Annotated in this window: 49 protein-coding genes and 2 pseudogenes (2 of these 51 only partly in view); 31 read left to right on the top strand and 20 right to left on the bottom strand. The window is 63.2% G+C overall.

All coding sequences use genetic code 11. The features are described 5' to 3' along the window. Together mutY and BLS27_RS19340 are read right to left on the bottom strand one after the other, a co-directional pair. Nucleotides 1-646: the 5' portion of an A/G-specific adenine glycosylase gene (gene mutY, locus BLS27_RS19345; protein ID WP_090346353.1), read on the bottom strand. It extends 422 nt beyond the left edge of the window; the window shows 646 of its 1068 coding nt (coding positions 1-646); its start codon is at nucleotides 644-646; its stop codon lies beyond the left edge, outside the window. Beyond that, a complete protein-coding gene (locus BLS27_RS19340; protein WP_090346350.1) occupies nucleotides 643-2880 on the bottom strand; it encodes an AsmA family protein in 2238 nt (745 codons plus the stop codon). Before BLS27_RS19340 ends, mutY begins: the two co-directional genes overlap by 4 nt. 264 nt (nucleotides 2881-3144) lie before the next feature. Here BLS27_RS19340 and hisB point away from each other — a divergent pair, with 264 nt between their 5' ends. From hisB to hisF, 5 genes are read left to right on the top strand one after another with little or no spacing between them, the layout of a single operon-like run. After that, complete coding sequence (hisB, locus tag BLS27_RS19335; protein ID WP_043211130.1) at nucleotides 3145-3738, top strand: imidazoleglycerol-phosphate dehydratase HisB; 594 nt, start codon at nucleotides 3145-3147, stop codon at nucleotides 3736-3738. Beyond that, nucleotides 3738-4376 (top strand): imidazole glycerol phosphate synthase subunit HisH, encoded by a 639-nt coding sequence (hisH, locus tag BLS27_RS19330; RefSeq protein WP_043211039.1) that lies wholly within the window; start codon nucleotides 3738-3740, stop codon nucleotides 4374-4376. Before hisB ends, hisH begins: the two co-directional genes overlap by 1 nt. After that, complete coding sequence (locus tag BLS27_RS19325) at nucleotides 4377-4637, top strand: DUF2164 domain-containing protein (protein WP_090346347.1); 261 nt, start codon at nucleotides 4377-4379, stop codon at nucleotides 4635-4637. A gap of 27 nt (nucleotides 4638-4664) precedes the next feature. Next, a complete protein-coding gene (gene hisA / locus BLS27_RS19320; RefSeq protein WP_043211043.1) occupies nucleotides 4665-5402 on the top strand; it encodes a 1-(5-phosphoribosyl)-5-[(5-phosphoribosylamino)methylideneamino]imidazole-4-carboxamide isomerase in 738 nt (245 codons plus the stop codon). Between the two features lie 9 nt (nucleotides 5403-5411). Continuing rightward, complete coding sequence (gene hisF, locus BLS27_RS19315) at nucleotides 5412-6182, top strand: imidazole glycerol phosphate synthase subunit HisF (RefSeq protein ID WP_090346344.1); 771 nt, start codon at nucleotides 5412-5414, stop codon at nucleotides 6180-6182. A 123-nt stretch (nucleotides 6183-6305) separates the two neighbouring features. Here the strand turns inward: hisF and choV are convergent, their stop codons facing one another. The 3 genes from choV to BLS27_RS19300 all read right to left on the bottom strand — a co-directional run bounded on the left by choV (nucleotide 6306) and on the right by BLS27_RS19300 (nucleotide 9367). Next, nucleotides 6306-7484 carry a choline ABC transporter ATP-binding protein gene (choV, locus tag BLS27_RS19310; protein ID WP_043211048.1) on the bottom strand — a complete coding sequence of 393 codons (1179 nt, stop codon included), beginning with the start codon at nucleotides 7482-7484 and terminating at the stop codon, nucleotides 6306-6308. After that, nucleotides 7481-8329, bottom strand: a complete 849-nt coding sequence (choW, locus tag BLS27_RS19305) for a choline ABC transporter permease subunit (RefSeq protein WP_177343688.1) — start codon at nucleotides 8327-8329, stop codon at nucleotides 7481-7483. The genes choV and choW overlap by 4 nt, the downstream gene beginning before the upstream one ends. A gap of 90 nt (nucleotides 8330-8419) precedes the next feature. Continuing rightward, entirely contained in the window at nucleotides 8420-9367 is a 948-nt protein-coding gene (locus tag BLS27_RS19300) for a choline ABC transporter substrate-binding protein (protein ID WP_090346341.1), read from the bottom strand. A gap of 442 nt (nucleotides 9368-9809) precedes the next feature. Here BLS27_RS19300 and BLS27_RS19295 point away from each other — a divergent pair, with 442 nt between their 5' ends. After that, nucleotides 9810-11186 (top strand): L-serine ammonia-lyase, encoded by a 1377-nt coding sequence (locus BLS27_RS19295; protein ID WP_043211056.1) that lies wholly within the window; start codon nucleotides 9810-9812, stop codon nucleotides 11184-11186. Nucleotides 11187-11575: 389 nt separating this feature from the next. Continuing rightward, complete coding sequence (gene gbdR / locus BLS27_RS19290; RefSeq protein ID WP_043211058.1) at nucleotides 11576-12682, top strand: choline metabolism transcriptional regulator GbdR; 1107 nt, start codon at nucleotides 11576-11578, stop codon at nucleotides 12680-12682. Nucleotides 12683-12772: 90 nt separating this feature from the next. On the opposite strand, the gene BLS27_RS19285 is transcribed toward gbdR, so the two are convergent. From BLS27_RS19285 to choX, 5 genes are all read right to left on the bottom strand, one after another. Next, on the bottom strand, nucleotides 12773-13030 hold the full coding sequence (locus BLS27_RS19285) for a hypothetical protein (protein WP_043211060.1): 258 nt from the start codon (nucleotides 13028-13030) through the stop codon (nucleotides 12773-12775). Between the two features lie 363 nt (nucleotides 13031-13393). After that, on the bottom strand, nucleotides 13394-13864 hold the full coding sequence (locus BLS27_RS19280; RefSeq protein ID WP_090346338.1) for a thioesterase family protein: 471 nt from the start codon (nucleotides 13862-13864) through the stop codon (nucleotides 13394-13396). Between the two features lie 10 nt (nucleotides 13865-13874). Beyond that, nucleotides 13875-14840, bottom strand: coding sequence for an L-carnitine dehydrogenase (locus BLS27_RS19275; RefSeq protein ID WP_043211065.1), 966 nt, complete (start codon nucleotides 14838-14840; stop codon nucleotides 13875-13877). Between the two features lie 18 nt (nucleotides 14841-14858). Continuing rightward, the gene (gene cdhC / locus BLS27_RS19270; RefSeq protein ID WP_043211067.1) at nucleotides 14859-15743 is read right to left on the bottom strand and encodes a 3-dehydrocarnitine:acetyl-CoA trimethylamine transferase CdhC; all 885 of its coding nucleotides are present in this window, start codon (nucleotides 15741-15743) and stop codon (nucleotides 14859-14861) included. A gap of 164 nt (nucleotides 15744-15907) precedes the next feature. Beyond that, complete coding sequence (gene choX / locus BLS27_RS19265; protein WP_043211069.1) at nucleotides 15908-16852, bottom strand: choline ABC transporter substrate-binding protein; 945 nt, start codon at nucleotides 16850-16852, stop codon at nucleotides 15908-15910. Nucleotides 16853-16998: 146 nt separating this feature from the next. On the opposite strand from choX, the gene BLS27_RS19260 reads away from it, so the two are divergent. After that, a complete protein-coding gene (locus tag BLS27_RS19260) occupies nucleotides 16999-17943 on the top strand; it encodes a GlxA family transcriptional regulator (RefSeq protein ID WP_090346336.1) in 945 nt (314 codons plus the stop codon). Between the two features lie 48 nt (nucleotides 17944-17991). Here the strand turns inward: BLS27_RS19260 and BLS27_RS19255 are convergent, their stop codons facing one another. Beyond that, nucleotides 17992-18393: a lysozyme inhibitor LprI family protein gene (locus tag BLS27_RS19255; RefSeq protein ID WP_043211074.1), complete on the bottom strand. Its 402-nt coding sequence runs from the start codon at nucleotides 18391-18393 to the stop codon at nucleotides 17992-17994. A 275-nt stretch (nucleotides 18394-18668) separates the two neighbouring features. On the opposite strand from BLS27_RS19255, the gene BLS27_RS19250 reads away from it, so the two are divergent. The 6 genes from BLS27_RS19250 to etfB all read left to right on the top strand — a co-directional run bounded on the left by BLS27_RS19250 (nucleotide 18669) and on the right by etfB (nucleotide 26473). Beyond that, complete coding sequence (locus BLS27_RS19250; RefSeq protein ID WP_043211075.1) at nucleotides 18669-19646, top strand: dipeptidase; 978 nt, start codon at nucleotides 18669-18671, stop codon at nucleotides 19644-19646. Nucleotides 19647-19723: 77 nt separating this feature from the next. Further along, entirely contained in the window at nucleotides 19724-20254 is a 531-nt protein-coding gene (locus BLS27_RS19245; RefSeq protein WP_043211077.1) for a DUF5943 domain-containing protein, read from the top strand. 15 nt (nucleotides 20255-20269) lie between these two features. Further along, a complete protein-coding gene (gene dgcA / locus BLS27_RS19240) occupies nucleotides 20270-22330 on the top strand; it encodes a dimethylglycine demethylation protein DgcA (RefSeq protein WP_043211079.1) in 2061 nt (686 codons plus the stop codon). A gap of 177 nt (nucleotides 22331-22507) precedes the next feature. After that, entirely contained in the window at nucleotides 22508-24460 is a 1953-nt protein-coding gene (gene dgcB, locus BLS27_RS19235; protein ID WP_090346333.1) for a dimethylglycine demethylation protein DgcB, read from the top strand. Then, nucleotides 24460-25692: an electron transfer flavoprotein subunit alpha gene (etfA, locus tag BLS27_RS19230; protein WP_043211083.1), complete on the top strand. Its 1233-nt coding sequence runs from the start codon at nucleotides 24460-24462 to the stop codon at nucleotides 25690-25692. Before dgcB ends, etfA begins: the two co-directional genes overlap by 1 nt. A gap of 10 nt (nucleotides 25693-25702) precedes the next feature. Next, entirely contained in the window at nucleotides 25703-26473 is a 771-nt protein-coding gene (gene etfB / locus BLS27_RS19225; RefSeq protein ID WP_043211085.1) for an electron transfer flavoprotein subunit beta, read from the top strand. A gap of 759 nt (nucleotides 26474-27232) precedes the next feature. Here etfB and gbcA read toward each other — a convergent pair. Next, nucleotides 27233-28525 (bottom strand): glycine-betaine demethylase subunit GbcA, encoded by a 1293-nt coding sequence (gene gbcA / locus BLS27_RS19220; protein WP_043211087.1) that lies wholly within the window; start codon nucleotides 28523-28525, stop codon nucleotides 27233-27235. 293 nt (nucleotides 28526-28818) lie between these two features. Between gbcA and gbcB the strand changes: the two genes are divergently transcribed. After that, complete coding sequence (gene gbcB / locus BLS27_RS19210) at nucleotides 28819-29922, top strand: glycine-betaine demethylase subunit GbcB (protein ID WP_043211132.1); 1104 nt, start codon at nucleotides 28819-28821, stop codon at nucleotides 29920-29922. Nucleotides 29923-30026: 104 nt separating this feature from the next. On the opposite strand, the gene BLS27_RS24325 is transcribed toward gbcB, so the two are convergent. Together BLS27_RS24325 and BLS27_RS24320 are read right to left on the bottom strand one after the other, a co-directional pair. Continuing rightward, on the bottom strand, nucleotides 30027-30890 hold the full coding sequence (locus BLS27_RS24325; RefSeq protein ID WP_418789768.1) for a methyl-accepting chemotaxis protein: 864 nt from the start codon (nucleotides 30888-30890) through the stop codon (nucleotides 30027-30029). After that, a pseudogene (locus BLS27_RS24320) lies at nucleotides 30882-31637 on the bottom strand (MCP four helix bundle domain-containing protein); the annotation flags it as partial. The pseudogene BLS27_RS24320 and the gene BLS27_RS24325, both read right to left, overlap by 9 nt. A gap of 284 nt (nucleotides 31638-31921) precedes the next feature. On the opposite strand from BLS27_RS24320, the gene BLS27_RS19200 reads away from it, so the two are divergent. From BLS27_RS19200 to BLS27_RS24310, 4 genes and pseudogenes are all read left to right on the top strand, one after another. Next, nucleotides 31922-32152, top strand: a complete 231-nt coding sequence (locus BLS27_RS19200; RefSeq protein ID WP_070090739.1) for a hypothetical protein — start codon at nucleotides 31922-31924, stop codon at nucleotides 32150-32152. Continuing rightward, nucleotides 32149-32451 carry a cell division protein ZapA gene (locus BLS27_RS19195; protein ID WP_043211094.1) on the top strand — a complete coding sequence of 101 codons (303 nt, stop codon included), beginning with the start codon at nucleotides 32149-32151 and terminating at the stop codon, nucleotides 32449-32451. The genes BLS27_RS19200 and BLS27_RS19195 overlap by 4 nt, the downstream gene beginning before the upstream one ends. A gap of 273 nt (nucleotides 32452-32724) precedes the next feature. Beyond that, nucleotides 32725-33798: pseudogene (locus BLS27_RS24315) on the top strand (HAMP domain-containing protein); the annotation flags it as partial. Nucleotides 33799-33924: 126 nt separating this feature from the next. Continuing rightward, nucleotides 33925-34662, top strand: coding sequence for a methyl-accepting chemotaxis protein (locus BLS27_RS24310; RefSeq protein ID WP_371906664.1), 738 nt, complete (start codon nucleotides 33925-33927; stop codon nucleotides 34660-34662). Nucleotides 34663-34728: 66 nt separating this feature from the next. Here the strand turns inward: BLS27_RS24310 and BLS27_RS19185 are convergent, their stop codons facing one another. After that, nucleotides 34729-35769: a threonine aldolase family protein gene (locus BLS27_RS19185; RefSeq protein WP_043211099.1), complete on the bottom strand. Its 1041-nt coding sequence runs from the start codon at nucleotides 35767-35769 to the stop codon at nucleotides 34729-34731. Between the two features lie 324 nt (nucleotides 35770-36093). Here BLS27_RS19185 and glyA point away from each other — a divergent pair, with 324 nt between their 5' ends. The 8 genes from glyA to BLS27_RS19140 all read left to right on the top strand — a co-directional run bounded on the left by glyA (nucleotide 36094) and on the right by BLS27_RS19140 (nucleotide 45807). Beyond that, the gene (glyA, locus tag BLS27_RS19175) at nucleotides 36094-37347 is read left to right on the top strand and encodes a serine hydroxymethyltransferase (RefSeq protein ID WP_043211101.1); all 1254 of its coding nucleotides are present in this window, start codon (nucleotides 36094-36096) and stop codon (nucleotides 37345-37347) included. A 15-nt stretch (nucleotides 37348-37362) separates the two neighbouring features. After that, a complete protein-coding gene (locus BLS27_RS19170) occupies nucleotides 37363-38613 on the top strand; it encodes a sarcosine oxidase subunit beta family protein (protein WP_043211104.1) in 1251 nt (416 codons plus the stop codon). A 16-nt stretch (nucleotides 38614-38629) separates the two neighbouring features. Continuing rightward, nucleotides 38630-38962 carry a sarcosine oxidase subunit delta gene (locus tag BLS27_RS19165; RefSeq protein ID WP_043211106.1) on the top strand — a complete coding sequence of 111 codons (333 nt, stop codon included), beginning with the start codon at nucleotides 38630-38632 and terminating at the stop codon, nucleotides 38960-38962. Further along, the gene (locus tag BLS27_RS19160; RefSeq protein WP_090346323.1) at nucleotides 38959-41976 is read left to right on the top strand and encodes a sarcosine oxidase subunit alpha; all 3018 of its coding nucleotides are present in this window, start codon (nucleotides 38959-38961) and stop codon (nucleotides 41974-41976) included. The genes BLS27_RS19165 and BLS27_RS19160 overlap by 4 nt, the downstream gene beginning before the upstream one ends. 141 nt (nucleotides 41977-42117) lie before the next feature. Further along, nucleotides 42118-42750 (top strand): sarcosine oxidase subunit gamma, encoded by a 633-nt coding sequence (locus BLS27_RS19155; protein ID WP_043211110.1) that lies wholly within the window; start codon nucleotides 42118-42120, stop codon nucleotides 42748-42750. 14 nt (nucleotides 42751-42764) lie between these two features. Then, nucleotides 42765-43622 (top strand): formyltetrahydrofolate deformylase, encoded by an 858-nt coding sequence (purU, locus tag BLS27_RS19150; protein ID WP_043211119.1) that lies wholly within the window; start codon nucleotides 42765-42767, stop codon nucleotides 43620-43622. 250 nt (nucleotides 43623-43872) lie between these two features. Next, a complete protein-coding gene (fdhA, locus tag BLS27_RS19145) occupies nucleotides 43873-45072 on the top strand; it encodes a formaldehyde dehydrogenase, glutathione-independent (RefSeq protein WP_043211122.1) in 1200 nt (399 codons plus the stop codon). 153 nt (nucleotides 45073-45225) lie between these two features. Then, nucleotides 45226-45807 carry a DUF2780 domain-containing protein gene (locus BLS27_RS19140; RefSeq protein WP_043211124.1) on the top strand — a complete coding sequence of 194 codons (582 nt, stop codon included), beginning with the start codon at nucleotides 45226-45228 and terminating at the stop codon, nucleotides 45805-45807. A gap of 182 nt (nucleotides 45808-45989) precedes the next feature. Here the strand turns inward: BLS27_RS19140 and BLS27_RS19135 are convergent, their stop codons facing one another. Both BLS27_RS19135 and BLS27_RS19130 read right to left on the bottom strand, forming a co-directional pair. Beyond that, complete coding sequence (locus tag BLS27_RS19135; RefSeq protein ID WP_090346322.1) at nucleotides 45990-47351, bottom strand: APC family permease; 1362 nt, start codon at nucleotides 47349-47351, stop codon at nucleotides 45990-45992. Nucleotides 47352-47535: 184 nt separating this feature from the next. Then, nucleotides 47536-48423, bottom strand: coding sequence for an acyltransferase (locus BLS27_RS19130; RefSeq protein ID WP_043212591.1), 888 nt, complete (start codon nucleotides 48421-48423; stop codon nucleotides 47536-47538). Nucleotides 48424-48605: 182 nt separating this feature from the next. Here BLS27_RS19130 and rloA2 point away from each other — a divergent pair, with 182 nt between their 5' ends. The 4 genes from rloA2 (at nucleotide 48606) to creD (ending at nucleotide 52865) form a co-directional block, all read left to right on the top strand. Further along, the gene (gene rloA2, locus BLS27_RS19125) at nucleotides 48606-49106 is read left to right on the top strand and encodes a retropepsin-like aspartic peptidase RloA2 (RefSeq protein WP_090346319.1); all 501 of its coding nucleotides are present in this window, start codon (nucleotides 48606-48608) and stop codon (nucleotides 49104-49106) included. Nucleotides 49107-49289: 183 nt separating this feature from the next. Next, nucleotides 49290-49970 (top strand): two-component system response regulator CreB, encoded by a 681-nt coding sequence (creB, locus tag BLS27_RS19120; RefSeq protein ID WP_090346315.1) that lies wholly within the window; start codon nucleotides 49290-49292, stop codon nucleotides 49968-49970. Beyond that, nucleotides 49970-51403, top strand: a complete 1434-nt coding sequence (creC, locus tag BLS27_RS19115) for a two-component system sensor histidine kinase CreC (RefSeq protein WP_090346312.1) — start codon at nucleotides 49970-49972, stop codon at nucleotides 51401-51403. The genes creB and creC overlap by 1 nt, the downstream gene beginning before the upstream one ends. A 133-nt stretch (nucleotides 51404-51536) precedes the next feature. After that, nucleotides 51537-52865, top strand: a complete 1329-nt coding sequence (gene creD / locus BLS27_RS19110) for a cell envelope integrity protein CreD (RefSeq protein WP_090346309.1) — start codon at nucleotides 51537-51539, stop codon at nucleotides 52863-52865. A 142-nt stretch (nucleotides 52866-53007) separates the two neighbouring features. On the opposite strand, the gene BLS27_RS19105 is transcribed toward creD, so the two are convergent. From BLS27_RS19105 to BLS27_RS19095, 3 genes are all read right to left on the bottom strand, one after another. After that, nucleotides 53008-53631, bottom strand: a complete 624-nt coding sequence (locus BLS27_RS19105) for a glutathione S-transferase (protein WP_090346306.1) — start codon at nucleotides 53629-53631, stop codon at nucleotides 53008-53010. 9 nt (nucleotides 53632-53640) lie between these two features. Next, on the bottom strand, nucleotides 53641-54309 hold the full coding sequence (gene msrA, locus BLS27_RS19100) for a peptide-methionine (S)-S-oxide reductase MsrA (protein WP_043212604.1): 669 nt from the start codon (nucleotides 54307-54309) through the stop codon (nucleotides 53641-53643). Nucleotides 54310-54453: 144 nt separating this feature from the next. After that, nucleotides 54454-56717, bottom strand: partial view of an EAL domain-containing protein gene (locus tag BLS27_RS19095; protein ID WP_043212606.1) — the 3' portion only. The gene runs 430 nt beyond the window's last position; 2264 of the gene's 2694 nt are visible here — the last part of the coding sequence; its start codon lies off the right edge, out of view; it ends in the stop codon at nucleotides 54454-54456.

The raw sequence follows: 56717 nt of genomic DNA, 5'->3' as shown, positions 1-56717 counted from the left end.
CCTCCCCGAGCAGGTGGGCTTGGCAGCCGGTCTTGAGCGGGCAGATCAGGCAGCTGGGCTTGCTGCGGGTGCAGAGGGTCGCGCCCAAGTCCATCATCGCCTGGGTGTAGTGGTTGGCCCTGGCGTACGGCGTGAAGCGCTCGGCGTTGGCCCACAGCGCGTTGGCCACCTTGGGCTCGCCAGGATAGCCGGCCTGGGCGGTGTAGCGGGCCAGCACGCGCTTGACGTTGCCATCGAGGATCGGTGCGCGAATGCCCATGCTGATGCTGGCGATGGCACCGGCAGTGGAGCGGCCGATGCCCGGCAACGCCGTTAGTTGCTCGACGCTGCGTGGAAACTCGCCGCCATGCTGCTCGACCACGATTTTCGCGGCCTTTTGCAGATTGCGCGCCCGAGTGTAGTAACCCAGGCCCGTCCACAGGTGCAGCACCTCGTCCTCCGGCGCCTCGGCCAGGGCCTGCACGGTCGGCAGGGCCTGCATGAAGCGATCGAAGTAGTTGAGCACCGTGCTCACCTGGGTCTGCTGCAACATGATTTCCGACACCCACACCCGATAGGGCGTGATGCCCTGTTGCCAGGGCAGGTCATGACGGCCGTGCTGGTCGTACCACTGCAAAACGGCATGGGAGAACTGCTCGGGACTCATCGTTTGAACAGCCCCTTGAGTGCATCCTTGAGCTCCGGGCTGACCTTGTCGCCAAGCTTCTCGTCGAGTTTTTGTTGCAGGCGGTTGCCGGCCAGCTTGGCTGCGACCTTACCCAGGCCTTCCTGGTCCAGGCGGCAAGCCTTGGCGCCAAGTTCCAGCGGGCCACGGCAGCGCACCGGCACCTCGATACCGACATAGCGCTCGTTGACCTGGCAGGCCGGGTCCGGCATGGCGCGCTGGTCACCTTCGACGATCACGCCCAGGTTGTAGTCCATGCCCAGTACGCGCAGGTCCACATCGCCATGGCCGTTGACGGTCAGGCCTGGAATGCTTGCCTTCAGGTTCGGGTTGCTGGCGACGCCATTGCGCACCACCAGGCTGCCGCGCAGTTCCTGGAAGGGGGTATCCTTGCCGCGCGGCTCGCCGCTCAAGGTCTTGCGGTTGAGGGTCGCGATGGCATGACACAGCTGCTGTTCGAGGTTGGCGTTGACCAGCACGCCATCGTTGAGGGTGAAGCTGGCATTGCCGTTGAGGGTGTCGACCAGTGCTTTCTGACTGTTGCCGGTGGCGGTCAGGTCGCTGGACAGCGTCAGCAGGCCCTTGACCGGGGGCGCCTTGTCCGGGGTGTCGGACTTGATGAAGTGTTCCACCGGCACGCGGTTGATCCGGGTCTTCATGCCGATCTGTGGCACGGCCGGGCGCACGTCGAGTGTTCCGTTGGTCTCGAAGCTGCCGTCGTACAGGCCACCTCGGAGGGTCTCGAGGGTCAACAGGCCTCCCTGGCCGTTGGCTTTGAGCTGGGCATCGGTGATCGGCAGCTTGTCCAGGGTCAGGGTGCCGAACGACACGTCTGCCTGCAGATCGAGCTGGCGCAGGCGATCCACCGGCAGCAGCTTGTCACTGCTCCAGGCCACCTGGGTCGGCGCGTTGGGCAGCGGAGTCGTGCTCGGGCCGCTGACGCTGGCTTCCTGCTGCTGGACCTCGGCCTGGCGCGCGGCGCTGGCGCCCTTGGCTTGTTCGCTCTTGGCCTGCAGGTAACGGTCGGCGTTGAACGTGTCGCCTTTAAGGCGCAGGCGAAGGGCCTGCTTGGCGAAGTCGTCGATGGCGATGCGGCCGCTGAAGGTGCTCTCGTCGAGCTTCACGGCCAGGTCTTCCAGGGCCAGGCTGGTTGGATTGGCCTGCAGGCGGGTGACCAGTTCCAGCTTGCCGAACGCGGCCGGGTCGGCAGTGGCAGGCAGCGGATGGCCGATGCTGTCGAGGAAGGTGCGCAGGTCGAACTGAGCGATGGACAGGCCGCCGCTCAGTTGCGGGGTCTTGTCCAGGTCGCGCAGGTTCAGCTCGCCCAGGGCGCGCAGCTGGTTGGCAGAGAGCTTCAAGCCATTCCAGGAGGCCACGTTGGCGGCAAGGTCGACCAGTAGCTGGCCTTGGGCGGCGAAGGTCATGGTCTTGCCGGCCAGCGGTTCGCCAGAGGTCTCGCCCGACAGGCGCATGTCCTCGATGTTGTAGCGCTTGAGCTTACGGTCGAAACGCAGCTCACCCGTCAATTCGGTGCGTGCCTTGAGGCTCGGCTGGCCAACGGTGAGGAAGGCACTGGCCTTGAGCGGGATGTTCACGCCCTCATGGACTGCACCGGTGCTCAGCTGGATGCTTTGGGCGCTGAAGGTCTGGCCGGTCTTGGCATCGGTGTACTGCACCTGGGCGTTGTTGACCGTCAGGCTGTCGATGTCCAGCTTGACCATGCGCTCGCGGGAGTCTTCCTTGTTGGCCGGCGTATCGGCCGTGGCGGGGGCCTCGGTCGTGCTGGTCGACGGCGTGCCGGCAGGCTGCGGCAGTGGTTTGCCGATGTCTTCCCAGTTGCCGTGGCCGTGTTCGTCACGGTTCAGGATCAGGTTCAGGCCCTCGACGCGCACATCGCTCATCTGCACCTCGCGGCGCAGCAGCGGCAGTACACGGACCGACAAACCCAGCATCTGCAGGTCGGCGAATGGCTCCTTGGGCTTGTTCAGCGTGGCGATGCTGGCCTCGTGCAGCTCCAGGCCCAGCCAGGGGAACAGGCTCCAGCCGATATCGCCATTGAGCGTCAGCTCGATGTGGGCCTTGTCGCGGGCCAACTGGCGAATCTCGTCTTTGTAGTCGTTGGGATCGAAGAGGTGGGTCAGGGCGAAGCCCAGCGCCACGATGATCAGCAGCAACCCGAGAAGCCCCAGCCCCAGGATTTTGCCGAACGCTTTCATGGGCGAGTCCTTGTAGTCCGTTTTTGAAATTCAAGCCTGGGAGTATAGCGCCGTGGGTAGGACCTCGGCGTAATCAATAGTGGCGGACGGCAGGGCCAGGGCAGTCCGTGTCGGCAGGGCTTGTCCCGCGAGCGAGCGCCCTGTCGCTTCAAACAGCAGAAATTACACATATGCGACATTGCCATATGTCATCCGCGTTCCAAGCGGGCGCGATCTGGGCCTATAATGGCAGCCTTTTCGCCCAATGATTTTGCGGAGCTGGTGATGGTCGAACGTAAGGCTTCCGTCGAGCGCAATACCCTGGAAACCCAGGTAAAAGCCTCGATCAACCTCGATGGCAGTGGCAAGGCCCGATTCGATATCGGTGTGCCTTTCCTCGAACACATGCTCGACCAGATCGCCCGGCATGGGCTGATCGATCTGGACATCGAGTGCAAGGGTGACCTGCATATCGACGACCACCATACCGTCGAAGACGTCGGCATCACCCTCGGCCAGGCGTTCGCCCAGGCCATCGGTGACAAGAAGGGCATCCGTCGCTACGGTCATTCGTACGTACCGCTGGACGAAGCGCTTTCGCGTGTGGTCATCGACTTCTCCGGCCGTCCGGGCCTGCAGATGCACGTGCCGTACACCCGCGCCAGCGTGGGCGGCTTCGATGTCGACCTGTTCCAGGAGTTCTTCCAGGGCTTCGTCAACCATGCCCTGGTGACCCTGCACATCGACAACCTGCGTGGTCACAATACCCACCACCAGATCGAAACCGTGTTCAAAGCCTTTGGCCGCGCGCTGCGCATGGCCGTCGAGCAGGACGAGCGCATGGCCGGGCAGATGCCTTCCACCAAGGGATGCCTGTGATGCAGACCGTCGCCGTAATCGACTATGGCATGGGCAACTTGCACTCGGTGGCCAAGGCCCTGGAGCATGTGGGGGCTGGCAAGGTGCTGGTCACCAGCGACGCGGCCGTGATCCGCGAGGCCGACCGTGTGGTGTTCCCAGGCGTTGGCGCGATCCGCGACTGCATGGCCGAGATCCGTCGCCTGGGCTTCGACAGCCTGGTGCGTGAAGTCAGCCAGGACCGTCCGTTCCTCGGTATCTGCGTGGGCATGCAGGCCCTGCTGGACCACAGCGAGGAGAACGACGGCGTCGACTGCATCGGCCTGTTCCCCGGTCAGGTGCGTTTCTTCGGCAAAGACCTGCAGGAAGACGGCGAGCACCTGAAGGTGCCCCACATGGGCTGGAACGAAGTCAGCCAGACCATCGACCATCCCCTGTGGCATGACATTCCCGACCGCGCGCGCTTCTATTTCGTGCACAGCTACTACATCAATGCCGGCAAGCCTGGGCAGGTTGCAGGCCGCGGCCACTACGGCGTCGATTTCGCCGCGGCCCTGGCCGAGGGCTCGCGCTTCGCCGTGCAGTTCCATCCCGAGAAGAGCCATACCCATGGCCTGCAACTGCTGCAGAACTTCGTCAGCTGGGATGGACGCTGGTAAATGAGCAAACCGCGGACCAAGGCCCCGATCATCACCCTGGCGCCCGAGCAGGAGCGCCAGGCGCTCGACACCTTGAAGCGCTTTCTCGAAGACCGCTTCGAGCTGACGCTTGGGTCGTTCGAGGTGGCCGAGGTCCTCGATTTGTTCAGCAAAGAAATTGCACCTCACTACTACAACAGGGCGATTGCCGATGTTCAGCTGCACCTCAAGGAGCGGTTCGAGAGCATCGAGAGCGACCTGTGGGCACTCGAGAAGCCCTGAATTTCACTGATTAGACAGGTTCCCAAGATGCTGATTATCCCCGCTATCGATCTGAAGGACGGTGCCTGCGTGCGTCTGCGCCAGGGCCGCATGGAAGACTCCACGGTATTTTCCGACGACCCGGTGAGCATGGCCGCCAAATGGGTCGAGGGTGGCTGCCGTCGCCTGCATCTGGTCGACCTCAATGGCGCCTTCGAAGGCCAGCCGGTCAACGGCGAAGTGGTCACTGCCATCGCCAAGCGCTACCCGAACTTGCCGATCCAGATCGGCGGCGGCATCCGCTCGCTGGAGACCATCGAGCACTACGTCAAGGCTGGCGTGAGCTACGTCATCATCGGCACCAAGGCGGTCAAGCAGCCTGAATTCGTCGCCGAGGCGTGCAAGGCGTTCCCAGGCAAGGTCATCGTTGGCCTGGATGCCAAGGACGGCTTCGTCGCCACCGACGGTTGGGCCGAAGTCAGCTCGGTGCAGGTCATCGACCTGGCCAAGCGCTTCGAGGCCGATGGCGTCTCGGCGATCGTCTACACCGACATCGCCAAGGACGGCATGATGCAGGGCTGCAACGTGCCCTTCACCAAGGCCCTGGCCGAAGCCACGTCGATTCCGGTGATCGCGTCCGGCGGCATCCACAACCTGGGCGACATCAAGGCCCTGCTGGATGCCAAGACCCCGGGCATCATCGGTGCCATCACCGGCCGCGCCATCTATGAAGGCACCCTCGATGTCGCTGAGGCCCAGGCCTTCTGCGACAACTACCAAGGCTGAGGACAGAACATGGCACTGGCCAAGCGCATCATCCCTTGCCTGGACGTGGACAACGGCCGGGTGGTCAAGGGCGTCAAGTTCGAGAACATCCGCGATGCCGGCGACCCGGTGGAAATCGCGCGTCGCTACGACGAGCAGGGTGCTGACGAGATCACCTTCCTGGACATCACCGCCAGTGTCGATGGCCGTGACACCACCCTGCACACCGTCGAGCGCATGGCCAGCCAGGTGTTCATCCCGCTGACCGTGGGCGGTGGCGTGCGTACCGTGCAGGACATCCGCAACCTGCTCAACGCCGGCGCCGACAAGGTGTCGATCAACACCGCAGCAGTGTTCCACCCCGAGTTCGTGGGTGAGGCTGCCGAGCGTTTCGGTTCCCAGTGCATTGTCGTCGCCATCGACGCCAAGAAGGTCTCCGGCCCCGGCGAGGCGCCGCGTTGGGAGATCTTCACCCATGGCGGGCGCAAGCCGACCGGTCTGGATGCAGTGGCCTGGGCCAAGAAGATGGAAGGGCTGGGGGCCGGTGAGATCCTGCTCACCAGCATGGACCAGGACGGCATGAAGAGCGGTTTCGATCTGGGCGTGACCCGGGCCATCAGCGATGCAGTGGGTATTCCGGTGATCGCCTCGGGCGGTGTCGGCAACCTGCAACACCTGGCTGACGGCATCCTGGAAGGCCATGCCAGTGCGGTGCTGGCGGCGAGCATCTTCCACTTCGGTGAGTACACCGTGCCGGAAGCCAAGGCCTATATGGCTGCGCGCGGGATCGTCGTTCGCTGAACCACTGCCGGGAGGGCTTTGCCCTCCTGAAAAGACACAAGGCCGCTGTCACAGAGAGGGTGCAATACCTCCCCTGTGGCCGCGGCCTTGTGCCGTGACAGGGCCGCACAGCGGCCCCTGTCATTACCCGTGGTTCTTGCCCAGCAGCGCGTGATACAGCTCGCTGTCGCCGAGAATCCCCACCACCTTGTCGTTCTCCTGCAGCACCAGCTTGTTGCCGGTGTGGTAGCGGATCTGCAAGGCCTCGCGCATGCCGATATTGGCATTGACCAAGGTCGGTTTGCGGCCCAGGGTTTCCACATCCTGGCCCGGTACCCAGTTCTGCAGGTCCAGGCCGTTCTGGCCTTGGCGGGCGCGTTTGATCGAGTTGCCTTCGCCCAGGTCCAGCCAGGAATCACCGCCTGGGTCCAGGCATACCGAGCCATTGACCCGCTTGCAGTTGTCCAGGCTGCGCATCAGGCTGCGACCGCACAGCACGTTGAGCGGATTGGTGTGGGCCACGAAGGTGCGTACATAGTCGTCGGCCGGGTTCAGGACGATTTCTTCAGGCTTGCTGTACTGGATGATCCGGCCATCTTTCATGATGGCGATACGGCTGCCCAGCTTGAGCGCCTCGTCCAGGTCGTGGCTGACGAACACGATGGTCTTGCTCAGCTTGTTCTGCAGCTCCAGCAACTCGTCCTGCAGGCCTTGGCGGATCAGCGGGTCGAGGGCCGAGAAGGGTTCGTCCATCAGCAGGATGTCTGCGTCCATGGCCAGCGCCCGGGCCAGGCCCACGCGCTGCTGCATGCCGCCGGAGAGCTCGTCGGGCTTTTTGTTGCGCCATTGGGTCAGGCCCACCAGCTCGAGCTTCTCATCGACCAGCTTGCGCCGCTCTTTCTCGGGACGGCCCTGCATTTCCAGGCCGAAGCTGATGTTCTCGCGCACGGTCAGCCAGGGCATCAGGGCGAACTTCTGGAACACCATGGCGATGCGCTTGGTGCGCATCATCTTCAGTTCCGCCGGGGTGCAGTGGGCGATGTCGATGTGCTTGCCTTCGTGCTCGACGAACAGCTTGCCGCGGCTGACGGTATTCAGGCCGTTGATGCAGCGCAGCAGGCTCGACTTGCCCGAGCCGGACAGGCCCATGAGCACGCAGATCTCGCCTTTGTTGATGTCCAGGTTGGCTTTCTCGACGCCGACCACAAGGCCAGTCTTCTTGAGGATCTGCTCGCGGGTCTGGCCTTGGTCCAGCAGCGCCAGCGCTTCGCGTGGCTTGTTGGAGAAGATGACGTCGACGTCTTCGAAACGAATGATGCTCATGACTCACCTCGTGCCGGCAGCTCCGGTTGCTTGCAGATACGGTCCAGCATGATCGCCAGCAGCACGATCGCCAGGCCCGCCTCGAAGCCCAGGGCGATATCGGCGGTGTTCAGTGCGTTGACCACAGGTTTGCCGAGGCCGTCAGCGCCCACCAGGGCGGCGATCACGACCATCGACAACGACAGCATGATGCATTGGGTAACGCCCGCGGCAATGCTGGGCATCGCATGGGGCAGTTCGATGCGGGTCAGCAGCTGGCGGCGCGAGCAGCCAAAGGCCTTACCGGCGTCGAGCAGTTCCTGGGGCACATCGCAGATACCCAGGTAGGTGAGGCGGATCGGCGCGGCGATGGCGAACACCACCGTGGAGATCAACCCTGGCACCACGCCCAGGCCGAACAGGGTCAGGGTGGGGATCAGGTAAACGAAGGTAGGCACCGTCTGCATCAGGTCCAGGACGGGACGCATGGCGGTGTAGAACATCGGCTTGTGCGCAGCGACGATGCCCAGCGGCACGCCGATGGCCACGCATACCACGGTGGCGAAGGTGACCTGCGCCAGGGTCTCCATGGTTTCCTGCCAGTAGCCGAGGTTGAAGATCAGCAGGAAGGACAGCGCGACAAATGCCGTCAGCGCCCATTTGCGCTGGATCAGGTGCGCCAGGGCGGCGAACAAGGCGATGAGGATGTAGGGGTTGAACCAGGTCAGGGCGCTGGTGACCCCATGGATCATGAATTCCAGGCCCTGGGCGATGGCGTCGAAATAGTTGGCGCCGTTCTGGGTCAACCATTCGACGAATGAGGCGATGTACTGCCCCAGAGGTATTTTCTGATCGATAAGCATGATAGCGAGCTTCCACCTGCAAAGATTGAAATCAGTCCGGGGCGGGCGTTGGCCTGCCCCGAGGTAGTGCCAATTGCTACTGCATCCTTGTTGTTATTGCGTCAGTTTGGCCTTGGCCGCCTCCAGCCCGGGTTTGCCATCCACGGTCGTCACTCCGGCCAACCAGGTGTCGAGCACTTGCGGGTTGTTCTTCAGCCACGCCTTGGCGGCTGCATCGGGTTTCATCTTGTCGTCCAGGACATTGCCCATCAGGGTGCTTTCCATGTCCAGGGTGAACGACAGGTTCTTCAGCAGTTGGCCGACGTTGCTGCATTCCTGCGTATAGCCCTTGCGGGTATTGGTCAGCACGGTTGCCTTGCCGAACTCGGGGCCGAAGAACTCGTCACCGCCGGACAGGTACTGCATCTTGAATCGCTTGTTCATCGGGTGCGGTTCCCAGCCCAGGAACACCACCGCCTCGCCACGTTTCTGCGAGCGGTCCACCTGCGACAGCATGCCCGCCTCGCTGGACTGCACCAGCTTGAAGCCGGCGTCCTTCAGGCCAAAGGCGTTTTTGTCGATCATGCTCTGGATGGTGCGGTTGCCGTCGTTGCCCGGCTCGATGCCGTAGATCTTGCCGCCCAGTTCGTTCTTGAACTTGGGAATGTCGGCGAAGTCCTTGAGGCCCTTGTCATACAGCGCCTGGGGCACGGCCAGGGTGTACTTGGCATTCTCCAGGTTGGCACGCACGGTTTCGACCGTGCCGGCGTCACGGTACTGCTTGATGTCGTTCTCCATGGTCGGCATCCAGTTGCCGAGGAACACATCCAGGTCCTTGCCGGCGGCCAGCGACTTGTAGGTCACCGGTACCGAGATCATGTTGGTGTGAGTCTTGTAGCCCAGGGCTTCGAGTACAACGCTGGTGACGGCGGTGGTCACGGTGATGTCGGTCCAGCCGACGTCAGAGAACCGTACCGTCTGACACTGCTCGGGCTCCACGGCCTGAGCCAACAGAGGTGTTGCGAGCATCGCGACCAGCAAGAGCGAGGGTGAACCTTTCATGGATGGACTCCTGTGATTTTTCTTCGGGTTTCCCGCGGGGCGCCGGGCTTTCTCTAGGCTCCGGTCGACCAGGCCTGCAGAGGGCAGGATGCGAGGCCGTGCAATACGAGTCGCTTTCGATAATCCCCCAGCGTTCGGCAATCGCCTACTGGTGGGGTCGTAACCAGTACAGGACGGGTCGCATCCAGTAAGGGCAATGTCGCATATGGATTTTTCCACCCTCTACCCTGCGTTTTTACGTCACCAGCCCCCTCGAAAGCGGCGCGCAAGGCGCCTGGAGCGGGCGGCGTTGCTGGACAAAAGTACGTCGGTTGCAGACGGCGGGTAGTGGGGCAAAAGCCTGATGATGCGTGCATTCGTGGCAACTCGCGGTATCAGCCTAGCAGTTGCGCAACCCGCCATACGCCGCGGGGAGACAAGCCCATCAAGAGGTGATTCGACAATGGCCATCAGCGTGTTTGACCTGTTCAAGATCGGTGTCGGGCCTTCCAGCTCCCACACCGTCGGCCCCATGCGTGCCGCCGCCCTGTTCGTCCAAGGGCTGCGCCAGCGCGGCGAGCTGGAACAGGTCAGGCGAGTGGAAGTCCGGTTGTATGGCTCGCTGTCGGCGACCGGCGTCGGCCACGGCACCGACAATGCCACCATCATGGGCCTGATGGGTGAGTGGCCCGACTCCATCGACCCCACGGTGATCGCCCCGCGCATCGCCGAATTGCGCGAAACCAGCACTTTGCAGCTCGATGGCCGCCTGCCGGTCGAGTTCGTCTGGAGCCGCGACATGTTGCTGCTGGACGAGAACCTGCCATACCACCCCAACGCCATGACCCTGATCGCCGAAGGCGCGCAAGGTGAGCTGCACCGTGACACCTACTACTCGGTCGGCGGGGGCTTCGTGGTCGACGCCGCCCAGGCCGCCAGCGGTGTGCTGGACGCTGACGAGACGGTGTTGCCCTACGATTTCAACAGCGCGGCCGAACTGCTGAGCCTGTGCAAGCAAAACGACCTGCGCGTGTCGCAATTGATGATGGAGAACGAAAAGGCCTGGCGCAGTGAGGAAGAAATCCGCGCTGGCCTGCTCAAGCTCTGGCACGCCATGCAGGAATGCGTGAACAACGGCCTCAAATACGAGGGCACCCTGCCTGGGGGGCTCAACGTACGACGCCGTGCCGCCAAGCTGCACCGCAGCCTGCAGGAGCTCGGCAAGCCCAATGTGATTGGCTCGACCATGAGCGCCATGGAGTGGGTCAACCTGTTCGCCCTGGCCGTCAATGAAGAGAACGCCGCGGGTGGGCGCATGGTGACTGCGCCTACCAATGGCGCGGCGGGCATCATTCCGGCGGTGTTGCACTACTACATGCGTTTCTCGGATGCAGTCGATGAATCCAACGTGGTGGATTTCTTCCTCGGCGCTGCCGCGGTGGGCATCCTGTGCAAGAAGAACGCTTCGATCTCCGGTGCCGAGGTCGGTTGCCAGGGCGAAGTCGGTTCGGCCTGCGCCATGGCCGCAGCCGGCTTGGCGGAGGTGTTGGGCGCCACCCCGCCGCAGTTGGAAAATGCTGCCGAAATCGCTCTGGAACACAACCTGGGCCTGACCTGCGACCCGGTCGGTGGTCTGGTCCAGGTGCCGTGCATCGAGCGCAATGCCATCGCTGCGGTCAAGGCGATCAACGCCGTGCAGATGGCCCTGCGCGGTGACGGCGAGCACTTCATCTCTCTCGACCAGGTGATTCGCACCATGCGTGATACCGGGGCCGACATGCACGACAAGTACAAGGAAACCTCGCGCGGCGGTCTGGCTGTCAGCGCCATCGAGTGCTGATGCCATTCTTGCCCCTTCTACGGTCGGTGCGCCCCAAATTGGCGCACCGATCGTTCCCTACCGGCTGTCAGTTGTCGCTACCAGAGGTGTCGTTGTCGGTGACACTTATGGATGTCGCTTCTGGGCATCCTTCCCAAAAGTGCTACTTAACTGCTCAGGGGTTACACGCAAAGGCGCTAGCGCGCCTGTTCGCGTTTTCCTACAAATCTGATGGAAAAGCTCTGACAGCCCTGACACGACGTCGTTTTTGGTTTTTTTTGAATGGTCGTTCAATTTCAGGCACGACCTTTGCGTTGTAGTTGGCAAAGCCCCTGCATACGAACTGGGGCCATGACAATAAAACAGTGCCAGCCTGAGGCACACCCTGCATTGTGTGAGGAGAAATCGCGATGACGTCGTACACCTCCGGGACCCCAACCCAGAACCGCACAGCTCCCCAGTCCATCGGGTTTCTCCTGCTGGATAATTTCACCCTGATTTCCCTCGCATCCGCCGTCGAGCCGCTGCGCATGGCCAATCAACTCTCCGGCCGTGAGCTGTACCGTTGGCACACCCTGACCGTCGATGGTGGTCAGGTCTGGGCCAGCGACGGTCTGCAGATCACGCCGGACGCGGCCATGCACAGCGCGCCGCCGATGGACACCGTGATCGTCTGCGGTGGTGTCGGCATCCAGCGCACCGTCACCCGCGAGCACGTCACCTGGCTGCAAGCCCAGGCGCGTCAGTCGCGTCGCCTTGGCGCGGTATGTACCGGTAGCTGGGCGCTGGCGTGTGCCGGGCTGCTCGATGGCTTCGATTGCAGCGTGCATTGGGAGTGTCTTGCTGCGATGCAGGAAGCCTTCCCGCGGGTGAACATGAGCACCCGCCTGTTCACCCTGGACCGTAACCGTTTCACCAGCTCCGGCGGCACCGCGCCGCTGGACATGATGTTGCACCTGATCAGCCGTGACCATGGCCGTGAGCTGTCGGCGGCGATCTCCGAGATGTTCGTCTACGAGCGCATCCGCAACGAACAGGACCACCAGCGCGTGCCGCTCAAGCACATGCTCGGCACCAACCAGCCGAAGCTGCAGGAGATCGTCGCGCTGATGGAGGCGAACCTGGAAGAGCCAATCGATCTGGATGAACTGGCGGTGTATGTATCGGTGTCGCGGCGCCAGCTCGAGCGGCTGTTCCAGAAGTACCTGCACTGCTCGCCGTCGCGGTACTACCTCAAGCTGCGCCTGATCCGCGCGCGGCAGCTGCTCAAGCAGACGCCGATGTCGATCATCGAAGTGGCTTCGGTGTGCGGGTTCGTTTCCACGCCGCACTTCTCCAAGTGCTATCGCGAGTACTTCGGTATTCCGCCGCGTGACGAGCGCGTGGGCTCCAATACCGCCCAGCAGGTGGCGATGATGCCGATCCCGCAGGCCATGGCACTGACCCCGCACAGCGGTCCGATGGCTTCGCTGAGCCAGGCGCGCAACGAGTCGACGTTTGCCAGCGTAAGGCTCTGACAAGCATTGCCGCTTCGCGGATAAACCCGTTCCCACAGGGATCATGTCGAGCCCTGCGGGAGCGGGTCGATCCGCGAAGCGATTCTGCAGTCAGGCGCGGTTCTTGAACTCTGCCAATGCTGGCAGCAGCTGCTTCTCGATGGCCTGGCGCACGGCCGGGAGGATGGTGGCGCTGCCGGTGTACATCTGCTCGACCATGCCTTTGAGCGCGCGTGCGTTGGGCTCGGTCAGCCCCCGCACCACGGCCTCGCAGGCCTGCTCGGCACTGGCGCCCGCCGGAATTTCGAAGCCCCTGGAGCGCAGTTGGCCCAGCAGGTCTTCCTGATCAATCAAATCCGCATGCATCATGGCTGTTGTCCCTTTTATCGCTAAGAGAGTGCTGCTGTGATCTGCAACCGATTCTCTGACCAAGCCGACAGGGCGGCAAGGACAGAATGTCGCAATGGCTTCTTTGGCTAAGAACAGGTCGTTCCCGGCTAAATCCAGCAACCCGGGCTGCCCCACACTGGACGCATTCACGGCAAACGAGGGTTTGGTCACCCTCACTCGTGCAAAGTGGATGTTGCTCGCTCTCTTGGCCCCGGATGCTCACGGCTTTCCGGGGTTATTTTTTTGCCTGCGGGAAACCCTCGCGGGACAAGCCGCTCCTCCTGGACCGGAAGGAGCGGCTTGTCCCGCGATAGGGGGTGCAGTAGCCACAAGGGACGTGTTTCAGCCAGGCAGTTGCATCACCCGCCCGACAAACGCTGCCGCTGGCAGGTCCCGTTGCTCATCCACCAACCCCTGAAGCAGGCCTGCGCTGCGTTCACTGAACGGTGCCGATTTCGGCCCCGCCAGGTCCACGTGCAGGAGCATCTGTTCGCTGGCCGCCAGGGCCTCGTCGAACCCCGCCCGGTGCAGGCTGTGGTACAGGTGCAGGCGCTTGCGATCGAAGCCGATGATCTGCGTCTGCACCCACACCTCGGTGCCCAGCTTCACTTCGTGCAGGTAGTTGATGTGCGCCTCCAGGGTGAACAGCGAATTGCCGCTTTGCCCGCGGCTGTCGGCATCCAGGCCGATGCGCTCCATCAGCGCATCGGTGGCGTAGCTGAAGATCAACAGGTAATAGGCATCGCGCAGGTGTCCGTTGTAGTCGACCCAGTCCTCCTGGACTGGGGTGCGGTAGGTGATCAGTGCGGGCATTGCCGTTTCCTCAATCGCCGAAGGCCATGCCGTGGCGGGCCTTGCTGTTCTTCACTGCGTCGAGCACAGCGAGCAGGGTGTCATCCCGGTAGCGTTCCAGCGCGGCGATGCTGCGATCACCCAGTTGCTCCGAGGTGCCCTCGACCACATCGTCGATCAGCTTGTCGGTCAGCTCCGGCGCCGGCAGGTAGGTCCAGGGCAGCTTGAGCGCTGGGCCGAACTGCGCCATGAAGTGCCGCATGCCTGCGTCGCCCCCGGCCAAGGTATAGGTGAGGAAGGTGCCCATGAACGACCAGCGAAGGCCTGCGCCGAAGCGGATCGCATCGTCGATCTCGCCGGTGCTGGCCACCCCGTCGTTGACCAGGTGCAGGGCCTCTCGCCACAGCGCTTCAAGCAGTCGGTCGGCAATGAAGCCCGGCACTTCCTTGCGCACATGCAGCGGGCGCATGCCCAAGGCGGTGTAGATGGCCTTGGCCGCCTCGATGGCTTCGGGGGCGGTGTGCTGGCCACCGACGATTTCCACCAAGGGCAGCAGGTACACCGGATTGAACGGGTGGCCCACCACGCAGCGCTCGGGGTGTGTGGCGGACTCATAGAACTCGCTGGGCAGCAGGCCCGAGGTGCTGGAGCCGATGATCGCGTTGGGCTTGGCCGCGGCGCTGATCTTGGCGTGCAGGTCGAGCTTCAGGTCCAGACGCTCCGGGGCGCTTTCCTGGATGAAATCGGCGTCACGTACGCATTCCTCGATGGTGGCCACGAACCGCAGGCGATCTTGTGAGGCGCCTGGCGCCAGGCCTTGTTTTTCCAAGGCTGGCCAGGCATTGGCGATACGTTTGCGCAAGGCCTGCTCGGCGCCTGGGGCTGGGTCCCAGGCGATCACGTCCAGGCCGTGGGCCAGGGCGCGGGCAACCCAGCCGCTGCCGATCACGCCGCTACCGAGGGCGGCGAAGGTCTTGATCTCGGTGATGAAGGTCATGGCGATTCTCCGGGGGGCTCAGCGGCGTTTGAGGTTCATTTTTTCGCGGCCTTCGGCCGGGGTCAGGACGCGAGCGCCCATGCGGGTGATGATCTCCACCGCGCGTTCGACCAACTGGCCGTTGCTGGCCAGCACGCCACGGTCCAGATAGAGGTTGTCTTCCAGGCCGACCCGCACGTTGCCGCCGAGCAGCACAGCCTGGGCCGCCATCGGCATCTGCATGCGGCCGATACCGAAACCGGCCCAGGTCACGCCGGCGGGCAGGTTGTCGACCATGGCCTTCATGGTGGTGGTGTCGGCTGGCGCGCCCCATGGGATGCCCAGGCACAGCTGGAACAGCGGATCGTCCAGCAGGCCTTCTTTCATCATCTGCTTGGCGAACCACAGGTGGCCGGTGTCGAAGATTTCAAGTTCGGCTTTCACGCCCAGTTCGGTGATGCGCTTGGCGCCGGCACGCAGTTGGCTCGGGGTCGAGACGTAGATGGCGTTGCCATCGCCGAAGTTGAGCGTGCCGCAGTCCAGGGTGCAGATTTCCGGGAGCAGGGCCTCGACGTGTGCCAGGCGCTCCAGCGGGCCGATCAGGTCGGTGCCTGGGCCGAATTCCATGGGCTTTTCGCCAGGGCCGATCTCCAGATCGCCACCCATGCCGGCGGTGAGGTTGACGATCACGTCCACGTCGGCTTCACGAATGCGCTCCATCACTTCGCGGTACAACGCCACGTCGCGGCTGAAGCGGCCAGTCTGTGGATCGCGGACGTGGCAGTGGACCACGGTGGCGCCGGCCTTGGCGGCTTCGATGGCGGACTCTGCGATCTGTTTGGGTGTGACCGGGACGAGGTGGCTCTTGGCGACGGTGTCGCCGGCGCCGGTCAGTGCACAGGTGATGATGACGTCATGGTTCATGGCGCGGATCCTTCAGGGTATGTCTGTGAGGTCGGTGGTGTGGCTTTCGCGGGTGGACCCGCTCCCATTGGGCCTAGGTGAGCCCTGGGGGCGCGGGGCAACCTCGCTTCCACAGGCGCAGCATCGTGTGTTGTGGGGAGCGGGTTACCCGCGAACCGGTAGAGTCAGTTGGCGCTGAGACTCAGGTTCTCAGCCGCCGGCTTGCCGTCGAAGGTGGTCACGCCTTCGAGCCAGCGTGCCTTGTCCTCGGGGTGGTCCTTGAGCCACTGGCGGGCGGATTCCAGCGGATCCTTGTGATCGAGCAGCGGCTGCATCATGCGGCTCTCGTCCTCGGCACTGAAACTCAGGTTGGCCAGCAGCCGGTGGGCGTTGGGGCAGCGCTCGGCGTAGTCGGGCGCGGTGACGGTCCAGACCGTGGCGCGGCCTTCGTCAGGGCCCAGGGCGTCCTGGCTGCCGCCCAGGTAGACCATATCGAGGTTCACGTTCATTGGGTGCGGCGCCCAGCCGAAGAACACCACCGCCTGCTTGCGCCGCACGGCGCGGTCGACGGCGGCGAGCATGCCGGCCTCGCTGGACTCGACCAGCTGGAACTTGCCCAGGCCGAACTGGTTCTTGGCGATCATCGCTTTGATCTGGGTGTTGGCGCCGGAGCCGGGCTCGATGCCGTAGATCTTGCCGCCCAGCTCCTTCTCGAACTTGTGGATGTCGGCGAACGTCTTCAGGCCCTTGTCGGCCAGGTATTTCGGTACCGCCAGGGTGGCTCGCGCATCTTCCAGGCTGGGCTTGTCGAGGACCTTGACCTGCCCGGCCTGGACGAACGGTGTGATGGTCTGGGTCATGATCGGGTTCCAGTAGCCCAGGAACATGTCCAGGCGCTTGTCGCGGATACCGGCGAAGATGATCTGCTGCGACGCGCTGGTCTGTTTGGTCTGGTAACCCAACCCATCGAGCAGGACCTGGGCCATGGCGCTGGTGGCGATGACATCGGTCCAGTTGACCACGCCAAGGCGCACGTCTTTGCAGGCGGCGGGCTCGGCGGCCAGGAGGGGAGTGGCGAGGGTGCTGCTCAACGCGAGGGACAACAAGCTGCGGCGGATGAAGCTGTGCATGGTGGCTCTCCAACGGCAGTGCATATTGTTATTGGGGCCGGCCTCTGCGGGCCGTGTGAACACGCTACGCTGGTGGCGGGGTGGAAATTCGCACTCTGACGACCAAGAGTTGCACGGAAGCGACCACTTTTCCCGTGGAGCATGCAATGTCTGAAATCATTCACTTTCTGCTGTTGCCCGGCTTTTCGGCAATGGGCTTCATCAGTGCCCTGGAGCCTCTGCGCGTGGCCAACCGCTTCCGTGGCCCGCTGTACCGCTGGCGCGTGTTGAGCCTCGATGGCGGTGCAGTGCAGGCCAGCAACGGCATGTCGGTGAACGCCGATGGCGTGCTGGGGGAGGGGGAGGCGGCGCGCATGCTGCTGATCGTGGCCGGCTTCGAACCACTGGCCTGCTATGGCGCGCAATTGCACCAAGTGCTGCGCCGTCTGGACCATGAAGGCGTGTTGCTGGGTGGCATCGATACCGGGGCGATGGTGCTGGCCGAAGCCGGGCTGCTCGATGGGCACCGGGCGACCGTGCATTGGGAGGCGTTGGAAGCCTTCAAGGAGCGCTACCCCAGGTTGCAGGCCACCCAGGAGCTGTTCGAAATCGATCGACGACGCATCACCTGCGCCGGCGGCACCGCGTCCATCGACCTGATGCTCGACCTGATCGCCCAGACCCATGGCAGTGAATTGGCGGTGCAGGTGTCGGAGCAGTTCGTGCTCGGACGTATCCGTCCGCGACAGGATCACCAGCGCATGCAGATCGCGTCGCGCTACGGCATCAACAACAAGAAGCTGGTGCGGGTGATCGGCGAGATGGAGCGCAACACCGAGCAGCCGCTCAATACCGAGATCCTGGCCGATGCCGTGCAGATCACCCGGCGTCAGCTGGAGCGACTGTTCCGCCTGCACCTGGACGACACGCCCAGTGGTTTCTATTTGCGACTGCGCCTGGACAAGGCCAGGCAGCTGTTACGCCAGACCGACATGAGCGTGCTGGAGGTGAGCATCGCCTGTGGATTCGAGTCGGCGTCGTATTTCACCCGTTGCTATCGGGCGCGGTTCGAGCGATGTCCGCGGGAGGATCGGTTGGTCAAGGTGACCTGATCTCGGGATTGTGACCGCTCAACCCAGGGCCGCGCAGCGGCCCCAGGATCACTGCTGTCCGATGGACTGCAAGTACTCGGAACGGTCATCGCTGCGCTGGGCCACGCAGGTGTTCCAGGCTGCCTCGAAGGCCTTGCTGCCGGGCTTCTCGGCAAAGGTCTCGACTTTGCAGTCGGCGTCGCGCAATTGGGTCCACAGGGTCTCGGCTGCCTGCAGGCGGGCGGTCAATTGCTGGACCTTGTCGTTTTCGTCCGGGTACTGGTCGGTAATGCGCTGGATGAGATCGTCAAAGGCCGATTTGAGCTCCCGCTCGGCGGTCTGCTTGTTGTAGGCAGCGCAGGCGTAGTTCTGCGCGTCGGTCTCGACGTTGTCGCAGGGCGTGCTGTCTTCCTCGCTCGCCTGGGCGCCCAGGGCGACGGCCACCAGGGCCAGCCATGCCATTGATTTCATCCGTTTTCTCCTCAACAGGCTGACGAATCGCAGGGATTCTCGCTCAGCGCGAAGCGCTGCGGTAGATCCCTGAAGAAAAGTTCATGGAAGGCGCTTATCGAGACTCGCTCTCATTGCCAAATCCCGCGGCAGCGGAGGCCTTTGAACGTCTTGACGCTTTCGGCAAACCCCCTGTCGTTTTTGCATCGGGGCGCCTCGGGCCGCAGGCATATGCTGGCCCCAAAGCGCCGGCACAAGGTTTGGCGCAAGCGAACTCTATAAAAGGGGACAGCCTGATGAGCCCAGCCGAACTGCACGCCGACAGCATCGTCATCGACGGTCTGATCATTGCCAAGTGGAACCGCGAACTGTTCGAGGACATGCGCAAAGGTGGCCTCACCGCGGCCAACTGCACGGTATCGGTCTGGGAAGGCTTCAAGGCGACTGTCGACAACATCGCCGCCAGTCAGAAGCTGATCCGCGAGAACAGCGACCTGGTCATGCCGGTGCGCACCACCGCCGATATCCGCAAGGCCAAGGAGCTGGGCAAGACCGGCATCCTGTTCGGCTTCCAGAACGCCCATGCGTTCGAAGACCAGATCGCCTACGTCGATGTGTTCAAGCAGTTGGGCGTTGGCATCGTGCAGATGTGCTACAACACCCAGAACCTGGTAGGCACCGGCTGCTACGAGCGTGATGGTGGCCTGTCGGGCTTCGGTCGCGAGATCGTCGCCGAGATGAACCGCGTCGGCATCATGTGCGACCTCTCCCACGTCGGCTCCAAGACCAGCGAGGAAGTCATCCTCGAGTCGAAGAAGCCGGTCTGCTACTCCCACTGCCTGCCTTCGGGCCTCAAAGAGCACCCGCGCAACAAGTCCGACGAAGAGCTGAAGTTCATCGCCGACCACGGTGGTTTCGTGGGTGTGACCATGTTCGCGCCGTTCCTGGCCAAAGGCATCGACTCGACCATCGACGACTACGCCGAGGCGATCGAGTACACCATGAACATCGTCGGTGAAGACGCCATCGGTATCGGTACCGACTTCACCCAGGGCCACGGCCAGGAGTTCTTCGAGTACCTGACCCACGACAAGGGGTACGCCCGTCGCCTGACCAACTTCGGCAAGATCATCAACCCGCTGGGGATCCGCACTGTCGGCGAATTCCCGAACCTCACCGAGACCTTGCTCAAGCGCGGCCACTCCGAGCGTGTGGTACGCAAGATCATGGGTGAGAACTGGGTAAACGTATTGAAAGACGTCTGGGGCGAGTAAGCCGCTCTCCAAGCCTGAAAGCCTCGGCCAGCAACGTCGGGGCAACCCAATAAAAATTTTGATGGAGTTGAGTTTCCATGGCCAAGATCGCCCCGCAATTGCCAATCGAAGTCGATACCGAGACTGGTGTCTGGACCACCGACGCCCTGCCGATGCTGTATGTGCCGCGTCATTTCTTCGTCAACAACCACATCGGCATCGAGGAAGTGCTGGGCGCTGACGCCTACGCCGAGATCCTCTACAAGGCCGGTTACAAGTCCGCCTGGCACTGGTGCGAAAAAGAGGCCGAGTGCCATGGCCTGGAAGGCGTCGCGGTGTTCGAGCACTACATGAAGCGCCTGTCCCAGCGTGGTTGGGGCCTTTTCGAGATCCAGGACATCGACCTGGATAAAGGCACCTGCAGCGTCAAGCTCAAGCACTCGGCTTTCGTCTACGTCTATGGCAAGTGCGGCCGCAAGGTCGACTACATGTTCACCGGCTGGTTCGCTGGCGCCATGGATCAGATTCTCGCCGCGCGCGGCAGCTCCATTCGGACCGTGGCCGAGCAGGTCTACGGTGGTTCGGAAGAAGGCCACGACGACGGCCTGTTCATCGTCAAGCCGTTGTAAGTCGGAGAGAGCGTCATGGCATTCGAAGCAATGTTCCAGCCGATCCAGATCGGCAAACTGACCATCCGCAACCGCGTGCTCAGCACCGCGCACGCCGAGGTCTACGCCACCGACGGCGGCATGACCACCGAGCGTTACGTCAAGTATTACGAAGAGAAGGCCAAGGGCGGCATCGGCCTGGCCATCTGCGGTGGCTCGTCCGTGGTGGCGATCGACAGCCCGCAGGAATGGTGGTCTTCGGTGAACCTGTCCACCGACCGGATCATCCCGCACTTCCAGAACCTGGCCGACGCCATGCACAAGCATGGCGCCAAGATCATGATCCAGATTACCCACATGGGTCGTCGTTCGCGTTGGGACGGCTTCAACTGGCCGACCCTGATGTCGCCGTCTGGCATTCGTGAACCCGTGCACCGCGCTACCTGCAAGACCATCGAGGTCGAAGAGATCTGGCGTGTGATCGGCAACTACGCCCAGGCCGCACGCCGGGCGAAGGAAGGTGGACTGGACGGCGTCGAGCTGTCGGCTGTGCACCAGCACATGATCGACCAGTTCTGGAGCCCGCGGGTCAACAAGCGTACCGACGAATGGGGCGGTACCTTCGAAGGCCGCATGAAGTTCGGCCTGGAAGTGCTCAAGGCCGTGCGTGCCGAGGTAGGCCCTGACTTCTGCGTGGGCATGCGTATCTGTGGTGACGAATTCCATCCCGATGGCCTGAGCCACGAGGACATGAAGCAGATCGCCGCCTACTACGACGCCACCGGCATGATCGATTTCATCGGCGTGGTCGGCTCGGGTTGCGACACCCACAACACCCTGGCCAACGTCATCCCGAACATGAGCTACCCGCCGGAGCCGTTCCTGCACCTGGCGGCCGGCATCAAGGAAGTGGTCAAGGTCCCGGTGCTGCATGCGCAGAACATCAAGGACCCGAACCAGGCGACCCGCATCCTGGAAGGCGGCTACGTGGACATGGTCGGTATGACCCGCGCCCACATGGCCGACCCGCACCTGATCGCCAAGATCAAGATGGGCCAGATCGACCAGATCAAGCAGTGCGTCGGTGCCAACTACTGCATCGACCGCCAGTACCAAGGCCTGGACGTACTGTGCATCCAGAACGCCGCGACCTCCCGTGAATACATGGGCGTGCCGCACATCATCGAAAAGACCACCGGGCCCAAGCGCAAGGTGGTGGTGGTCGGCGCCGGTCCTGCCGGTATGGAGGCCGCACGCGTGGCCGCCGAGCGTGGCCACGATGTGACCCTGTTCGAGAAGAAGGACCAGATCGGCGGGCAGATCACCATCGCCGCCAAGGCACCGCAGCGCGACCAGATCGCCGGTATCACCCGCTGGTACCAGCTGGAGCTGGCGCGTCTGAAGGTCGACTTGCGCCTGGGCACCGCCGCTGATGCCGAAACCATCATGGACCTGCGTCCGGATGTGGTCGTGCTGGCTGTGGGTGGGCACTCGTTCCTGGAGCAGAACGAACACTGGGGCGCTGCCGAAGGGCTGGTGGTCAGCAGCTGGGATGTGCTCGACGGCAAGGTTGCGCCGGGCAAGAACGTGTTGGTGTACGACACCATCTGCGAATTCACCGGTATGTCCGTCGCCGACTTCATCGCCGACAAGGGCAGCCAGGTGGAGATCGTCACCGATGACATCAAGCCGGGCGTCGCGATGGGCGGTACCACCTTCCCGACCTACTACCGCAGCATCTACCCCAAAGAAGTGATCATGACCGGCGACATGATGCTGGAAAAGGTCTACCGCGAAGGCGACAAGCTGGTGGCGGTGCTGGAGAACGAATACACCGGCGCCAAGGAAGAGCGCGTGGTCGACCAAGTGGTGGTGGAAAACGGCGTGCGTCCCGACGAGCAGCTGTACTACGCACTGAAGGAAGGTTCGCGCAACAAGGGCCAGATCGATATCGAAGCGCTGTTCGCCATCAAGCCGCAGCCGATCCTCAGCCAGCCGGGCGAGGGCTACCTGCTGTATCGCATTGGCGACTGCGTGGCCCAGCGTAACGTCCACGCGGCGATCTACGACGCCTTGCGCCTGTGCAAGGACTTCTGATCGTTAACAGTCGTCGCCACTGAGCGCGGCCCCTGTGGGAGCGGGTTTACCCGCGAAAGCGTCAGCACGAGCAACATGGTTGTCTGATCTGACGCATTCGCGGGTAAACCCGCTCCCACAAGGGGCCGATCCAGCCGCCAGGGCGGTGCAAGAATCCAGCTGTTGTGGGAGCCTCCCATGTTGAACACCCTTCTACCCATCCTGCTGTTCGCTGCCCTTGGCCTGGCGGTGCTCGGCGCCCTGCGCCGGGTGCGCATGTGGCGGCGTGGTCGACCTTCGAAGGTCAACCTGATCGGCGGCCTGCTGGCCATGCCGCGGCGCTATCTGGTGGATCTGCACCATGTGGTCGAGCGCGACAAGTACATGTCCAAGACCCACGTGGCCACCGCCGGCGGCTTCGTGCTGTCGGCCGTGCTGGCGATCCTGGTCCATGGCTTTGGCCTGCAGAGCAAGATCCTCGGCTACGCCTTGCTGGCGGCCACGGTGCTGATGTTCTGTGGCGCCCTGTTCGTCTTCAAGCGTCGTCTGAACCCGCCTTCGCGCCTGTCCAAGGGCCCGTGGATGCGCCTGCCCAAGAGCTTGCTGGTGTTCGCCGCGAGCTTCTTCATCGCCACGCTGCCTGTTGCCGGCATCCTGCCTGAAGGTACCGGTGGTTGGCTGCTGGTCGCCGTGCTGGGCGTGGGCGTGCTGTGGGGCGTGTCGGAGCTGTTCTTCGGCATGACCTGGGGCGGCCCGATGAAGCACGCCTTCGCCGGTGCCCTGCACCTGGCCTGGCACCGCCGCGCCGAGCGTTTCGGTGGTGGTCGCTCCACCGGCCTCAAGCCGCTGGACCTGGAAGACCCGAACGCGCCGCTGGGCGTGGAAAAACCCGTGGACTTCACCTGGAACCAACTGCTCGGCTTCGATGCCTGCGTGCAGTGCGGCAAGTGCGAGGCGATGTGCCCTGCATTCGCCGCCGGCCAGCCGCTGAACCCGAAAAAACTCATCCAGGACATGGTCATTGGTCTTGCCGGTGGCACCGACGCACAGTTCGCCGGCAGCCCTTATCCGGGCAAGCCGATCGGCGAGCATGGCGGTCACCCGCATCAGCCGATCGTCAATGGCCTGGTCGACGCCGAGACCCTGTGGTCGTGCACCACCTGCCGCGCCTGCGTCGAGGAATGCCCGATGATGATCGAGCACGTCGATGCCATCGTCGACATGCGCCGTCACCTGACCCTGGAAAAAGGCGCGACCCCGAACAAGGGCGCCGAGGTGCTGGACAACCTGATCGCCACCGACAACCCTGGCGGCTTCAACCCAGGCGGTCGGATGAACTGGGCGGCCGACCTCAATCTCAAGCTGATGTCCGAGGTCAAGAGCACCGAGGTGCTGTTCTGGGTCGGTGATGGTGCCTTCGACATGCGCAACCAGCGCACCCTGCGGGCCTTCGTCAAAGTCCTCAAGGCCTCCGGTGTGGACTTCGCCGTGCTCGGCCTGGAAGAGCGTGACAGCGGCGACGTGGCGCGCCGGCTGGGCGATGAGGCGACTTTCCAGCAACTGGCCAAGCGCAACATCCAGACACTGAACAAGTACCGCTTCCAGCGCATCGTCACCTGCGACCCGCATAGCTTCCATGTGCTGAAGAACGAGTACGGCGCCTTGGGCGGTGAGTACCAGGTACAGCACCACAGCACCTACATCGCCGAACTCATTGCGGCCAACAAGCTCAACCTGGGCCAGCACAAGGGTGGCAGCGTCACCTATCACGATCCGTGCTACCTGGGCCGTTACAACGGCGAGTACGAGGCGCCTCGCGATGTGCTCAAGGCCCTCGGCATCGAGGTTCGCGAGATGGAACGCTCCGGCTTCCGCTCCCGTTGCTGTGGCGGTGGCGGCGGTGCGCCGATCACCGACATCCCGGGCAAGCAGCGTATCCCTGACATGCGCATGGACGACATCCGCACGACCGAGGCAGAGCTGGTGGCCGTGGGTTGCCCACAGTGCACCGCGATGCTCGAAGGCGTGGTCGAACCCCGTCCGCAGATCAAGGACATCGCCGAGCTCGTCGCCGACGTGCTGATCGAGGACGACGCTCCTGCCAGCGCCAAATCCCAAGCGGCCAAACGTGAACCTGCGGAGGTGCACTGATGAGCGACATCATCCGCCGCGACCCTCGTGCCGAGTGGATCGCCCGTAACCGTCTGCATCCGCTGCACGCGGCGATGCAGACGCAACAGACCCGCTGGATGGGGCCCAACGGCCTCATCCGCAAGAACCCCCATGCGATCGCCGCCGGCTTCATCGGCCCCAACGGCCTCAAGCGCATCGACCGAAGCGGCGCCCAACAGGGCACCGCTGGCGGCGGTCGCCGCACTGCAGCGGCCGAGGTGCAGCTGCCGCTGCATCAGGTCGCGCAGCCGGCGTTCTATATCGCCGTGGTTCCGGACATGGTCGGTGGTCGCCTGGGCAGCCACGACCGCGACCTGCTGGGCCTGGCCCACAGCCTGGCCGGCAGCGACGGCGCCGTCCTGGCGATCGTGTTCGGCGAACACAAGGAAAGCAACTTTTCCACAGCCGGCGTCGACCGGTTGCTGGTCATCGAAGGCGAAGCGTTCGAAGGTTATGCACCGGAGCAGTTGGTGCAGGGTCTGCGCGCTGTGGATAACCAGTTCACCCCGCGCCACTGGCTGCTGCCAGACAGCCGCACCGGTGGTGGCGAGCTCGGCCGGCGCCTGGCCGCCGCGTTGGGCGAACGCCCGGCGACGCGGGTATGGCAAGTCAAGGACGGCCAGTGCATCGGCCGAGCCGGGGCGGGCCAGCAGGACCTGCAGCGCGGTCTGCCGCGCCTGATCCTGGCGGCGGCCGAATGCTCCGACCCGGTCAGCGAAACCCGTCACGAAGCGCTGCCGGTGGAGTTGTCCACAAGCGTGGCGCGCAGCCTGTCGCGTATCGAAGACCTGGGCCCGGTGGCGGTGGATCCTGCGGCCATCGCCATGGCCGAATCGGAGTTCATCGTCTCCGGCGGCAACGGCGTCAAGGATTGGGATCTGTTCCACAAGGCGACCGCCGCCCTCGGTGCTACCGAAGGCGCTTCGCGGGTGGCGGTGGACGATGGTTTCATGCCCCGCAACCGCCAGGTGGGTGCCACCGGTACCTGGGTCACGGCACGTGTCTATGTGGCTGTGGGTATCTCCGGGGCGATCCAGCACCTGCAGGGCATCGGTGCCTGCGACAAGGTGGTGGCGGTGAACATGGACCCAGGCTGCGACATGATCAAACGGGCGGACCTGTCGGTGATTGGCGACAGTTCGGCGATTCTCCAGGCGTTGATCGAGGCTGTGGACAACTACCGCAGCGCCGGTCAGCGCGACGCGGCATAAGGGCACGAGCATGAGTACGAAAGTCATCAGCCTGGTCTCCATCGGCGCTCACCCCAGCTCCGGCCGCACCCGTCGTGCCGAGCAGGACTCACGTGCCGTCGAGCTGGGTTTGCAGCTGGCTGGGGATAACTTGCAGGTGGTGCATGCCGGCGATCCTCGCGAGGAAGCGCTGCGCGCATACCTGGGCATGGGCCTGGATCATCTGGATGTGCTGGAGCAGCCGGCAGGTGCCGATGTGCTCGGCGTGCTGGGCGATTACCTGCGCGACGCCGGGGCACAACTTGTGCTGACCGGCAGCCAGGCGGAAACCGGCGAAGGCTCGGGCATGTTGCCGTTCTTGCTGGCCGAGCGCCTGGGCTGGCCACTGGTGGTGGGCCTGGCTGAGGTCGAGTCCATCGACAACGGCACCGCGCAAGTCCTACAGGCCTTGCCACGTGGGCAGCGGCGTCGGCTGAAGGTGCGCCTGCCGCTCTTGGCGACTGTGGATAACGCGGCGCCCAAGCCACGCCAGAGCGCCTTTGGTCCCGCGCGCCGGGGCGTGTTGGCGGCGCGCAACGTGGCGGTGGTCGAGGATGAACTGCTGGCCGATGCCGAGCTGCAGCCGGCCCGTCCACGGCCCAAGCGGCTGAAGGTGATCAAGGCCAAGAGTGGCGCCGACCGCATGAAAGCCGCTACGGCCAAGGCCAGCGGTGGGGGCGGCAAGGTGCTCAAGGATGTTTCTCCACAAGAAGGCGCCGAGGCGATCCTGAAGTTGCTGGTGGAAGAAGGGGTGCTGCGCTAGCGGTTGCCCGTTCAAGAGCCAAAGCCCACGTTGCATGGCCTGCAGCGTGGGCTTTTTTCATGGTGTTTCGCAGCCCTTCGCAGACTTGGTCAGCGACCCTTAGGTTTTTACACACCGAATCTGTTTGCCAACCTGTTGATAAAGTGTTCGCGCCTCTCTACAGGCCCCGTCATATCAAGCCTGCAGAGAGCTGGTTGTTATTTGACCACCCCAGCCGATCAACGCCACACGGTCTTTTCATTCCAAGCGGCCCAGGTTGCCCACAATCGCTGTTGGCGTCTCTGTGGATAATCTGTTTGGTAGCGGCGCAATCCCTTGATCTGCCTGGGCTGCAGAGGTTTGGTCAATAATTGATCAATGGCTGCGAAACGGCTGTGCAGCACGTTTGTGTCGGGCGCTCTGGAGGTCTATCCACAGGCATTGGCCGCACGCCTGCATATTGCCCACAAAGTCTGTTGGCCGCTCTGTGGACAACGTGTTCGGCGAACGCTAGAGCCCTTGTAATCAAAGGCTTGTAGAGGAATGGTCAAATAATGATCAAAGCGTCCGGCTACTGCTCGGCCCACGTTTCCACAAATACTGTGCGCCAGGCTGTGGATAAAATGTTGGTCGGTGGCTGCAGGCCTTGGGAGGCCTTGGCTGGGGGAAGGTTGATCAAGAATTGATCATCGCTCTTCATGACCGGACTGTGCTGTTGGCCCGATTCGAGCAAAAAAAAGAGCAGCCACCTGGCTGCTCTTTTCGTTTCGCGTCGATGCCTTACTGCGCTTTGACTTCCTTCAGGTACGGCGCTGGCTCCGCCCCCAGGTTGTTCAGCACGCGCTGGGAGTACCAATCGATGAAGTTGACCACGCCGAACTCGTAGGTCTTGGAGTACGGGCCGGGCTGGTAGGCGGTGGAATTGATGCCGCGCTGGTTCTCTTCAGCCAAACGGCGGTCCTGGTCGTTGGTGGCGTCCCAGACCTTGCGCATGTTTTCCGGGTCGTAGTCGACACCTTCGACGGCATCCTTGTGCACCAGCCACTTGGTGGTGACCATGGTTTCCTGGGCGCTGATGGGCCACACGGTGAACACGATCATGTGGTCGCCCATGCAGTGGTTCCAGGAGTGCGGCAGGTGCAGGATACGCATCGAGCCCAGGTCCGGGTTCTTGATGCGGCCCATCAGTTTCTTGCACGCCTGCTTGCCGTCCATGGTCATGGACACGGTGCCCTTGAGCAGCGGCATGCGCACGATGCGGTTACGCAGGCCATGGCTCTTGTGCAGGTACGGGATCTTCTCGGCTTCCCAGGCTGCAGCGGAGGCGGCGACGTGATCCTTGAACGCCTGGTCGGCGCGTGGGTCGTTGGTATCGTCCCACTCCAGCAGTGTCTTGAGCAGCTCAGGGTGCGAACCGTTGCAGTGATAGCACTCACGGTTGTTCTCCAACACCAGCTTCCAGTTGGCTTTTTCCATCAAGGTGGTCTGCACCGCCACCTTGGTGTTCTCCATGTCGTACGGTTCCATGTAGTGATCGAGCGTTGCCAGGAACTCGTCGATCGCTGGCGGGTTCTCGGCCAGGCTGATGAAGATATAGCCACCGGCGGTCTTCACGTGCACTGGCTTGAGGCCGTACTGCTTCATGTCGAAGTCGGCGCCCATCTCGGTGCCGGCGAACAGCAGGCGACCGTCGATTTCATAGGTCCACTGGTGGTATGGGCAGACCAGCTTGGCCACCTTGCCCTTGTCGCTGGTGCACAGGCGCGAACCGCGGTGACGGCAGACGTTGTGGAACGCATGCACTTGGCCTTCGGCGCCACGGATAACGATGATCGGGTTCTTGCCGATCTGCAGGGTCAGGAAGTTGCCCTTGGTCGGAATCTCGCACGTCATGCCGGCGATCAACCACTCCTTGTGGAAGATCTCCTGCATGTCGATCTGGAACAGACGCTCGTCGGTGTAGAAAGGCTGGGGCAGCGAGTAGGTGCGCTCGCGGGTCTGCAGCATCTCGGCGGTGGCCTTGCGTGCAGCTTCCAGTGGATCGCCCAGGCTCAGGGTTGCGGTGACGTCCATCGTTTGGTCCTCAGGGCCGTATGCGGCCGGCGAAAGTGGCTAATCGTTGTTGTGGTTTGCCGCAAGGCTGCTTGCTAAAAACAGCTGTTTCATTTGCCGTGGAGTGTGCGTTCGCCGCCGACAGGAACCATATCCACGGGCGACATGGCCGAATCCGATTCCGACGCGCCAGCCCTTGTAGCGCGGGGCTGGTCGCGATAAGCACGCCGATGTCGCTGATAGGAATGTACTTCGTCGCCGGCTTGCGCATTATCGGAGCCATGAAGGCCGGTAGTCGGCCGCTGGAGAAGAACATGTCCGATACCTTCCTCAATCCGGTCACGACCCAGACCTGGGCCAACGGCCGCCATGTGGTGCGCTGCGTCAAGGTCATCCAGGAGACCTGGGACGTGCGCACCTTCTGTTTCATGGCCGACCAGCCGATCATGTTCTTCTTCAAGCCTGGGCAGTTCGTCACCCTGGAACTTGAGATCGATGGCAAACAGGTGATGCGCTCGTACACCATTTCCAGCTCGCCATCGGTGCCCTACAGCTTCTCGATCACCGTCAAGCGGGTACCCGGCGGGCAGGTGTCCAACTGGCTGCACGACAACATGCACGAGGGCTTCGAGCTGGCGGTGCACGGACCGGTGGGGCTGTTCAACGCCATCGACTTCCCGGCGCCGAAGGTGCTGTACCTCTCCGGCGGTGTCGGTATCACCCCCGTGATGTCCATGGCCCGTTGGTTCTACGACACCAATGGCAATGTCGACATGGTCTTCGTCCACAGCGCCCGTTCGCCGAAGGACATCATCTACCACCGCGAACTGGACCAGATGGCCTCGCGGATCCCTAATTTCAGTCTGCACATCATTTGCGAGAAGCACGGCCTGGGCGAGCCCTGGTCGGGCTACCGTGGCTACCTGAATCAGCGCCTGATGGAGCTGATCGCGCCTGACTACATGGAGCGGGTGGTCTTCTGCTGCGGCCCGACGCCTTACATGAACGCGGTCAAGCGCATGCTCGAGGCGGTGGGCTTCGACATGCGCAACTACCACGAAGAGTCGTTTGGCGCGACCCCGGCGGAGGCCAAGGCCGATGCTGTGGAACATGCCGAGCAGGCGGCCGAGGCGGCCGAGGAACTCGACGCGGCCGACCTCAACCTGGTGGAGTTCGTCGGCAGCGACAAGAGCATCCGTATCGCCCCGGGCGAGACGGTGCATGCGGCTGCGGCGAAGGTCGGGCTGATGATCCCCAAGGCCTGCGGCATGGGCATCTGCGGTACCTGCAAGGTACTCAAGCTCGGCGGCGAAGTGGTCATGGACCACAACGGCGGCATCACCGAGGAAGACGAAGCCGAAGGCTACATCTTGTCGTGCTGCAGTGTCCCGCAAGGGGATGTGCGGATCGACTACTGATCCAGCCCATTCCTACATTTTGCGGGTGAACCCGCTCCAGCAGGTCGATGCAGAACCTGTGGGAGCGGGTTTATCGAGGCGTCGAACCGCCGCGAATGTATTCATCAAGTGCGAAAACGCGCCACCAGGCCGTTGAGGTCCACCGCCAGACGGGAAAGGTCGGCGCTGGCCACGCTGGTCTGATGTGCCCCGGTCGCGCTCTGCACCGACAGATCATTGATGTTCACCAGGTTGCGGTCCACCTCCCGAGCCACCTGGGCCTGCTCTTCGGCGGCGCTGGCGATCACCAGGTTGCGCTCGTTGATCTGCGCCACCGCGCTGGCGATGCTGTCCAGTGCCAAGCCGGCACCACGGGCGATGTTAAGGGTCGATTCGGCACGTTCGGTGCTGGTGCGCATCGACGTGACCGCTTCTTCGGTCCCGCCCTGGATGCTGGCGATCATCCGTTCGATCTCGCTGGTCGACTGCTGGGTGCGGTGGGCCAGGGCCCGTACCTCGTCAGCCACCACGGCAAAGCCCCGGCCAGCCTCGCCGGCACGGGCGGCTTCGATCGCGGCATTGAGTGCCAGCAGGTTGGTCTGATCGGCCAGGCCACGAATCACATCCAGGACCTTGCCGATATCCCGGGACTGGGATGCCAGACGGGTGACCAGTGTCGCGGTGGCTTGCACATCACTGCTCATGCGCTCGATGGCGCCCACCGTCTCCAGCACCAGATCGCGTCCATCGCCCGCCGAACGGCTGGCCTCGCTGGAGGCTTCGGAGGTGCTCACGGCATTGCGCGCCACTTCTTCCACCGCGCTGGTCATTTCGGTGACTGCGGTGGCGGCTTGTTCGATCTCGTTGTTCTGCTGCTGCAGGCCTCGAGCGCTTTCGTCGGTGACGCAGTTGAGCTCCTCGGCGGCCGAGGCCAGCTGGGTAGCCGAGCCTGCGATCAGTTGCAGGGTGTCGCGCAGCTTGTCCTGCATCCGCGCCATGGCGCGCAGCAGGCGGGCGGCTTCGTCGTTGCCCTCGGCGCGGATCACTTGGGTCAAATCACCGTCGGCGACCTGTTCGGCGGCCTTGAGCGCTTCATCGATCGGCTTGACGATGCTGCGGGTCAACAGGAAGGCGCACAGCAGGGTCAGCACGGTAGCGGCCACCAGCAGGCCGATGACCAGGGTGAAGGCGGTGTCATATTGGCTGGCGGCTCTGGCATTGGTGGCTCGGGTCTGGTCGGTGTTGATGCGCACCAGGTCCGCCATGGCTTGGTTGATCTGCTCGGCATTTTCGAACAGCTCGCGGTTGATCAGATTTTGCAGCTCTTCCACGCGATCGGCCTGGCTGAAGCTGCGCATGCGCGCTTCTAGCTGGCGGTACTGGCCAAGCAGTTGGTTGTAGCGATCGAAGGCGGCTTGCTCCTGGGGGCCTTCCACCAGTGTGCGGTAGGTGTCGCGTATCTTGTCGATCTGCGCGTTGCGCTCGTCCATCTGGCGTTGGGTGTCTTGCTGGAACTGTGGGTCGCGGTTGAGCACCAGGCGGTAGGCGAGGGTGCGCATGCGCAGGTTGAGCAGGGCCAGTTCATCGAGCGTCTTGATGCTGGGCACGCTCACCGCTTCGATGGCCAGGCCAGCCTGGCGGATGTTGCCCATCTGGATGAGGGAGAAGGTGCCAAGGCCAAGCATCAGCGCGCCGATCAGGGCAAAGCCCAACAGCGCACGCGGGGCAATGTTCATATTGCGTAGGGACATGGGTTGTAATCCGGGCAAGGAATAAAATGCGCGTTCCCTGCGACAGAATGTGACCTGCTCGGGTTATCGGTAGAAACGGGCCGCGCTTGAATGAAATTGTGAGCCTGCTATCGAGTTTCCGGACAGGTGGTTGACCCAGGTCGGAACAAGCCCGGCCCAGGCCTGTCAATCTGCCCAGGCTAAAGCCTTTGTGTCCCGATATTTAATGGCGAGGACGCGCGCTTTTCTTTATCGTGTGCGCCCTTTGCAACAACCCGAGATAGACCCCCATGTTGGAAGCTTCCCTGAATCAACTCGAGCAACTGGTCAACGACCTGATGCAGAAAAACGCTCAACTCACCGAGCAGAACACCGCCCTCGGCCAGGAACTGGCCCAGGCCAAGGAAGAGAATGAAACCCTGCAGCTGTCGCTGATGGAGCAGGAAGAGAAGCACGGCGCCACCGCGGCCCGTATCCAGGCGCTGGTAGAGCGCGCCAGCGCAGGTGTCGTCAACGCATGAGACTGCAAGCGCAGCCGATCAATGTCGTGTCCATTCTGGGCAACGACTATTCGATCAAGGCGCCCCAAGGCCAGGAAGAGACCCTGGCGCAAGCCGTGCGGATGCTCAACACCGCCTTGGCCGAAACCAAGCGTCAATACCCCACCCTGATCGGTGACAAGCTGCTGGTGCTGGCAGCCCTGAATCTGTGTTCCAAGCAGGTCGAGTTGCAAAAGGAACATCAGCAGACCCTCGAGCGGACCCAGGCGCAGATCGACGCCACGGTGGACGCTATCGTTCGGACCATCGCCGAACAGTAATTGCCTGACCTCGGGTTTGCCGCGAATGCATCGGTGAGTTTCGCATCGCATTCGCGGGTAAACCCGCGCCATCGTCTGGCGTCATCCCAGGATTCGAAGTGAGCCGGGCGCGTGCGAGCGTGTTCGCCCGCCACCGCGCCAGTCGCTTTAGCATCGGATCTTGCGGCAAAAACGACGCGCCACGGGTCGTGGACATTGTTTTAGATCACTGGAATAACCGGATACGTAAGTGTATACAATCACCCAAAATAATAATGATTGGGGAGTTGGGGCATGCGGATCTGGCGGCGGAGTATCCAGTGGCAGTTGATTGCGAGCATGGGCGCAGCCCTGCTGGCGAGCATCCTGGTGGTGGTAGGGGTGTATACCGAGGCGGTCAACCGCCTGACCGAACGTTACCTGGTGGATACGGCACTGCCGGCCAGCGTCGAAGCGATCCGCAACGACATCGAGCGCATGCTCGGCAAGCCGCTGGTGGCGGCGGCCGACATTGCCGGCAACACGCTGCTGCGTGATTGGCTCGCAGCCGGCGAAGACCCCGCCCAAGCCCCCCGTTTTCTCGAGTACCTGGAGGCTGCTAAACAGCGCAACCAGGCCTTCACTACATTGTTCGCCTCCACGGCGACCGGCCACTACTACAACGAGAAAGGCCTGGATCGCACCCTCAGCCGTGATAATCCGAAGGACAAATGGTTCTACGGCTACATCGACAGCGGCGCCGAACGCCTGATCAATATCGACATCGATGGCTCCACCGGGGAGTTGGCGCTGTTCATCGATTACCGGGTCGAAAAAGACGGACAACTAGTGGGCGTGGCGGGTATGGGGCTGCGCATGACGGCGTTGTCGAAACTGATCCATGACTTTAGTTTCGGTGAGCGCGGGCGGGTGTTCCTGGTGCGCAACGACGGCCTGATCCAGGTCCACCCGGATCACGAATTCAGCGGCAAGCGCCAGTTGGCCGAGCAGGTCGGCGAGCAGGCGACCCAAGCCGTGTTGGGTAAGGGTGAAGGCCTGCGCAAGGTGCGTTTCAGCCGCGACGGCGAAGCGTTTCTTGCGCTGGGCCTACCGCTTCGCGATCTGAACTGGACGTTGGTGGCCGAGGTGCCGGAAGACGAAATCTACGCACAGATGCACGAAGCGGTGTGGCTGACCAGCCTGATCGGTGGCGCGGTGGCGTTAGTGTCGTTGCTGTTGGTGGTGTTGCTGGCGCGTGGGCTGGTACGTCCGATCCGCCAGGTCACCACGGCGCTGACCCAGATCGGCAGCGGGGCTGGCGACCTCAGTCAGCGGCTGGACGATACGCGTGAGGACGAGCTGGGCGACCTGGCCCGCGGGTTCAATCGGTTCCTCGACAGCCAGCGGGTGCTGATCGGCGAGGTGCTGCGCACCACCGAGCGCCTGCACCGGTCGGTGGAGCAGGTGACCCGCGTGGTGGACAACACCGCCGACCGTTCCAGCCGCCAGCAGGAGATGACCGAAATGGTCGCCACCGCCGTGCACGAAATGGGACTGACCGTGCAGGACATCGCGCAAAACGCCGGCAATGCCGCCCATGCCTCGCAGTCGGCGCGCGACGAGGCCCTGCAGGCGCGCGAGGTGGTGCGCCGGTCGATCCACAGCATCGAAGGCATGTCCGGGGAAATCAGCCGGGCGGCGGAGGCGGTGAGCCAGCTGGCCGACGAAGTCGCCTCGATCGACGAGGTCTTGGCCGTGATCCGCAGTATTTCCGAACAGACCAACCTGTTGGCCCTCAATGCGGCCATCGAGGCGGCGCGAGCGGGTGAAATGGGGCGCGGCTTTGCCGTGGTCGCCGATGAAGTGCGCACGCTGGCGCGGCGTACTCAGGTGTCCACCGACGAGGTGCAACAGATGATCCAGCGCCTCAAGCAAGGCGCAGGCACCGCTGTGGCGTCAATGAATGCCGGGCAGCAGGCGACCGGGGGCGGGGTAGAGTCCAGCCAGCGCACCGGTGCCTCGCTGGGGGCGATCACCGATCAGGTGGAGCACATCAGCGACATGAACCATCAAGTAGCCACGGCGACCGAAGAGCAGTCGGCGGTGACCGAGGAGATCAACCGGACTGTGCAGGGGATTTCCGACCTGGCCCGGGAGACGGCGGCCGAAGTGCAGGCCTGTCGGGACGAGTGCCAGGCGTTGCGTGGCCTGGCCGATGACCTGGCGCGGCAGATGGGCGGGTTCAAGCTCTAGGTCGGTGTTGGACGCTTCGCGGGTAAATCGGGGCGCCCAACCGCCGCTCCGATTTACCCGCGGACATCAGGCGCCGACGACGGCGCGGATGTCCTGCGCCAGTTCACGCACTCGCGCTTCTTGCGTATCCCACGAGCACATGAACCGCGCGCCACCGCTGCCGATGAAGGTGTAGAAGCGCCAACCCTTGGCGCGCAGCGCCTCCAACGCGGCTTCCGGCATTTGCAGGAACACGCCGTTGGCCTGCACCGGGAACATCAGCTCCACGCCCGGCAGGTCGCTCACCAGCGAGGCCAGCAGTTGTGCGCAATGGTTGGCGTGGCGGCCATAGCGCAGCCAGGCGCCGTCTTCGAGCAGGCCGACCCAGGGCGCGGAGAGAAAACGCATCTTCGACGCCAGCTGGCCCGCCTGTTTGCAGCGGTAATCGAAGTCATCGGCCAGGGCGCGGTTGAAGAACAGGATCGCCTCGCCCACGGCCATGCCGTTCTTGGTACCGCCGAAGCACAGCACATCCACCCCGGCCTTCCAGGTCAGCTCCGCCGGTGTGCAGCCCAGGGAAGCGCAGGCGTTGGAAAAGCGGGCGCCGTCCATGTGCAGGTTCAGCCCCAGCTCCTTGCAGGTGGCGCTGATCGCCCGCAGCTCGTCGGGGTTGTACACCGTGCCCACTTCGGTGGCCTGGGTGATGGTCACCACGCGTGGCTTGGGGTAGTGGATGTCCTGGCGCTTGAGCGCGACTTCGCGGATCGATTCGGGCGTCAGCTTGCCGTCTACACTGCGTGCGGTGAGCAGCTTGGAGCCGTTGGAGAAGAACTCCGGCGCACCGCACTCGTCGGTCTCGACGTGGGCGGTCTCGGAGCAGATGACGCTGTGGTAGCTCTGGCACAGGGAGGCCAGGGCCAGGGAGTTGGCGGCGGTGCCGTTGAAGGCGAAGAACACCTCGCAGTCGGTTTCGAACAGCTCGCGGAAATACTCGGCGGCGCGTTCGGTCCATTGATCGTCGCCATAGGCGCGCTCGTGACCCAGGTTGGCTTTTTCCATCGCGGCCCAGGCTTCGGGGCAGATGCCGGAATAGTTGTCGCTGGCGAATTGTTGGCTGTTATCAGTCATGACATCTGTCCTTTTTACGACGCAGATCCGCACTCTAAACCATCGATTCAGCGGTTGCCTATACAAGGCCTGTTCGAGCAACTGGCTGTATTGATCTTGCGGGCTTCTTCGCGGGTAAACCCGCTACCACAGGGATTGCACAGCCCCTGTAGGAGCGGGTTTACCCGCGAAGGGGCCCGCACAGGCACCAGGCAGATGCGAATGTCGTAAACGCGCCATTGCAAGGCGTGCGCAGGCATCTGAGTCGCCCTCGCCGGTCATACCATCGCCTCAAAGGGCCACAGTGCCTCAAGACAAGAAATGATCGCTGCCGGGAGAAACAAGATGTTCAGCAAGCAAGACCAGATCCAGGGTTACGACGACGCACTGCTGGCGGCGATGAATGCCGAAGAACAGCGCCAGGAAGATCACATCGAGCTGATCGCCTCGGAGAACTACACCAGCAAGCGCGTCATGCAGGCCCAGGGCAGCGGCCTGACCAACAAGTACGCCGAAGGCTACCCAGGCAAGCGCTATTACGGTGGCTGCGAGTACGTCGACAAGGTCGAGGCGCTGGCGATCGAGCGCGCCAAGCAGCTGTTCGGCGCCGACTACGCCAACGTCCAGCCGCACTCCGGCTCCTCCGCCAACAGCGCCGTCTACCTGGCCCTGCTGCAGCCCGGCGACACCATCCTGGGCATGAGCCTGGCCCATGGCGGTCACCTGACCCACGGCGCCAAGGTGTCGTCCTCGGGCAAGCTGTACAACGCGGTCCAGTACGGCATCGACAACACCACCGGCCTGATCGACTACGACGAAGTCGAGCGCCTGGCGGTCGAGCACAAGCCGAAGATGATCGTCGCCGGCTTCTCCGCCTACTCCAAGACCCTGGATTTCCCACGGTTCCGCGCCATCGCCGACAAAGTGGGCGCACTGCTGTTCGTCGACATGGCCCACGTTGCCGGCCTGGTTGCCGCTGGCCTGTATCCGAACCCGATTCCGTTCGCCGACGTGGTCACCACCACCACCCACAAGACCCTGCGTGGTCCGCGTGGCGGCCTGATCCTGGCCAAGTCCAACGAAGAGATCGAGAAGAAGCTCAACGCTGCCGTTTTCCCGGGCGCCCAGGGTGGCCCGCTGATGCACGTGATCGCTGCCAAGGCCGTGTGCTTCAAGGAGGCGCTGGAGCCTGAATTCAAGACCTATCAGAAGCAGGTCATCGCCAACGCCCAAGCCATGGCCAAGGTGTTCATCGACCGCGGCTACGACGTGGTTTCCGGCGGCACCGACAACCACCTGTTCCTGGTCAGCCTGATCCGTCAGGGCCTGACCGGCAAAGACGCCGACGCCGCCCTGGGTCGCGCCCATATCACCGTCAACAAGAACGCCGTACCTAACGACCCGCAGTCGCCGTTCGTCACCTCGGGCCTGCGCATCGGTACCCCGGCCGTCACCACCCGTGGCTTCAAGGAAGCCCAGTGCGTTGCCCTGGCTGGCTGGATCTGCGATGTGCTGGACAACCTGGGTGATGCCGACGTCGAAGCCGACGTTGCCAAGAACGTCGCCGCCCTGTGCGCGGATTTCCCGGTCTACCGCTGAGTGGAGTAACCAACCATGCAACGCTATTCGGGCTTCGGCCTTTTCAAACACTCCCTCAGCCACCACGAGAACTGGCAGCGCATGTGGCGCACGCCGACGCCGAAGAAGGTGTACGACGTGGTCATCGTCGGCGGTGGCGGCCATGGCCTGGCCACGGCCTACTACCTGGCCAAGGAGCACGGCATCACCAACGTCGCGGTGATCGAGAAGGGTTACCTAGGCGGCGGCAACACCGCCCGTAACACCACCATCGTGCGTTCCAACTACCTGTGGGACGAGTCGGCCAAGCTGTACGAACACGCCATGAAGCTGTGGGAAGGCCTGTCCCAGGACATCAACTACAACGTGATGTTCTCCCAGCGTGGTGTGTACAACCTGTGCCACACCCTGCAGGACATCCGCGATTCCGAGCGTCGGGTCAACGCCAACCGCCTCAATGGCGTGGACGGTGAGCTGCTCAACACCGAGCAGGTCGCCGCCGAAATCCCGTACCTGGACTGCTCGAAGAACACCCGCTACCCGATCCTCGGTGCGACCGTCCAGCGCCGTGGCGGCGTGGCCCGTCACGATGCCGTGGCCTGGGGCTACGCCCGTGCCGCCGACGCCCTGGGCGTCGATCTCATCCAGCAGACCGAAGTGATCGGCTTCCGCAAGGAAAACGGCGCGGTCATCGGCGTGGAAACCAACAAGGGCTTCATTGGCGCCAAGCGCGTCGGTGTGGTCACCGCCGGTAACTCCGGTCACATGGCCAAGTTGGCCGGCTTCCGTCTGCCGCTGGAATCGCACCCGTTGCAGGCGCTGGTATCGGAGCCGATCAAGCCGATCATCGACAGCGTGATCATGTCCAACGCCGTGCACGGCTACATCAGCCAGTCCGACAAAGGCGACCTGGTCATCGGCGCCGGTATCGACGGCTGGGTCGGTTACGGCCAGCGCGGTTCGTACCCGATCATCGAGCACACCATGCAGGCGATCGTCGAGATGTTCCCGATCCTCTCGCGCGTGCGCATGAACCGTCAGTGGGGCGGCATCGTCGACACCTGCCCGGACGCGTGCCCGATCATCTCCAAGACCCCTGTGAAAAACCTGTTCTTCAACTGCGGCTGGGGTACCGGCGGCTTCAAGGCGACCCCAGGTTCGGGCAACGTCTTCGCCGCGAGCCTTGCCAAAGGCGAGATGCACCCATTGGCCAAGCCGTTCTCGATCGATCGCTTCTACACCGGCGCGCTGATCGACGAACACGGCGCCGCGGCCGTCGCCCACTAATCGGAGACAATTCGTCATGTTGCATATTTTCTGTCCCCACTGCGGCGAGCTGCGCTCCGAAGAAGAGTTCCACTCCTCCGGCCAGGCGCACATCGCCCGTCCGCTGGACCCTAGCGCCTGCACCGACGAGGAATGGGGTACCTACATGTTCTTCCGCGACAACCTGCGCGGTATTCACCATGAACTGTGGGACCACGTTGCCGGCTGCCGCCAGTACTTCAACGTCACGCGTAACACCGAGACCTACGAGATCCTGGAAACCTACAAGATCGGCGAGAAGCCGCAGGTCACCGCGAACAAGCTGAACCCCGCGCAGTCGGCCGTCAAAGGCCAGGGAGAAAAAGTATGAGCCAGGTCTATCGCCTCGCCAGCGGCGGTCGCATCGATCGCAGCAAGGTCCTGAACTTCACCTTCAACGGCAAGACCTACCAAGGTTATGCCGGTGACAGCCTGGCCGCTGCGCTGCTGGCCAACGGCGTCGACATCGTCGGTCGCAGCTTCAAGTACTCGCGTCCTCGCGGCATCGTCGCCGCAGGCCCGGAAGAGCCGAACGCCATCCTGCAGTTGGGCTCGAGCGAGGCCACCCAGGTACCGAACGTGCGCGCCACCCAGCAAGCCCTGTACTCGGGCCTGGTTGCCACCAGCACCAACGGCTGGCCGAACGTCAACAACGACGTCATGGGCATCCTCGGCAAGGTCGGCGGCAGCATGATGCCGCCCGGGTTCTACTACAAGACCTTCATGTATCCCAAGTCGTTCTGGATGACTTACGAGAAGTACATCCGTAAAGCGGCAGGCCTTGGCCGTGCTCCGTTGCAGAACGACCCGGACAGCTACGACTACATGAACCAGCACTGCGACGTGCTGATCGTCGGTGCCGGCCCTGCTGGCCTGGCCGCGGCCCTGGCCGCCGGTCGCAGCGGCGCCCGCGTGATCGTCGCCGATGAACAGGAAGAGTTCGGCGGCAGCCTGCTCGACACCCGCGAAACCCTCGACGGCAAGCCTGCCGCGGACTGGGTTGCTGCCGTCGTCGCCGAGCTGCAATCGCTGCCGGAAGTGACCCTGCTGCCTCGCGCCACGGTCAACGGCTACCACGACCACAACTTCCTGACCATCCATGAGCGCATGACCGACCACCTCGGTGACCGCGCCCCGATCGGCCAGGTCCGTCATCGCGTCCACCGCGTGCGTGCCAAGCGTGTGGTACTGGCCACCGGTACCCACGAGCGTCCGCTGGTGTACGGCAACAACGACGTGCCGGGCAACATGCTCGCCGGCGCCATCTCGGTGTACGTGCGCCGTTACGGCGTGGCACCGGGCCGCAAGCTGGTGCTGTCGACCAACAACGATCACGCCTATCGCACCGCTCTGGACTGGCACGACGCCGGCCTGCAAGTGGTCGCCATCGCTGATGCGCGCCACAACCCGCGCGGCTCGCTGGTCGAGGAAGCGCGCGCCAAGGGCATCCGCATCCTGACCTCCAGCGCCGTGATCGAGGCCAAGGGCACCAAGCACGTAACCGGCGCCCGCGTCGCTGCGATCGATGCCGTGGCGCATAAGGTCACCAGCCCAGGCGAATGGCTCGAGTGCGACCTGATCGGCAGCTCCGGTGGCTACAGCCCGGTGGTTCACCTGGCCTCGCACCTGGGCGGTCGTCCGATCTGGCGTGACGACATCCTCGGCTTCGTGCCGGGCGATGCGCCTCAGAAACGTGTCTGCGTGGGTGGCGTGAATGGCGTCTATCCGCTCGGCGACGCGATTGCCGATGGTTTCGAAGGCGGCGTTCAGGCAGCCACCGAAGCAGGCTTCAAGGCGACCGCCGGCACCCTGCCGAAAGTCGTTGCCCGCAAGGAAGAGGCCACCGTGGCGCTGTTCCAGGTGCCGCACGACAAAGGCACTGCCCGTGCGCCGAAGCAGTTCGTCGACCAGCAGAACGACGTCACCGCGGCCGCCATCGAACTGGCCACCCGCGAAGGCTTCGAGTCGGTCGAGCACGTGAAACGCTACACCGCGCTGGGCTTCGGTACTGACCAGGGCAAACTGGGCAACATCAACGGTCTGGCCATCGCTGCGCGCTCGATGGGCATCACCATCCCGCAGATGGGTACCACCATGTTCCGCCCCAACTACACGCCGGTGACCTTCGGCGCGGTAGCGGGCCGTCACTGTGGCCACCTGTTCGAACCGGTACGCTTCACCGCGTTGCACGCCTGGCACTTGAAGAACGGCGCCGAGTTCGAAGACGTTGGCCAGTGGAAGCGTCCGTGGTACTTCCCTAAAGCCGGCGAAGACATCCATGCCGCCGTGGAGCGTGAGTGCAAGGCCGTGCGTGACAGCGTGGGCCTGCTCGACGCCTCGACCCTGGGCAAGATCGACATCCAGGGCCCGGATGCGCGTGAGTTCCTCAACCGCGTTTACACCAATGCCTGGACCAAGCTCGATGTGGGCAAGGCCCGTTACGGCCTGATGTGCAAAGAAGACGGCATGGTCTTCGACGACGGCGTGACCGCCTGCGTCGGCGACAACCACTTCATCATGACCACCACCACCGGCGGCGCTGCCCGCGTATTGCAGTGGCTGGAGCTGTACCACCAGACCGAATGGCCGGACCTGAAGGTGTACTTCACCTCCGTGACCGACCACTGGGCCACCATGACCCTGTCGGGCCCCAACAGCCGCAAGCTGCTGGCCGAGCTGACCGACATCGACCTGGACAAAGAAGCCTTCCCGTTCATGAGCTGGAAGGAAGGTCTGGTCGGCGGTGTGCCGGCCCGGGTGTTCCGTATCTCGTTCACCGGTGAGCTGTCGTACGAGATCAACGTCCAGGCCAACTACGCCATGGGCGTGCTGGAGCAGATCGTCGAGGCGGGCAAGAAGTACAACCTGACCCCGTACGGCACCGAGACCATGCACGTGCTGCGCGCCGAGAAGGGCTTCATCATCGTCGGTCAGGACACCGACGGCTCGATGAACCCGGACGACCTGAACATGGGCTGGTGTGTCGGTCGCAACAAGCCGTTCTCCTGGATCGGCGCACGCGGCATGACCCGTTCGGACTGCCTGCGCGAAGACCGCAAGCAACTGGTGGGCCTCAAGCCTGTCGACCCGACCAAGTGGCTGCCCGAAGGCGCCCAGCTGGTGTTCGACCCGAACCAGCCGATTCCGATGGACATGGTCGGTCACGTGACCTCCAGCTATGCCTCCAACTCCCTGGGCTATTCGTTCGCCATGGGTGTGGTCAAAGGCGGCCTCAAGCGTATGGGCGAGCGTGTCTACTCGCCGCAGGCTGACGGCAGCGTGATCGAGGCAGAGATCGTGTCTTCGGTGTTCTTCGATCCGAAGGGTGAGCGGCAGAACGTCTAAGGCCCCCGCAAGGCAGTGCTGGAGCTTGTGGAGGCGGGGTACCCGCGAATGCGATGTTGGCCTCACCGGCCCATTCGCGGGCAAGCCCGCTCTCCCAGATCCAGCGCCGTTCGGCACAACAGAATTCAAGGCAGGTAAGAAATGAGCGTAATCAACGTCTTCCAGCAAAATCCGGGCTCCAACGCCCGGGCCGAGTCGCCACTGCACCACGCTGACCTGGCCAGCCTGGTCGGCAAGGGCCGCAAGAACGCAGGCGTGACCCTGCGCGAGCACAAATTCCTCGGCCACCTGACGATCCGTGGCGACGGCCACGACGCCGCCTTCGCCGCAGGCGTGAAGAAGGCTCTGGGCCTGGAACTGCCGGTCGCCCTGACCGTGGTCGCCAACGACGAGATGTCGCTGCAGTGGGTCGGACCGGATGAGTGGCTGCTGATCGTCCCGGGCGGTCAGGAGTTCGCCATCGAGCAGAAGCTGCGCGAGGCCCTCGAAGGCCAGCACATTCAGGTGGTCAACGTCAGCGGCGGGCAAACGCTGCTCGAGCTGCGCGGCCCCAACGTACGCGACGTGCTGATGAAATCCACCAGCTATGATGTACACCCGAACAACTTCCCGGTCGGCAAGGCCGTCGGCACCGTGTTCGCCAAGTCGCAACTGGTGATTCGCCGCACTGCCGAAGACACTTGGGAACTGGTGATCCGCCGCAGCTTCTCCGATTACTGGTGGCTGTGGCTGCAGGACGCTTCGGCCGAGTACGGCCTGGCCATCGAGGCTTAAAAAGGAGAACACGCATGAGTCGGGCACCGGACACTTGGATTCTCACTGCCGACTGCCCGAGCATGCTCGGCACCGTCGACGTAGTGACGCGTTACCTCTACGAGCAGCGCTGCTACGTCACGGAGCACCACTCCTTCGACGACCGGCTCTCGGGGCGGTTCTTCATTCGCGTGGAGTTCCGCCAGCCGGACGACTTCGACGAGGCGGGCTTCCGGGCCGGCCTTGCCGAGCGCAGTGACGCCTTCGGCATGACCTTCGAGCTGACCGCGCCCAATCACCGCCCCAAGGTGGTGATCATGGTGTCCAAGGCCGACCACTGCCTCAACGACCTGCTGTATCGCCAGCGCATCGGCCAATTGGCCATGGACGTGGTGGCGGTGGTGTCCAACCACCCCGACCTCGAGCCCCTGGCGCAGTGGCACAAGATCCCTTACTACCACTTTGCCCTGGACCCCAAGGACAAACCTGCCCAGGAGCGCAAGGTGCTGCAGGTGATCGAGGAGACCGGCGCGGAGCTTGTGATTCTCGCCCGCTACATGCAGGTGCTGTCGCCTGAGCTGTGCCGCCGCCTGGACGGCTGGGCGATCAACATCCACCACTCCTTGCTGCCCGGCTTCAAGGGCGCCAAACCGTACCACCAGGCCTACAACAAGGGCGTGAAGATGGTCGGCGCCACGGCCCACTACATCAACAACGACCTGGACGAAGGCCCGATCATCGCCCAGGGCGTGGAGGTGGTGGACCACAGTCACTACCCTGAAGACCTGATCGCCAAGGGGCGCGACATCGAGTGCCTGACCCTGGCGCGGGCGGTGGGGTACCACATCGAGCGCCGGGTGTTCCTCAACGCCAATCGCACCGTGGTGCTCTGACAGTCCTCATTGTCTTGTTCGCGGGTAAGCCCGCTCCCACAGGTTCTGCGTAGCCTTGTGTGGGGGCGGGCTTACCCGCGAATGGATTCACCCTTTTTAACCTGCCGTTAACAGGCAATCCTCTGTCGCTTCCAGTCACTGCGACAAGTTGTATCAGGCCCACAATTCCCTGCATTCCAGTAACACATGCCGCCCACGGAAGGCGGCGCTTTCCACCGCTGCATAAATACAAATCAAGCGAGGTAAGAGCATGTCTGGTAATCGTGGAGTGGTGTATCTCGGTGCCGGTAAGGTCGAGGTGCAGAAGATTGACTACCCCAAAATGCAGGACCCACGCGGCAAGAAAATCGAGCACGGCGTGATCCTGAAGGTGGTCTCCACCAACATCTGCGGCTCCGACCAGCACATGGTCCGTGGCCGTACCACCGCCCAGGTCGGCCTGGTCCTCGGCCACGAAATCACGGGTGAAATCGTCGAGAAGGGCCGCGATGTCGAACGCCTGCAGATCGGCGACCTGGTATCCGTTCCGTTCAACGTCGCCTGCGGTCGTTGCCGTTCCTGCAAAGAGATGCACACCGGTGTCTGCCTCACCGTCAACCCGGCCCGCGCCGGTGGTGCCTACGGTTATGTCGACATGGGCGACTGGACCGGCGGCCAGGCCGAATACGTGCTGGTGCCGTACGCTGACTTCAACTTGCTGAAACTGCCCGATCGCGACAAGGCCATGGCGAAGATCCGTGACCTGACTTGCTTGTCCGATATCCTGCCAACCGGTTACCACGGCGCCGTGACTGCCGGCGTCGGCCCAGGCAGCACCGTCTACGTGGCTGGTGCCGGCCCGGTCGGTTTGGCCGCCGCTGCCTCGGCGCGCCTGCTGGGCGCGGCCTGCGTCATCGTCGGTGACCTGAACCCGGCTCGCCTGGCCCATGCCAAGGCCCAGGGCTTCGAAGTGGTCGACCTGTCCAAGGACACCCCGCTGCACGAGCAGATCGTCGATATCCTCGGTGAACCGGAAGTGGACTGCGCCATCGACGCCGTCGGCTTCGAAGCCCGTGGCCATGGCCATGAAGGTGCCAAGCATGAGGCGCCGGCTACCGTCTTGAACTCCCTGATGCAGGTGACCCGCGTTGCCGGCAACATCGGTATTCCAGGCCTGTACGTGACCGAAGACCCGGGCGCGGTCGATGCCGCCGCCAAGATCGGTGCACTGAGCATCCGCTTCGGCCTGGGCTGGGCGAAATCGCACAGCTTCCACACTGGCCAGACCCCGACCATGAAGTACAACCGCCAGCTGATGCAGGCGATCATGTGGGACCGTATCAACATTGCCGAAGTGGTTGGCGTGCAGGTGATCAACCTGGACCAGGCGCCGCAAGGCTACGGCGAGTTCGATGCAGGCGTACCGAAGAAGTTCGTGATCGACCCTCACAAGATGTGGGGCGCGGCTTAACCTTCAGACTCAACGCCCCTGCGGGGGCGTTGTGCTTTAAGCGGCTTCAGTCACAAGGCCTTGGCAGGCCGATAACCGGCCTGGAACAAACCCCTGCAGCTCCAGTCCAATGCCTCGTTTCCCCGGCCATCCCGGCCGACGAGGTCCCTCCCGATGAAAGCATTCACCCTGGCAACCCTGATGACCCTGGCCGCAAGCCCGGTGTTCGCCTTCAATTTGAGCGATGCGGCCAATGCCGTGTCGGCGATGCAGAACCAGAATTCAACTCAACAGGGTCAGGTACAGGCTCCAGCGGGCCAGGCCAACCTGCTCAATACCTTGGGTAGCGAGCTGAAGATCACCCCTGAACAGGCCATTGGCGGCGCCGGTGCGATGCTGGGGCTGGCGCGCAACAACCTGAGCGAGGCCGACTATGGCCAGCTGACCCAGGCTGTGCCCGGCCTGGACCTGCTTTCCGGTGCCAACGCCCTGGGTGGGCTGAGCGGTCTGGGTGAGTTGCTCGGCAAGAGCAGCGAGAGCCCATCGCCTTTGAGCAATGCGTTGGGCAACGTCGAGAACCGCAGCGACCTGGATAACGCCTTCAGGTTGCTGGGCATGGATACGAACATGATCGGCCAGTTTGCCCCGCTGATCCTTCAGTACCTGGGCCAGCAGGGCCTTGCCGGGTCGCTGTTGCAGAATCTGGGAAGCCTGTGGATGACCCCTGCGGCGCCAGCGGCCGTTCCGTCTGTTTGAGCTTTCTTCATGGGTGTACACGGGCTGAGCCCGTGCCCTCTACCGAGGCGTTTGCTTCGTGGATGAACCCGCTCCCATAAGGTCACCGTCGGCCCTATGGGAGCGGGTTTACCCGCGAATACGACGGCCGATTCACCACCTTGTCGCCGGTAAGATCCGCTCCCCCAAAGGGCAGTGGCGCATCAGGCCGCTTCGGAGAAATCCACCAGGCGCATCGGGCGGCGGAAGCCGGAGGTGAGCACTGCCAGATAAGCCAGGCCCAGGGCGAACCAGCACAGGCCGATCACCAAGGTCAGCGCCGACAGGCTGGTCCACAGCCACAGGGTCAGGCCCAGACCGACCAGCGGCACCACGCCATAGCACGCCAGGCCCTTGAGGTTGCGGTGGGTACGCTCGTTGATCAGGTGGGTGCGCACCACTGCCAGGTTGACGGCCGAGAACGCCACCAGGGCGCCGAAGCTGATCAGCGATGCCAACGTGGCCAGGTCGATCACCAGGGCCAGCAGCGAGAATGCCGACACCAGCACGATGGCGAACACCGGGGTGCCGAAGCGCGGCGACAGCTGGCCGAAGGTGCGCTGTGGCAGCACCTTGTCGCGGCCCATGGTGTAGAGAATGCGCGACACCGCCGCCTGGGACGCTAGGGCCGAACCCAGGCTGCCGGCGACGAAGGCTGCGGTGAAGAAGTTGGCCAGGAACTGGCCGCCAGCCTTGAACATCACTTCGTTGGCCGCGGCATCGGCATTGGCGAACGTGCTGCCTGGCAGCACCAGTTGGCTGATATAGGCCAGCAGGGTGAACAGCAGGCCGGCGCCAAGGGTGGTGAGGATGATTGCGCGGGGTACGTCGCGGCGGGCGTCACGGGTTTCCTCGGCCAGCGTCGAGACCGCATCGAAGCCCAGGAACGATAGGCACAGCACTGCTGCACCGGCCATCAGGTGACCGAAGCCTGGCTGGCTGCCATCGCCCAGCAGCGGCGAGAGCAGGTCAACCGGCTGGCCTGCCAGCGACTGGTAGGACAAGGCCACGAACACCCCGATGAAGACGATCTGCGCGCCGACGATCAAGTTGCTGGCCTTGGCCACCGAATGGATGCCGACCACGTTGAGCACGGTCACCAGGGCGATCGAGGCCAGGACGATGGTCCAGGCCGGAATGGCCGGGAAGGCGATGTTCAAGAACAGGCCGATGAGCAGGTAATTGATCATCGGGATGAACAGGTAGTCGAGCAGCAGCGACCAGCCGGCCAGGAAGCCCACGTTGGGGCCGAACGCCAAGTTGGTGTAGGAGTAGGCCGAGCCTGCCACCGGGAAGCGCTTGACCATGAAACTGTAGGACGTGGCGGTGAACAGCATTGCCAGCAGGGTCACCAGATAGGCGCCAGCGGTGCGGCCCCCGGTGATCTCGGTGACGATTCCGTAGGTGGTGAAGATGGTCAACGGGACCATGTACACCAGGCCGAAGAACACCAGGGCGGGCAGCCCGAGGACGCGGCGAAGTTGGGCGGGAGCTGCCTCGGCAGCGGGGCGAGGTTGTTTGGCCATCGATCGATCCAAGCATTTTTGTAGTTGTGCGTTGATCGATTTTTATCCACCTGGGTAGGTGAAGACAAACAAAGAGTTGCTAATGTCGATTATAAATCTGGATTTTAATCGGCATCTTATTGTGTACAGCCCACGGTAGGCGCGGGCTTGCTCTTCTGCAAGAGCCGCCCAGGCCACGCACCTCTTAGCGCATTTCGGCGCGCAACTGCTCGATGCGCTGGTCCTTTTCGACCCACAGCTGGTTCACCCAAGCCTGCACGGTCTGGCGGAATGCCGGATCGTTCTCGTAATCACCCGCGCACAGCGCCGGGTCCAGTTCACGCACGCGGATGTCGATGATCACCCGGCTGATGTTGCCGCTGAGCAGGTCCCAGAACCCCGGCGCCCTGTTGCCGGGATAGACGATGGTGACGTCCAGCAGGGCGTCGAGCTGCTCGCCCAGCGCGGCCAGTACGAACGCCACGCCACCTGCCTTGGGCTTGAGCAGATGCTGGTAGGGCGATTGCTGGGCCTGACGTTTGGCCTCGCTGAAGCGCGTGCCTTCGAGGTAGTTGACCACGGTCACCGGTTGGCGCTTGAACAGCTCGCAGGCTGCCTTGGTGATCTCCAGGTCCTTGCCCTTGAGCTCCGGGTGCTTGTCCAGGAAAGCCTTGCTGTAGCGCTTCATGAAGGGGTAGTCCAGCGCCCACCAGGCCAGGCCCAGCAGCGGAACCCAGATCAGCTCTTTCTTGAGGAAGAACTTGAAGAACGGCACCCGGCGGTTGAGGCTCTCGATCAGGGCCGGGATGTCCACCCAGCTCTGGTGGTTGCTCACGCACAGGTAGGAGGTGTCCTGGCGCAGCTTCTCGATGCCGCGGATGTCCCAACGTGTCGGGATGCACAGGGCGAAGATCGCCTTGTCGATTTCCGACCAGGTCTCGGCGATCCACATCACCGCCCAAGAGGCATAGTCGCGGCCACGCCCCGGCAGCACCAGTTTGAGCAGGGCGAACACCATCAGCGGGCAGATCAACACCAGGGTGTTGAGCAGCAGCAGGACAGTGGTGAGGATGCCGGTGAGCAGGCGACGCATAAAGAGACTCTTGTTGTGGGATAAAAACGGTTGGCAATGATAAGTGGGGCACCGGCCTTCGCCAAATGCGCATTGGCCAATTACTGGGACAAATGTTTCACATTGTGTTGGATAAGCTTTGACAACGAACCTATCGTGCCCGGGTAGTCTAAGTGCTGTCCCACCTCAAGGAAGCCTAACCTGTGAAATCACTGCTTGCCCTGCTGTCGATCCTCGCCCTTCCGGTCATGGCCGCCGAGCCAACCCTGTATGGCCGTTACGAGAACATTGCCCTGCCGGAGCTTGGCGAAACCCTCAAGGCCAAGATGGACACCGGTGCCTACACCGCCTCGCTGTCGGCCAAGGACATCGAGCTGTTCATCCGCGATGGCAATGAGTGGGTGCGTTTCCGTCTGGCGACCAAGAACGCCGACGGCAAGGTCTACGAACATGAGCTGTCGCGCATCAGCAAGATCAAGAACCGCGTAGACGAGGACGAAGAAGGGGACGTCCCGGAAGTCTCCAAGCGTCCAGTGATCGATTTGGAGCTGTGCCTGGGTGACGTCAAACGTACGGTGGAGGTCAACTTGGTCGACCGCAGCCACTTCAACTACCCACTGCTGATCGGCTCCAAGGCCCTGAAAGAGTTCAAGGCGGCGGTGAACCCGGCCAAGAAGTTCACTGCCGGCAAGCCGGACTGCTAGTTCAGACGTATGCACCGGCATTGCCGGTGTTGGGAACCCGCTCCCACTGGGCTGGCAATGAACCCTGTGGGCGCGGGGTGACCCATGAAGCGGTCCGCACTTGGCCCAATGCCCCCACAGGGGTTGCGTGATGCCTGCTGATCACCTACAAGTCCAGCATTTGTCCAAGCAAGGCCGGACGCCATGCCCCACATTCTCATCGTCGAAGACGAATCCGCCATTGCCGATACGTTGGTCTATGCCTTGCAGGCCGATGGCCACAGCACCGACTGGGTAACGCTCGGTAGCGCAGCCCTTGAGCAGCAGCGTCTGCATCCTGCGGACCTGGTGATTCTCGACATCGGCCTGCCTGACATCAGCGGTTTCGAAACCTGTCGGCAGTTGCGCCGTTTCAGCGACGTACCGGTGATGTTCCTCAGTGCCCGCGATGCCGAAATCGACCGGGTGGTGGGGCTCGAAATCGGCGCCGACGATTACGTGGTCAAGCCGTTCAGCCCGCGGGAAGTGGCCGCGCGCGTCAGGGCGATCCTCAAGCGCCTGGTGCCCCAGGCCCAGGCTTCGGCCCAGGCCACGGTGTTCCAGCTCGACACCTTGCGCATGCAGATCAGCTACCACGCCCAGCCGCTAGCCCTGACCCGTCATGAATTTCGTCTGTTGCAATGTTTGCTGGAGCAACCCCGGCGGGTGTTCAGCCGCGAGCAACTGCTCGATGCGGTGGGTGTAGCCTCCGATGCTGGCTACGAACGTACCATCGACAGTCATATCAAGAGCCTGCGTGCCAAGCTGCGCCAGGTCGCTGCCGATGCCGAGCCCATCCAGACCCATCGTGGCCTGGGTTACAGCTATAGCCCGGATCACGCCTGATGCGCCTGGGCATCCGCATCTTCCTGGTGTATTTCCTGTTCGTCGGGTTGTCTGGTTACTTCCTGCTCAGCACCGTGCGCGAACAGATCCGCCCGGTCGTGCGCCAGTCCTCCGAGGAGACCCTCGTGGACACTGCCAACCTGCTCGCGGAAATTCTCCATGACGACGTCAAAGCCGGCACTCTGAGCCAAAGCCGGCTGCCTCAGGTATTGGCGTCTTACGGCGAGCGCCGTCCAGGCGCGCAGATCTGGGGGCTGGCGAAGAACCAGATCAGCCACCGCATCTATGTCACCGACGCCCAAGGGACCGTGCTGCTGGACTCCAGCGGCCAGGACGTGGGCAAGGACTACTCTCGCTGGAACGATGTCTACCTTACCCTGCGCGGCCAGTATGGCGCGCGCTCCACGCGCAGCGATCCGGCTGACGAAACCACCTCGGTGATGCACGTGGCGGCGCCGATCCTCGACCAGGGCCGGATCATCGGCGTGGTGACGGTGGCCAAGCCCAACAGCTCGCTGCAACCCTACATCGACCGCGCCGAGCAGCGGCTGCTGAATCTGGGCCTGGGCCTGATCGGCCTTGGCCTGTTGGTGGGGGCGGCGCTGTCGTGGTGGCTGGCGCGCTCGCTGCGTCGGCTGACGCGCTATGCCCAGGCCGTCAGCGAGGGCCAGCGCGCAGCCTTGCCCCACTACAAAGGGGGCGAGTTGGGGCAGTTGGCCACAGCGGTAGAGCGCATGCGGACCCAGCTCGAAGGCAAGGCCTATGTCGAGCGCTACGTGCACACCCTGACCCATGAACTCAAGAGCCCGCTGGCGGCGATCCGTGGAGCCTCCGAGCTGCTTCAGGGCGATATGCCGCAAGACCTGCGGATGCGTTTTGCCAGCAACATCGAGCGCGAGAGCGGGCGCTTGCAACAGATGATCGAGCGCTTGCTCAACCTGGCGAGGGTCGAGCAGATGCAGGCATTGGAAGACGAACAGTATGTCGCCCTGGCGGCGCTGATCGATGAGTTGCTGTTGAGCCATGCGGCGCGCATTGAAGGCGCGAGCTTGCAGGTTCGCCAGCGGGTGCCGGTGGAGCTGAGGTTGCTGTGTGATCCTTTCCTGATGCGCCAGGCGCTGGCCAACCTGCTGGACAATGCGCTGGATTTCTCGCCGGCAGGCGGAGCGTTGCTGTTCGAGCTGGAACGCGACGGCGAGCGGGTGGCGCTGAGTGTGTTCAACCAGGGCGAGCCGATCCCGGATTACGCCATCGGGCGGGTCAGCGAGCGCTTCTATTCACTGCCACGGCCAGGCAGCGGGCGCAAGAGCACGGGGCTGGGGCTTAACTTCGTGGCGGAGGTGATGCAGCTGCATGGCGGCGCGTTGGCCGTGGAGAACGTCGAGGGCGGGGTGCGCGTGCGGTTGTGGTTGCCGGCGCGACGTGTGAATTGAGCCGACGGTCTTCAGCGCAGCCCCTTCGCGAGCACAGGTGTTGCTGAAAACACCACCCAATCTCCACACGCACTTCACAAAGGCTCCACGCAGTGGTTCCACACTGCGCCCATCGCAAACGGAGCCCTAGCCCATGACCAAAACCTTGAGTTTCAAGCTCGGCATGATTGCCCTGCTGATGCTGCTGTTGTTGATTCCGCTGTTGATGATCGGTGGCCTGATCGGTGAACGACAGGCCTTGCGCGATAGCGTGCTGCAGGACATCGCCCAAAGCTCAAGCTTCAGCCAGCAGATCAGCGGCCCGCTGCTGGTGGTGCCCTACCGCAAGTATGAGCGGCGCTGGATCGAGAAGAACGGCCAGAGCGTCGAGCAGACGATCATGCTCAATGGCCAACTGTTCTTCCTGCCTGAAACCTTCCACGTAGACACCGATATCGATACCGAACTGCGCGCTCGGGGCATCTACCAGGCCCGGTTGTTCCACGCCAAGAGCAGGGTGAGCGGACGTTTCAAGGTCCCGGCGCGCTGGGGTATCGAGAAGGACTGGGAGGACTACCGCTTCGACAGGCCCTATCTGGTGGTGGGCATCAGTGACATTCGCGGCATCGAGAACGCCCTGGCACTGACGTTGGATGACCAGCGATTGCCGTTCGAGCCCGGCACTGGCCTGGATTGGCTGGGCGGGGGCGTGCATGTCGCCTTGCCGATGCTCGAGGATGGCCAGGCCCGTGAGTTCACCTATGGCTTCGATCTGGCCTTGCAGGGGACTGGCCAGTTGCATGTCGTGCCGGTGGGGCGCAGCAGCAGGGTGGACATGCGCGCCAACTGGCCGCACCCAAGCTTTGTCGGCAATTACCTGCCCAGCCGTCGAGAAATACACGATCAAGGCTTCAAGGCCCATTGGCAGACCTCGTTCTTCGCCACCAACCTCGAGGATGCGCTGCGCCAATGTACCGGCCAGGGTCAGTGCACGGATTTCAATGCGCGCGCCTTTGGCGTGAGTTTCGTCGACCCGGTGGACCAGTACCTCAAGAGTGAGCGGGCGATCAAGTACGCGCTGTTGTTCATCGCCTTGACCTTCGCGGGTTTCTTCTTGTTCGAGGTACTGAAGAACCTTCGCGTGCACCCTATGCAGTACATGCTGGTGGGGGTGGCGCTGGCCTTGTTCTATTTGTTGCTGCTGTCGTTGGCCGAACACCTGGGCTTTGGCCTGGCCTATGGGTTGTCGGCCTCGGCGTGCGTGCTGCTGATTGGCTTCTACCTGAGCCATGTGCTGGGCAGCATGAGGCGGGGGATCGGCTTTGCGGCGGGGCTGAGTGGGCTGTATGGACTGCTCTTCGGCCTGCTCAGTGCCGAAGACTATGCGCTGCTGATGGGCTCGCTGCTGTGCTTTGGCCTGCTTGGCGTGTTCATGGTGCTGACCCGTCGCCTGGACTGGGCGCGGGTGGGGAGGGCGGCATGAGAGAGGATCGGGAAGCGGGGCGGTGGTTGGCCTATCGGATCGGGATGCTTGTTCAGTGGCACCGGGATGAGGCTTTCGCGGGAAAACCCACGCCCACAGGGCTGGATCCTAGTGGGCGTGGGTTCATCTGCGGACAGGTCCGTCAGATCACCGGAGCCGTTGCAGCCATCGACGGCCGCTTGGTCACGTCGGCATACCACGTGGCAAGGCCGGGCTGCTGCTCACGCCAGCCGAACTGCGGCTGGCGCAGGTCCAGGTAGCCCAGTGCACAGGCCACGCCGATGGCGGCGATGTCGAAGGTCGAGGCGAGCTCCGCCAAGTGTGCCTGCTCCAGGTTGGCCAGGCTGCGGCGGATCTTCTCGCCTTGGGCCTGGACCCAGCCGTCCCAGCGCTTGTCTTCTGGGCGCAGGAAGGTCTCGTAACGGGTCGAGACCGCTGCATCCATGATCGCATCGGCCTGGGACGCCAGGGTCAGGCGCCGCCAGCGGGCAGAGCCTTCGCGGGGGATCAGCGGGTTGCCGACGTGCTGCAGGTCGAGGTACTCGCAGATCACCCGGCTGTCGTGCAATACCGTGCCGTCTTCCAGGCGCAGCGCCGGGATTTTGCCGATCGGGTTGTCTTGGTTGAGCTGGTCATTGCCATTGACAGGGCTGACGTTGACGGCTTGCAAGGTCACGCGGTCGAGCTGACCGGTCTCGTGCAGCACGACCATTACCTTACGGACGAACGGCGAGAGCGGCGAGTGGAACAGGGTCATGGTCGTCATGGCCAGACCTCATTTGCCTTGCAAGCTGGGAGGCAGGCAGACGCCGGTGCCGGCGATGCCGCAGTAACCGTCGGGGTTCTTGGCCAGGTACTGCTGGTGGTAGGCCTCGGCGAAGTACACGGTCGGTGCCTGGTCGATCTCGGTGGTGATCTCGCCGAAACCTGCCTTGGTCAGCTCGGCCTGGAAGGCGTCACGGCTGGCCTTGGCCTGTTCCAGTTGCTCGGGGCTGGTGCAGTAGATGGCCGAGCGGTACTGGGTGCCGATGTCGTTGCCCTGGCGCATGCCTTGGGTCGGGTTGTGCAGTTCCCAGAACATCGCCAGCAGCTCGCGATAGCTCACTTTGTCCTTGTCGAACACCACCAGCACCACTTCGGTGTGGCCGGTCAGGCCCGAGCAGACTTCTTCGTAGGTCGGGTTGGGGGTGAAGCCGCCGGCATAGCCGACCACGGTGCTGACCACGCCTTCGCGCTGCCAGAAACGCCGTTCGGCGCCCCAGAAGCAGCCCAGGCCGAAGATGGCGAAATCGATGCTGCCCTCGAAGAAGGGGCCCAGCAGCGGCGTGTCCTTGAACACGTAGTGGAACTCGGGCAGGGGCATCGGGGTGTCGCGACCAGGCAGCGCCTGTTCCGCGGTAGGCATGACGTTTTTGTTCACCAGGATTTCCGAACGCAGGACCATGGCCGTTCCTCTGTATGTCAGGTGGATGAGTGTTGACCGCTTCGCGGGTAAACCCGCTCCCATCAGCAGCGTCGTGCCTACGGAAGTGGGCGCACCGTGAAATGTCTCGAATGGGGCTTATAGTGCCCGAGCTTGGCGTCGCTGTCAGGCCACCGGGCCACGTGGATATCGCTTGAGCCGCTCGGCCAGCTCGCGCCCCGGAATCGGCTTGTCGAACAGGTAGCCTTGGCCGACATCGCAGCGATGCCGCCGCAGGAAAGCCAACTGCTCGGCGGTCTCGATGCCTTCGGCAACCACCTTGAGCTTGAGGTTGTGAGCCATCGCCACCACCGCCGAGGTGATTTCCATATCGTCCTGGTTGTCGGGGATCTCGTTGATGAAGCTGCGGTCGATCTTGATGATGTCGATCGGAAACTTCTTCAGGTAGCTCAGCGATGAATAGCCGGTGCCGAAGTCGTCCATGGCCAGGATCAAGCCGAGGGCCTTGAGCTCGTCGAGCTGGCGGTGGGTATCGACGGTCGCTTCCAGCAGCAGGCCCTCGGTCAGTTCTAGCTCCAGCAGGTGCGGTGGCAGGGCTTCTTCCTTGAGGATGGTGTCGATCGAGGCCACCAGTTCCGGGTCGGAGAACTGCTTGGGCGACAGATTGATGGCCACGTGCAGGTCGCCTAGGCCGACCTGGCTCAAGTGCTGGCTCATGCGGCAAGCCTGGCGCACGACCCATTTACCGATCGGGATGATCAGCCCGGTTTCCTCGGCGACGCTAATGAACTGATCGGGGCGGATCATGCCTTTTTCGGGATGGTTCCAGCGCAGCAGGGCCTCCAGGCCCAGCAGGCGGCCACTGCGCAGGCACAGCTTGGGCTGGTAGAACACCTCCAGCTCGTTCTGGGTCAGGGCGCGGCGCAGGTTGTTCTCCACGAACAGCTTGTAACTGGCCTCGGCATTGAGCACTTCGGTGAAAACCTGGACCTGGTGCTTGCCGTTGGCTTTGGCCTTGTGCAGGGCAAGGCCTGCGTTCTTCATCAGGCTTTGCGGGTCGCTGCCGTGCAGGGGGGCACAAGCCAGGCCCACCGAGGCGGTAACGTTGATCAGCTGGTTGTCGACGAACATGGGTTTGTCGAGGGTGTGCAGCAGTTGCTGGGCCACTTGCTGGCCGGTCTCCAGGCTCGCATCGTCGAGCAGCACGGCGAATTCGTTACTGGCAAAACGCGCCAGGATATCGCTGCTGCCCAAGCTATTGCGCAGGCGCCGGGCCAGGCTGACCAGAAGCTTGTCGCCGGTCTGATGGCCGAGGCTGTCGTTGATCCGCTTGAAGTTATCGATGTCCACCAGCAGCAGGCACAGGGGCCGGTCGCCGATGTGTTCGAAGCGCTCATCGAGGTTGCGGATGAACGAGGGACGGTTGCCCAGGTTGGTCAGGTTGTCCGTGTAGGCCAGGCGTTCGATGCGCTGTTGGGCCAGCTTGCTTTGGGTGATGTCTTCGTAGATGCCGATGTAGTGCGTCAGCTCGCGGTTGTCGCCAAAGACCTTGGAAATCGACAACTGGCCCCAGTAGGGTTCCAGGCTCTTGCGTCGGCTCTTGAACTCGCCTTGCCAGCTGTTGCCCATGGCCAGGCTCGAGGGCGAGTGGAACAGCAGCTCGCTCAGGTTCTCCAGCGCAGGCAGTTCTGCCAGATGGCGCCCCTGCACTTCATCGGTGCTGTACTGGGTGATGGCGGTGAAGCTTGGGTTGACGTATTCCACCACGCCGTCGCGGTTGACCAGCAAGAAGGCACTGGCGCTCTGCTCCACGGCCCGCTGGAACAGGTGCAGGGCACTGGCCGCCGTGCGTCGATTGTGGTTGGTGATCACCTGGGCGACCTGGTCGGCCAGTTCCCCGGCGAAGGCGATTTCGTCGGCCTGCCAGGCACGGGCCTTGCCGATCTGTTCCAGGCACAGCACGCCAACGACCTGGCCATCGACGCGAATGCTGGCGTCGAGCATGGCATTGTTGGTCGCTGCGTACAGGGTCTCGGCCATGTCGCGGGTGCGAGGGTCCTGGCCGGCGTTATGGGCATCGATGGCGCGGCTGGCGTGCAGGGCATCGAGGTAGTCCGGGAAACAGCTGGCATCGATGGGCTGGGGCAGGTAGTGACGCTGATCCAGGCTGTGCCAGGCACTGATCGGTTCCAGATGCTGATCCTGCAGATGCCAGAGGCTGGCGCAATCGACCTTGTAGATTTCGCAGGCACTGCGGGTGATCAGCTCGGCCGCCTCCTGCAAGGAGTTTTCAGCGCTGTAGCGCTGCCGGGCCAGGCGCAGGATAAGGTCCTGCTGGGCGCGCACACGCTCAAGGTGCAGCAGCTGCTCCTGCTGGGCGCGCTGGTTGAGCTGCAAGGCCAGTTGCAGACGGCTGTTGCGAGACTCCA

It is taken from the genome of Pseudomonas guariconensis (genome assembly GCF_900102675.1).
GTDB lineage: Bacteria > Pseudomonadota > Gammaproteobacteria > Pseudomonadales > Pseudomonadaceae > Aquipseudomonas > Aquipseudomonas guariconensis.
Note: the sequence above shows the minus strand (reverse complement) of the source record. Positions and strands in the feature narration are given on the sequence as shown.

Excerpts from the sequence above, each read along its gene's own strand:
- BLS27_RS19340 (WP_090346350.1), bottom strand. The coding sequence starts at position 2,880 with ATGAAAGCGTTCGGCAAAATCCTGGGGCTGGGGCTTCTCGGGTTGCTG.
- hisB (WP_043211130.1), top strand. The coding sequence starts at position 3,145 with ATGGTCGAACGTAAGGCTTCCGTCGAGCGCAATACCCTGGAAACCCAG.
- hisH (WP_043211039.1), top strand. The coding sequence starts at position 3,738 with ATGCAGACCGTCGCCGTAATCGACTATGGCATGGGCAACTTGCACTCG.
- BLS27_RS19325 (WP_090346347.1), top strand. The coding sequence starts at position 4,377 with ATGAGCAAACCGCGGACCAAGGCCCCGATCATCACCCTGGCGCCCGAG.
- hisA (WP_043211043.1), top strand. The coding sequence starts at position 4,665 with ATGCTGATTATCCCCGCTATCGATCTGAAGGACGGTGCCTGCGTGCGT.
- hisF (WP_090346344.1), top strand. The coding sequence starts at position 5,412 with ATGGCACTGGCCAAGCGCATCATCCCTTGCCTGGACGTGGACAACGGC.
- choV (WP_043211048.1), bottom strand. The coding sequence starts at position 7,484 with ATGAGCATCATTCGTTTCGAAGACGTCGACGTCATCTTCTCCAACAAG.
- BLS27_RS19300 (WP_090346341.1), bottom strand. The coding sequence starts at position 9,367 with ATGAAAGGTTCACCCTCGCTCTTGCTGGTCGCGATGCTCGCAACACCT.
- BLS27_RS19295 (WP_043211056.1), top strand. The coding sequence starts at position 9,810 with ATGGCCATCAGCGTGTTTGACCTGTTCAAGATCGGTGTCGGGCCTTCC.
- gbdR (WP_043211058.1), top strand. The coding sequence starts at position 11,576 with ATGACGTCGTACACCTCCGGGACCCCAACCCAGAACCGCACAGCTCCC.
- BLS27_RS19285 (WP_043211060.1), bottom strand. The coding sequence starts at position 13,030 with ATGATGCATGCGGATTTGATTGATCAGGAAGACCTGCTGGGCCAACTG.
- BLS27_RS19280 (WP_090346338.1), bottom strand. The coding sequence starts at position 13,864 with ATGCCCGCACTGATCACCTACCGCACCCCAGTCCAGGAGGACTGGGTC.
- BLS27_RS19275 (WP_043211065.1), bottom strand. The coding sequence starts at position 14,840 with ATGACCTTCATCACCGAGATCAAGACCTTCGCCGCCCTCGGTAGCGGC.
- cdhC (WP_043211067.1), bottom strand. The coding sequence starts at position 15,743 with ATGAACCATGACGTCATCATCACCTGTGCACTGACCGGCGCCGGCGAC.
- choX (WP_043211069.1), bottom strand. The coding sequence starts at position 16,852 with ATGCACAGCTTCATCCGCCGCAGCTTGTTGTCCCTCGCGTTGAGCAGC.
- BLS27_RS19260 (WP_090346336.1), top strand. The coding sequence starts at position 16,999 with ATGTCTGAAATCATTCACTTTCTGCTGTTGCCCGGCTTTTCGGCAATG.
- BLS27_RS19255 (WP_043211074.1), bottom strand. The coding sequence starts at position 18,393 with ATGAAATCAATGGCATGGCTGGCCCTGGTGGCCGTCGCCCTGGGCGCC.
- BLS27_RS19250 (WP_043211075.1), top strand. The coding sequence starts at position 18,669 with ATGAGCCCAGCCGAACTGCACGCCGACAGCATCGTCATCGACGGTCTG.
- BLS27_RS19245 (WP_043211077.1), top strand. The coding sequence starts at position 19,724 with ATGGCCAAGATCGCCCCGCAATTGCCAATCGAAGTCGATACCGAGACT.
- dgcA (WP_043211079.1), top strand. The coding sequence starts at position 20,270 with ATGGCATTCGAAGCAATGTTCCAGCCGATCCAGATCGGCAAACTGACC.
- dgcB (WP_090346333.1), top strand. The coding sequence starts at position 22,508 with ATGTTGAACACCCTTCTACCCATCCTGCTGTTCGCTGCCCTTGGCCTG.
- etfA (WP_043211083.1), top strand. The coding sequence starts at position 24,460 with ATGAGCGACATCATCCGCCGCGACCCTCGTGCCGAGTGGATCGCCCGT.
- etfB (WP_043211085.1), top strand. The coding sequence starts at position 25,703 with ATGAGTACGAAAGTCATCAGCCTGGTCTCCATCGGCGCTCACCCCAGC.
- gbcA (WP_043211087.1), bottom strand. The coding sequence starts at position 28,525 with ATGGACGTCACCGCAACCCTGAGCCTGGGCGATCCACTGGAAGCTGCA.
- gbcB (WP_043211132.1), top strand. The coding sequence starts at position 28,819 with ATGTCCGATACCTTCCTCAATCCGGTCACGACCCAGACCTGGGCCAAC.
- BLS27_RS24325 (WP_418789768.1), bottom strand. The coding sequence starts at position 30,890 with ATGCAGGACAAGCTGCGCGACACCCTGCAACTGATCGCAGGCTCGGCT.
- BLS27_RS19200 (WP_070090739.1), top strand. The coding sequence starts at position 31,922 with ATGTTGGAAGCTTCCCTGAATCAACTCGAGCAACTGGTCAACGACCTG.
- BLS27_RS19195 (WP_043211094.1), top strand. The coding sequence starts at position 32,149 with ATGAGACTGCAAGCGCAGCCGATCAATGTCGTGTCCATTCTGGGCAAC.
- BLS27_RS24310 (WP_371906664.1), top strand. The coding sequence starts at position 33,925 with ATGACCGAAATGGTCGCCACCGCCGTGCACGAAATGGGACTGACCGTG.
- BLS27_RS19185 (WP_043211099.1), bottom strand. The coding sequence starts at position 35,769 with ATGACTGATAACAGCCAACAATTCGCCAGCGACAACTATTCCGGCATC.
- glyA (WP_043211101.1), top strand. The coding sequence starts at position 36,094 with ATGTTCAGCAAGCAAGACCAGATCCAGGGTTACGACGACGCACTGCTG.
- BLS27_RS19170 (WP_043211104.1), top strand. The coding sequence starts at position 37,363 with ATGCAACGCTATTCGGGCTTCGGCCTTTTCAAACACTCCCTCAGCCAC.
- BLS27_RS19165 (WP_043211106.1), top strand. The coding sequence starts at position 38,630 with ATGTTGCATATTTTCTGTCCCCACTGCGGCGAGCTGCGCTCCGAAGAA.
- BLS27_RS19160 (WP_090346323.1), top strand. The coding sequence starts at position 38,959 with ATGAGCCAGGTCTATCGCCTCGCCAGCGGCGGTCGCATCGATCGCAGC.
- BLS27_RS19155 (WP_043211110.1), top strand. The coding sequence starts at position 42,118 with ATGAGCGTAATCAACGTCTTCCAGCAAAATCCGGGCTCCAACGCCCGG.
- purU (WP_043211119.1), top strand. The coding sequence starts at position 42,765 with ATGAGTCGGGCACCGGACACTTGGATTCTCACTGCCGACTGCCCGAGC.
- fdhA (WP_043211122.1), top strand. The coding sequence starts at position 43,873 with ATGTCTGGTAATCGTGGAGTGGTGTATCTCGGTGCCGGTAAGGTCGAG.
- BLS27_RS19140 (WP_043211124.1), top strand. The coding sequence starts at position 45,226 with ATGAAAGCATTCACCCTGGCAACCCTGATGACCCTGGCCGCAAGCCCG.
- BLS27_RS19135 (WP_090346322.1), bottom strand. The coding sequence starts at position 47,351 with ATGGCCAAACAACCTCGCCCCGCTGCCGAGGCAGCTCCCGCCCAACTT.
- BLS27_RS19130 (WP_043212591.1), bottom strand. The coding sequence starts at position 48,423 with ATGCGTCGCCTGCTCACCGGCATCCTCACCACTGTCCTGCTGCTGCTC.
- creB (WP_090346315.1), top strand. The coding sequence starts at position 49,290 with ATGCCCCACATTCTCATCGTCGAAGACGAATCCGCCATTGCCGATACG.
- creC (WP_090346312.1), top strand. The coding sequence starts at position 49,970 with ATGCGCCTGGGCATCCGCATCTTCCTGGTGTATTTCCTGTTCGTCGGG.
- creD (WP_090346309.1), top strand. The coding sequence starts at position 51,537 with ATGACCAAAACCTTGAGTTTCAAGCTCGGCATGATTGCCCTGCTGATG.
- BLS27_RS19105 (WP_090346306.1), bottom strand. The coding sequence starts at position 53,631 with ATGACGACCATGACCCTGTTCCACTCGCCGCTCTCGCCGTTCGTCCGT.
- msrA (WP_043212604.1), bottom strand. The coding sequence starts at position 54,309 with ATGGTCCTGCGTTCGGAAATCCTGGTGAACAAAAACGTCATGCCTACC.